We start from the raw sequence: 57352 nt of genomic DNA, 5'->3' as shown, positions 1-57352 counted from the left end.
AACGCTTTCCCTGTTCATTGATATAAGGCACAAATCGGCGTGGCTCCTTAGGATGCGCCCTGAAAAACTTTATTGCGGCCTGTTCCACCGCATCGGCGGCGTGATCAGGATTACGCGGAATGTCTGACACATTGTCGAACGAAAAGCCGGAATTCAACCAGTTAGGAATATCTTTTGAGATCAGTCCCAAGGCATGGGCAGGTAAAAAGCCGAGGGTTTTATCGTTTAGCGGCACACCACTTTCTAAGAACTGATGATGATAAACTCGCCTTGTCGCCATAAGCACCGCGCGGATCCGCTCAGCCGAATCCAGTAACTCTTGCTCAGATTCCTGCTGAATAAAGATATAGCTGGCGTATTGCAGAATAAAAAATCCCACAATAAACACCGCTAATACCGCGAATAAAACCTTCCGGCTGAGAGACATCGACCCGATCCTTGTCAACAGTTACAGCGAGTATAAAAGATCTTCTGAATGGTTATAATGTCGTCGGTTTTTGACAAAATTCAACCAAACTCACAACGCATTTCTTCAGAATGAGAGACCTGTCATACTCACTCTTGCAGTTGGGACAATGTTTCCATCTACAACAATGAAATCACCGGTTAGGTCCCGTCGTTTCAGCGCGGTGTTTTTAGGTTATTTCGCATCTTTATCAAGCACTCATCCACTAACTGTAACTGCGCTTCTGAAATCCCGGTACTCATCCGTTCGGCAACCTGTTGTTGCAACGCTTCCGCCTGTGCCAGTAACGTGGCACCTTTGGCCGTCAGCTGTAATAGCACACTGCGACGGTCTTGCGGATGCGGCAATTTTTGCAGCAATTCCTTTTGCTCCATTTCTACCGCCAAACGCGTCACCTGTGCTTTGTCGCGGTGTAGTTTCTGCGCCACCAACTGTGGTGTAATGCCATAGCCAGAGCCAACCTGGCGCAACATCCGAAAATACATCAGCGACAACTCCGGCAACTCCTGATTAAACGCCTCCTGCAACGCCGCTTTATAGGAGTCCAGTACCGCAAATAACGATTGATTAATACTCATTGATTGACTTTATCAACTAAATGGGATTTAATTGATTTTATCAACTAACATCTCAAAACAAAATGCCTAATCACAGGTTTTAAGCGCAGGAGCACATAATCATGCCGCATCAATACCGTATCACCGTCGAAAAACTCGACGGCGAAACCACCACACAACAAATGAGTTTCGAAACCATTAACCATGACGATATGTTTGCGATTTTGGAACGCGTGGATGGCAAGCTGGGATTTACCGACGAACAGACGAAAAATTTTATTGTTGGTTTGAAACTGTTCAGTGAAGTGATGTTGGCCGAACGTAAACATCCGCTATTTAGCGAGTTCGGCCCACAATTCAAACTGTTTATGAAAAAACTCAAATCAGGACTTTAGTTTATAACCCTAATTCCGTTTTAAGTTGCGCTACCCAGGTTGCCACCCGGTCATCACTGCGACTGGCTTGATTATCCTTGTCGATGACCAAGCCGACAAACCGGTCATCTAACACGGCGGCAGATTGGCTGAATTCATAGCCATCTAGCGGCCAGCTGCCGACGACGTCAGCGCCACATTCAACCACACAGTCGTATAATTCGCCCAGAGCATCGACAAATTCATCCGGATAGTTAACCTGATCGCCCAGACCGAACAGCGCTACCTTTTTACCTGACAGGTCCAGTTCATCAAAGTTAGGCATAAACTCTTCCCAACTGGCTTCCTGACATTCTGCTGATAGGCCTGGCAACTGACCTTCACCCAAAGTCGGGGTACCCAAGATCAGGCAGTCATATTCATCAAAGATTGCCGCATCATCCACCCGGTTGATATTGAGTGGTTTGGCGGCAACACCATCACCCAGCAGTGAGTAAATCTGCTTAGCGATTTTGCGGGTACTACCGGTATCAGTACCAAAAAAAATTCCGACTTTTGACATCATTCACCCCTTGCGAAAAAATGGATTCAGCGATGACAGTGCAATTCGCATTCCTCATATATCATTTTGAATTTAATTGATTTTTATTAAACAACATGGCACTCACGACTGACAAATTGTCACAAAGCTGACAATCAATCGTCATCGTCGTCTTCGTCATCATCATCTGGCGCCTGCCAGGTGATCGCCCGGTAGATTTCTACCCGATCGCCATCTTTCAATGACGCATCCAGAGCGCTGATTTTGCCAAATACTCCCACTTTCTGCCGATCGAGCTTGATTGCCGGAAACATCGCTAGAATCCCAGAAGCCTCAATCGCGGATAACAGTGTCGCATCTTCGTCCACTTGTACCGGCAACCACACCTGCTCTGCTGGCAAGGCATACACTACGCTGACTTTCATGGTTAGCCTCCGGATACCGGCGCGGCGGCCAGCGCTTTGCGTTGTTGCAGTCTTAAGGTCACTTTCTGCTTGATTGCCAGCACAGTGCCGAGCGCCAGAAAGCCGCCTGGCGGCAAGATCACCAGCAGCAAGCCACGATAATCGGGGATCACGGTGGTTTCCAAAAAGGCGAAGTGACTGCCCAGCAACAAACTGGCATTAGCAAACAGCGTCCCGCTGCCAATGATTTCGCGAATGCCGCCGAGCATGGTCAGTACCCAAGTAAATCCCAGCCCCATTGCTAAGCCATCAACAATCGACGGCAAGACGGGGGACTTACCGGCAAACGACTCCACCCGCCCCAAAATGGCACAGTTGGTCACAATCAAAGGAATAAACAACCCCAGCACTTTATGGAGTGGATGTAACCAGGCATTGAGCATGGCATCAATCAAAGTCACCAACGAAGCGATGATGATGATATTGGCGGGTATCCGCACCGCTTTGCTGATAATGCCTTTTGCCATAGATGTCAGCAGGTTGGAAGCAACCATTACCACCGTTGTTGCCAATCCCAGTCCGAGGCCATTGGTCGCGCTGCCAGTCACCGCCAGCAATGGACACAGCGCCAGACTCTGTTTGAGAATGATATTGTTGTGCCACAGGCCTTCGCCGATGATATGGCGGTAATCATTGTTTGCCATCAGTGGTCTCCTCTGTCGGCTTTACTTGCGGTAGCTGCTGCATCAATGCCTGCATCGCCTGATGAACGCCATTAACGACGGCCCGCGGGGTAATGGTGGCGCCAGCAAACTGATCGAATGTGCCGCCATCTTTTTTTACCGCCCACAATGACGTGTTTTTCAGCGAATGTTGGTTGAAACTGAGGATCCACTGGCTTTTTGCCAGCTCGATTTTGTCACCCAATCCTGGCGTCTCGCTGTGGCTGAGGATCCGTACACCACTAATCACCCCATCACTGTCCACCCCCAGTAGAAAGCTAATGGTGCCGCCATAACCTTCAGTGGTGCCACGCACCACATAATGAGTGGTGGTACCCTGCGCATTTTTCACCGGATAAATCTCATAGCGACTGCCGTCAAATTGGATGTTGTCGGCATTGGCAAACACCTTATTCGCGTATGGGGCACCGTTCAGTACCTCAGTCAGCAAGGCATTTTGATCTTCCTCAATCCGTTTTGCTATCAAGGGCTTGGTATAGGTATCAGTTACCACCAACAGTAATGCGGCCACACCGCACACGGTTGCTAACAAGCCACTTTGGTAACTGATCCCTTCTTTCCATTTTTCTAGCACTGCCAGCATGATTATTTCCCCGCAACTGAGCGGCTACCGAAAATTGCCGGCCGCAGATAATGGTCAATAAGCGGGCTGGCGGCATTCATGATTAACACGGCAAAGGCCACCCCTTCCGGATAATTGCCGAAGCTACGGATTAACCAGATCAGCAAACCACAGCCAGCGCCATACACTAACTGCCCCCGCACACTGGTAGGTGAAGTCACCAGATCCGTCGCGATATAGAAAGCACCTAACATCGCGCCACCACTGAAAATTTGGGCGGGTAAAGATAAAAAGGTCGTCGGCGCAAACCAGTGGCCAATCAGCGATGGAAAGCCAAGTCCCGCGAGGAATGACAACGGAATCGCCCAGTGAATGATGCGGCGTTGTAGCAACAACAGACCACCGGCAAGGATCAGCAATGAGCTGGTTTCGCCGAGACTGCCGCCTTCTGTACCAAAGAACATAGAAAATATTGTTTCAGGTGTTTTACTCAATCCAGACAAAGTCGTCGCGGCAGTGACGCCATCAAACTGCAGCCAGCCATCGGGAACGGTCACCAGGTTGTGACTAAAATCCAGTGGCGTCGGCACAGCCCAATTAGTCATTTCCACCGGAAAGCAGATGAGCAACATCACTCGCGCCAGCATCGCCGGATTAAACAGATTCTGTCCCAAACCGCCATAGATCTGTTTACCGACGATTATCGCAAAGGCGCTGCCCATGGCTGCCAACCACATGGGGACGGTGGAAGGCAGACTCATGGCCAGCAACAAGCCGGTTAGTAACGCCGAGCCGTCCATACAGGCCGCACTTCGGCGTTGCATTAATTTAAGACTGGCATATTCCGCTAATACCGCTACGACACAGCACACCAGCACCGTACGCAAACTGCCAAGACCGAATTGGTAAATGCCAAATATCGTGGCGGGTAACAGACTCAGCAACACGGTATACATGATGCGCACACTGCTGTTACGAGTGTGGGCAAAGGGACCGGACGAGGGTTCGTAATTAATCATGTTCCAACTCCTTAACCGGACGACTGGCGCGAGGGGCACGTTCACGACGTTTGGAGGCCTTCGCGGCCTGTTTAGCGGCAGCTTCTTCAGCGAGCCGCTGTAAACGGATTTCATTGAGTGCTTTGGCCTTGGCCGAGCGCTGGGTTTTGAGGCGATTAGCATTAATCGAACCCTTGGCATGCAGGAAATACTGCACCAACGGAATCGCTGAAGGGCAAACATAGCTGCACGCGCCGCAGCCAAGGCAATGCTGGATCCCGATATCCTCTGCCGCTGAAAAATCGGAGATACGACTGAAGGCAGCCATCTGAAATGGCATCAACCCCATCGGACAGGCACGCACACATTGCCCACAGCGAATACAATCTGAGGGCTGACGCTGGCGCACTTCGGCATCGGTAAGTGCCAAGATGCCGCCGACAGTTTTATCAATCGGGATATAAGGTGACGAAATCACCTGTCCCATCATCGGACCACCGAACACCAGGCGCGCAGTGCTGTCGCTGATACCGCCGCACCAAGCCAACAACTCATGCACCGGAGTGCCTACTGGCACCTCAACATTGCGGGGACTCCCGATGCCACGGCCAGAGACAGTAATCACCCGGCTGACTAAAGGCCGCCGAAAACGCACTGCTTGATAAACGGCGCGAGTGGTGGCGATGTTATGCGTCAGAATACCGATAGAGTTGGAAAGTTTACCGACCGGAACCGTCTTGCCGGTAACAGATTTAATCAGATGCCGCTCCGAGCCCATGGGGTAGATGCTGGGCACACTGAGCACCTGAATTTTTTCATCTTCAGATGCCGCTGAGCGCAGTTGTTCAATCGCTTTGGGCTTATTGTCTTCAATACCGATGATGGCTTGTTTGGCACCGCTCGCAGTGAGGATTAGCCGTACGCCAGCAACAATCTCCGCCGCATACTGTTGCATCGCCACATCATCACAGGTCAGATACGGTTCGCATTCACCGCCATTGATCACTAAGGTGTCCACGTTAGCACTGCGCGCAAAGCTCAGTTTGGCAGCCGTTGGAAAACCGGCACCGCCTAAGCCAACAATGCCCGCGTCACGCACCCGAGTAATAATCTCGTCTGCCGACAGCTGGTAGAAGCTGCCCTGCGGCGCACTTTCGCCCCAACGTCTGTCGCTGTTAGCACGAATGATGATGGTGTCGCATTTGGCTTTCGAAGGGTGAGAATTGAAATGTTGGGCAATGCCGGTCACCACGCCGTTTACCGGAGAGTGTATCGGCGCCACCATCTCAGAGCGACCTTCGGCAATTTTCTGCCCTCGCAATACCGTATCACCGGGTTTGACCAACGGTGTCAGCTTGGCACCATTACGCAACTGCAATGACAACATCACATTACGTGGCCAGAACTCACGATCAATACCATTATTACAAGTCAGCAGCTTGTGGCTATCGGGATGAATGCCGCCACGGAATGGCTGACGCAGAAATTTCAGCATAATGACCTCCTTCAGGCAGCTTCGGGTTGCGGTTTAGGCCAGAACCAACTGCGACTATCGGGAGTCAGCGGCACGGTTGTCAGACACTGTTGCGGACATACCTGGGTGCATAATTTGCAACCGGTACACACATCAGCGATCACTGTGTGCATCTGTTTGGTGGCCCCCACAATGGCATCAAACGGACAGGCTTTATAACAGCGACCACAGCCAGAACACTGAGATTCGTCAATTGTCGCCACCCACTGGATATCTTCATCAGCAATCTCTACTGAGACCCCCAACATATCCGCCACTTGTTTAGTCAGGTTTGCGCCGCCAAGCGGACAGCCTGCAGGACTCAGTACCCCACGTACCATTGCCTCAGCCGCCTGACGGCAACCTGCTTCGCCACATTGACCGCACTGTCCTCCGGGCATCAACGCCTCAATCTGGTCCACCAGCGGATTACTCTCCACTTTGAACACCTGCGAGGCATACCCCAGTGCGGCTCCGAGCGCCGCCCCCAACAACACCAAAAACACTACGCTAATCATCTGCTGGCCTCCTCAGACAATCCCGGCAAAGCCCATAAAGGCCATCGACAACAATCCCGCGGTAATAAACGCAATAGGGTTTCCTTTGAATGCCGCGGGCACCCGATTCAAACTGAGCTGCCCCCGTAGTCCGGCAAAGAGCACCAGCACCACCATAAAGCCGATAGACGAGCCGAAGCTGAACATAAAGGTCTGCATCAGTGACAACTGCTCCTGCACGCTGAGCAATGCCACCCCTAATACCGCACAGTTGGTGGTGATCAGCGGCAGAAATACGCCCAATGACTGATACAGTGATGGAAAACTTTTTTTGACATATAACTCAGTGAGTTGCACAACCGCAGCAATTACCAGAATGAACGCGATAATGCGCATAAATTCCAGATGCAGGGGTCTGAGGACTGCGAACTCCAATACCCAACTGACAACTGCAGCCAGTGTCAGCACAAAGGTGGTTGCCAACCCCATCCCCACGGCGCTGTCGATTTTGTTCGACACCCCCATGAAGGGACATAAACCTAGAAATTTGGCCAGCACCACGTTGTTAACAAATGCGGCACCAAGAAATATCAGTAAACCGTCGCTCATGGTTGTGTCTCAGTTGACAATCAATGCCAAGGAATTTGCAACGCTTATGCCAGTGGAATTGACGGCGGCATTTATGGTTCAATATACTGTTTTTTATTGATTTTTTAACATGAAGACACGGCATTTAAGCAGCAACAGCTTTGTCACAAAACAGACAAAACAGCCGTAAACCAACAGCAATGAAGGCACCGGATAAGGCATAAAGGCTGAAGAGTTGTTCGCAAGTCAGCACGACCTGCGAACCAAGAGAAACTAAGAGTTGATTAAGGTGCTATCAGGTGTGCCAATAGCGATTTATGAAACTCCGCGGGGGCCTGCATTTGCGGTGCATGACCATAATTTGGGAACAACACCAATTGAGCATTAGCAATACGCTTGGCCGCTTCCCGTGCTAATAGCGGATAATTGCCGAGTTTGGCACGATCTTCCGCTGAAGCGAGATTCTTACCGGGCGCAGTAGTGTCCCTTTCACCAATCATCAATAAGCTAGGCACGCTAATATCCGGCAACTCATAAACGACGGGTTGGCTGTAGATCATGTCGTACAGCAACGCCGAGTTCCAGGCGACAATTTCTTTACCTGGGCCCCGATACATGCCTGCGAGCATCTGTACCCACTTCTCATAAGCAGGCTGCCACTCACCGGCATAATAGGTTTTGCGCTCATAGTTACGAATGCCCTCATCGGTGGTTTGCAACGCCTGCCGATACCAACCATCCACCCCGATAAATGGCACCCCTTTCGCTTTCCAGTCTTCCAGACCAATTGGATTGACCATCACCAACTGTTCGGTATCCGCGGGATACATCAGACTGTAGCGCGCTGCCAGCATGCCGCCAGTGGAATGCCCCATAATAATCGCTTTGTTAATCGACAATGATGCCAGCAACTCATGAGTATTCTGCGCTAATTGCTGAAAACTGTACTGATATGTTCGCGGCTTACTGGACTTACAAAAACCGATTTGGTCCGGTATGACTACCCGATAACCAGCGGCACTCAGACTTCTGCCGGTATCTTCCCAAGTCGCCGCACAAAAATTCTTGCCATGTAACAGTACCACGGTGTGACCGTTAGCCTTGGTTGGCTGCAGGTCCATATAGGCCATATGCAATGGCTGCTGTTGCGATTCAAACTGGAACTGTTTTACCGGCCAGGGATAACTGAAACCTTCAAGCTCTGGACCATAGGCGGGTTTAGCTGCGGCGTTAGCCACGCCATTCAATAAAATGCCCGCGGCCATAGTGATCAATAGCCAGCTTTGCCTGTTGCTGTACATCGCGACCTCCTGTTATTCAGCTTTTGGTGAAATAAGGCGCTGCCAGTCTAAGGCAAGCGGCAGTTACTGGTCAAAACTTCCCCGACACCGCCGACAACAGTGCGACATCGCACTGCTTTGGTGAAATTATCCGCAATCGCCACACTGCATTTTGTCATTCACCTATCGCTAATTGTCGTAAAACGAACAATTTTTAGCGTCGATTTAACAATTGTTCCAAAACAAACAATCACATACAAAACAAATAGATATCAGTATCATCTGGCAAAAGTTAGCAAAATGTTACAGTGGTCTAATTTATGCAGTATCCCTAAAAAAGCAGACAACAGTTGCGATGGTCGGGAAGGCGAATATGGAACAGATAGACAAAGTCGTACCCCGGATTAACACTCCGGAATTTGGTCTGGAAGCGTATGCGCAGATCCTGCAGAATGCACCAGTTGCCATCAGTATCACGGATAACCGCGGCAACCTGTTGCTGGTCAATGATACCTTCCTGGAGATCACCGGTTATAGCCGGGAAGAGTTGCTAGGCAACAACTGTTCAATGTTGTCCTATAAGGCGACCCCTCGCAGTGTTTACGAAAGTCTGTGGGGCGCGATCACCCGCGGCGATCACTGGCAAGGACAGTTGATCAATAAGCGCAAGAATGGTCAGCCATACATCGCGGAAATCTCTATTTCTGCCTTTAAAAACAATGAAGACCAGCACTGCTACTACTCGATTCACAAAGACATCACTGAAAGCCATAAGCTGCAAACACATCAGAAGAATCAGTACACCATGTTTCAGGCGGTGCTGAATTCCGCACCGATTGCCATCGCGCTGATCGACAGTCACCACAACGTCTTATTCAGTAACCGTCGCTTTGATCATCTCAGCGAAAGCATTCAGATGTCACCGATTGAGCTGTTGGCACAGGGCTTACTTCAGGAATACGGCGTCGACGCCATTGAAAACTTTGTCGGTAATCGGCAGAACCGCTACAAAGGCGTACACATGGAGGAACGGGGTCCACTGGGTGAGCGTTGGTTTGATTATGCGCTGGCGAAAATTCCAGTGACCGATACCACCGCCGAAGCGTACTTTCATCCGGCGGACGAATTCTACACCGTCGTGGCAATTGCCGATCGCACCAAAGAAAAACTATTGGTGGAAGAACGTCGGATTAATTCAGTCAAGCTGATGGCCAGCGACAACAAATATGTGCATGCCATGCAGGAAGCACTGATGGCAACGCTGCACCAGCTGCAGGGGCCGTTCAACATGTTGGAATCGGCCGTAAAAATTCTCAAGAAAACCAATCACGCCTGCCCCGGCCTGGGCGCGATGGATGAAGCCATGATTAATGCTGTCAATGCCATGAATGAGATCAAGCAGGCAATTCCTGAGCGCGCCAATGAAGCCTTCCAACCGGTCAATCTGAATCAAGTGATCCGCGACGTCACCGCCATCAGCACCGATGAGATGCTGCTGAGTTGTATTCATCTAGAGTTACACCTTAAACCCGTGTTGCCATCAATTTCCGGCATGCCGCATCGACTGGTGTTAGCCCTGAAACAGATCATCGATAACGCCATCGACGCGATTCAGGTGTCCAAAGCCGAAGAACGTACCATTCTGATCGCCACCAGCGAGGATGATAGCGACATCAGTATTCTGGTCGAAGACAGCGGTGGAGGGGTGCACGAAAATTCCCGTCTGAAGATATTCCAGCCATTTTACAGTACCAAACCGCGCCACCTCTCTGGCTGTCGCGGTATCGGCCTCTCGATAGTGCAACAGGTGCTCAACGAGCATTCCGCCACCATCAGTATCGGCGACAGTGCCCGCATCGGTGGTGCCAGTATTCGTCTGACGTTCCCCAAACACACATGGTGATTGCATTATGGCTGCAGAATTGAATCTCTTTGATTTGGAACGGCAGTTACTGGCTGCCATGTATAAGATCAGTAGCGAGCTGAGTACCAGTCTCAATTACACTGAATCATCCAATAATGTGTTGAAGATTTTACACAACGAATGCCAGCTTAAGTGTGGCATGTTGACCATTCTTGATGACGAACGCGATATTCTGCTGATCAAGTCGATCCACAATCCGTCACCTAATCCGGTAATGGATGAAAAGCAGGTGTATTACAAGGTAGGAGAAGGCATCGTCGGTGATGTGCTGAAACACGGTAGCACCATTGTGATTCGTCAACTCGGCAACGATGCGCGCTTTGCCGATAAACTGGCGTTATATGACTATGAAAAACCTTATATCTGCGTGCCGCTGAAAGACGGGGCCAACAAAGTGATTGGCGCGCTCTCGGCCCAACCGCCGCAGTGTCGGGATGACTCACTGGCCGCGCTGTCAAAATTTTTGGAGATGATCGGCAATCTGATCGCCAAAAACGTACAACTGGCTCATAAAGTCGAAACTAAAGAACGGCAGTTGGTCGATGAACGTGACGGCCTGCGGCGTAAAGTGCGCAACAACTACAGCTTTAAAAACCTGGTGGGCCACACCAAGACCATGCGACAGATCTTTGAACAGATCCGGCTGGTGTCACGTTGGGATTCTACCGTGTTGCTTCGCGGAGAATCTGGCACGGGTAAAGAGTTGGTTGCCAACGCCATCCACTACAACTCCCCGCGTGCCAACAATCCGTTTATCAAACTTAACTGTGCGGCACTACCGGATAATCTGTTGGAATCTGAGCTATTTGGCCATGAAAAAGGCGCGTTTACCGGCGCGGTTAAGCAGCGCAAAGGGCGCTTTGAAATGGCCCATAACGGTACGATTTTCCTGGATGAAATTGGCGAAACCAGCGCCGCATTTCAAGCCAAGTTGCTACGGGTACTGCAGGAAAAGGAGTTTGAGCGCATCGGTGGCACCTCCACGATTTCGGTCAATGTGCGCATCATTGCCGCCACCAACCGTAATCTCGAAGAGGAAGTCAGTCAGGGTAATTTTCGCGAAGACCTCTATTACCGTCTGAACGTCATGCCGATGTACCTGCCGCCACTAAGGGATCGTATTGAGGATTTGCCGGAACTGGCAGAGCACATCACTAAAAAGCTCAGTATGGCCCAGCAACGTCAAGTGTCGCTCAGCGATAACACCTTACGGTTGATGATGGGTTATACCTGGCCGGGTAACGTTCGTGAACTGGAAAACACCTTGGAGCGAGCTTCAGTGTTGTGTGAATCCGGCATCATCGGCCCGGAGTTGATCAGTTTCAGCCAGTTAGAAAGCCAGATGCCGCTGCAACCGGCCAAGGTACATGCGGCCAACAATAACCATTTCAGCGAACCGGAGCCTAGCATGGACGAGCGCGAAATGGTGATTGATGCTCTGGAACGTTCCGGGTGGGTGAAAGCTAAAGCCGCCCGTTTGCTGAACATGACGCCACGCCAGATCGCCTACCGTATCCAAATCATGAACATCGAAATGAAACAGCTGTAAGGCAGCTTGTCGGCTCAGTTGTCGCGTTTGCGACAATTGTCCGGCCAGTCGCAACCAACAAAATAGCTAAACTACTGATAGATAATAACTAAATTGCAGGAACAGTGTTTGCAACAGGTACTTCAGTGTTTACGTCTATGCCGAGGAAGCCATGGAACGTCAGTCGATGCCATCAACCACTCAACATACTGCAACCAGACCGGCTGGTCAGGTGCGTCATCTGCTGCCTAAAGATATTCAACAGCAGATCGCGACCCATCCCTGTTATTCCAAGCAGGCGCATCAGTATGCGCGTATGCATCTGCCGGTGGCGCCCGCCTGTAATATCCAGTGCCATTACTGCAACCGTAAGTATGACTGCAGTAACGAGTCGCGCCCCGGGGTGGTATCAAGGCTGATGGACTGTGATGGTGCCCTGAAGCAGTTTCGTAGCATTAAAAAACGCGCGCCGAATCTTACTGTCGTCGGTATCGCGGGACCTGGTGACGCGCTGGCAAATCCGCAAGCCACCTTTGCGACCCTGAAAAAGATCCGCATGGAAGACCCACAAGCGCAGTTATGTATCTCTACCAATGGCTTGATGCTGGAGCATTATGCTAGCGAACTCGCGGCAGCTGGCGTGCATCACCTGACGGTTACCATTAACTGTATTGATCCGGCAATCGGCGAGCAGATTTACCCTTGGGTGTATTACGACCATAAACGTCTGCGCGGACGCGCAGCCGCTGAACGGCTGATCCAAAACCAGCTCGCGGGTTTAGAGGCGGCCGCAGCAGCTGGCATGCTGGTGAAGGTCAATACCGTGTTGATCCCCGGTATTAACGATCACCATATTGAGCAGGTGTCGCAAGAAGTGCGTCGCCGCGGGGCTTTGATGCATAACATCATGCCGCTGATCTCCGCAGCTGAGCATGGGACTTTTTTCGGCATCCGCGGTCAGCGCGGTCCATCAGCGTCCGAACTGGAAGCCGCTCGCGCCATCTCGTCCCAATATATGCCACAGATGACCCATTGCCAGCAGTGCCGTGCCGATGCCGTTGGCACACTGGGAGGCGGTTGTGGGCAAAGTGAAGAACCAGTGGTTGAACACAGTTACAAAGTAGCCGTCGCAGGTAATGGTGAAGCGCTGATCCAAACTCATTTTGGGCATGCCAAACGTTTCGAGATTTATCGTTTTGATAAGCAACAACAGCAGTTTATCTATCTGGAAACCCGCCAGGTTGCTCAATACTGCAGTGGTACTCATGCCTGCCCTGACGACGACAGCGATAAACAACTGATCATCGATGCGGTAGCCGATTGCCAAACCGTATTGTGTGCCCGCATGGGAATTGCGCCTTGGCGCGCATTGGAAAAACTGGGAGTCACGCCTAACGTGGATTTTGCTTTCCAGCCAATCACCGAAGCGCTCGCAAGTATCGCCGCGAGAATAGCTACCCCATTGACGCCTGGAGGTAACCATGAAGTATGCCATTACTGATAAATGTGTCGGGTGCTATGCCTGTCAATTGGTATGTCCCAGCCAGGCGGTATATGCAGACCCAGACGTAAATGGACGCTTTCACATTCATAGTCGTCGCTGCACCGGGTGTGAAGATCACTATGATGCGCCACAATGCGCCAGTATCTGCCCGATTGAAGAAGCCATCGTTAACGAGATGAACATGCCGGTTAATCCACAAGGGAGCTTGACCGGTATCATCAGTCCGGGAGCTGCATTATGACCAGCGAAGACGAAGTTGCACTGTTTTGGTTGCCAATCATGTTGTCTTACATCGCGGGTGACACAGTGCTGCCGCCGCAATTGGGTCTGGCTTCGGTAGAATATGACGCCATCACCAGCCGCACCCGAGTCTTACGGCAAACCTTGGACAAGAAACATCTGTCAGAACGACGCCAACTCAGGCAACAATTGCTGCTGATGCGCCAAAAGGAATATCGGGAATTGAAGGCGCTGCTCATCGAACATGCCAATCCTGAATCAGGCTTTGCCGAACAGGCCGCCAGCGTTATCGCCTGCGGCTGCCTGGGCAACCGCCACCTGTGGAAAGATCTCGGGCTGCCAGAACGGCCCCGGCTGAGCCGTATGTTTGCCTGGTATTTTCCACAACTATTTAACGCCAATGATCGCAATATGCGGTGGAAACGGTTTTTATACAAGCAGTTATGCGATCATGGAGGCGACTATGTATGCCGCGCCCCTAGCTGCAATGAATGTTCAACCTATCAGGAGTGCTTTGGTTCAGAAGAGCGCTGAGAGATAGCCGCTATTGCAGCGATGCCCAGCGTACTTTGTCATCGTTATCGAACTCTATTACGCAGCGATAGTAACCTAAGGTGTAGGGGCTATCGACGATAATGCGATGGCCATCAGTCGTGGGCGGTTCTGATAGCCGCAGGAATTCGCCAGTGGCGAGTTGTTGCAGTACCGAGGTCTTACTGACGCCGGCCGTGAAGTTACCACAAAGAAACACGACTTCGTTGCGTGCTTCCCGCCACACAAACAGGCCGGTCAGCAACCAGGCACAGGCCAGCATCGCAGCAATGATCAAAATTGCTTTTCTCATCGGACGCCTCATCAAGGCATATCTCTTTGATATTATTATGGCTTAATTCTGATTAACGGCACTGACGCGAGTTGAATAAGTGACAATCAACTGGCTGGTTGTCCGACAATTTTGCTGCGGCGCTCCATAAACGCCACATCTCGCCATACGCCATGCAATTGACCCAGCTTTTCGCGTATACCCAGTACCTTAAAACCATACTTCTGGTGCAACGCGATGCTGGCATTGTTTTCACTGAAGATGCCAGCCTGCAGAGTCCACAAACCATTGGTTTCGGAGTCATTGATAAGACGACTCATCAATGCGGAACCCACGCCTTGTTGTTTGGCGTCGTTGGCAACATAGATACTGACTTCGGCTACACCGGCGTAGACTGCGCGCTTAGACACCGCAGATAGCGCTGCCCATCCCACCACGTTTCCGGCCAATTCGGCCACCAGCCGACACTGCGGTAACATGGCACTATCCCATTCTTCCCAGCTTTTGGTGGCCACCTGAAAAGTGGCCTTGCCGCTTTCAATCCCTTGCTGATAGATAGCGCTCACGGCTGGGTAATCAGCAACGGTGAACGCTCTGACGCACAACATGACAACTCCTTATCTGTCCAACAACAGTGACATCATTCTTCGGGATGCTCCTGTTGCCACTGCTCGATAACTTCCTTCGCTGCGCGAAATGCATCAATACCCGCGGGAACGCCGCAATACACCGTTGCTTGCAACAGTACATCCTGGATTTCGGCCACACTACAACCATTGCGAAGAGCGCCACGTACATGGACTTTTATTTCTTCACTGGCACGCAATGCTGCCAGAGTCGCAAGGGTAATGAGGCTACGGGTTTTGGGCGGGATAACTTCGCTAGTCCAGACTTCGCCCCAACAATTAGCGGTCACCAACTGCTGCAATGGCCGAGTGAAGTCAGTGGCATTGTTTAGCGATTTATCAACGTAAGCGTCACCTAATACTGCACGTCTGACCGCCAAACCCTTCGCGTATTTTTCGTTGTTATCCATCGCCGCATCTCCCCCGATGATTATTTAAGATAGGAACAACAATAATCAGTCACAGTCTGTACTTTCAACGAAAAACTCGCATTACCCGGAACGGAAAAACTTTCCCCGCCAGAGACATGTAACCATTGGTCGCTACCGGGCAACAATACATCTAACTCCCCCACCTGGATTTCCATTAATTCTGGAGCATCAGTACCAAACTGATAGTCACCCGGCAACATAATTCCCAAGGTTTTAACGGTGCCATCGGCAAAAGTCAGCTTGCGGCTGGTTACCTTGCCTTCAAAATAGATATTGGCTTTTTTTGCTACTGTAACTTGCTGAAACTCTGACATAAGACTCCCCAACGCAGATGATGAAAATAATGTATTTCAAGTGGCTGAGTTTGCGCTAAGTTCCGCAAGCTGCAAAGCAGTTTTGTTGCACCCAGGTTAAATTTCACTGTTCGCAAATTCACCTAGATAATGACAAAAAGCCGCCGAGAACCTAGGCCAACGTCTTGTTATTAACCGCAACATGGAACTCGCCATTGGCCGCCAATTTCAGCGCAATACCTGATGCGGCGCCAGCGGTCACTGTGCTGCCGCTACTTGTACCATTTTCTGCAACAGTGGTGCCTGCAACGCTCTCAGCCTGACTGGCACTCCCGGAAACGATTCTCGCCATCGCATTCAGGGTATTCAGCTCGCGGGTCACCGAGGTGTTGCTATTCAGGGCGGTCGTCAATTGATCTTTGTATTGATAGTCAGCCGGCAACTGTAGATTACCTTCAGCATCAAAGCTCATTTCAGCAGGGGCTGTCGGAATATTGTTATCTTTCATCAAAGTAGACAGAGCATTTGAAGCATGAGCGGTCAAGGCTTTGAGGTTACTCATTGACGGTAACAGCAATTCCTGAGTGTTATACGTCCCGCTGCTACTCTGGGCTGAGGTCTCAAAGTAGTTATCTAGATTGATGCTCTTGCTACCCATATTGGTATCCATGCGAAATACTGACGAATGAGTCTGCTTTTGGCCTGCTTCAGCGGCTGCTAACGCTTTACCCTCTGATGACAAGGACACTGACGGGGTAGATTTTGCCGCATAGGAGGCAACACTTGCCGCATTATTAGTGGCAGTGACAGCTTTTGCCGTACTGGCGGTAGCACTGTTGGTCGCGCTATTGGTGACGACATTGCCAGCCGCTGGGGCCTGCTCCGCATGAGTTTGGTACTTGTTGAGTGCCTGCGCCTGATAAAACGGGTTGGGGGATTGAACCTGCATGATGACTCCTAGTATCGATATCACTTTCTTTGACGTATCGATATCAACGCAAGTCATAGGCCAACATATTGAAATTAAATGTAAAATAATGTCGGATTAGTGTAAGTGTAAAAATAACAATTCGATCACCTGCGCTATTCTAACTTGAAGCACACAAAAGCGACCGGATTAGGATGTTGACGGCATTCACGTTGTTGATTGGCTGTACAGCTTTTGCATCAACGCGATGGGCCTTGTGCTTCTCTTTGTCTCATCGCTGATTTTGTCGCGAATATCACTATTCCGGCGCCGACTACAATGACTGCCACCAATCCCAATAGCATAGTGCTGGGGGAAACTTCGGAGATGCCGGCACCTTCGGTTGGCAGCAATAGATATATGAGTGACAGCAATGTCAGCGGGATTGATAGGATCAGCCCAATCACTTCAATCCAGAATAATGCGCGCGGCATTTTATTGGGCGAAACCGGAAAGATTTTTGCCAAATCTAACGCATACACGAGGAAATAGGATATGCCACAGATTGCCGCCATGATGACCGCAATCTCGGAGCCGATAAAAGAAAAATAGATTAACGCAAGACTCCCAATCCCCAGGACAGTGAGAAATACATTGAAGATTCCCAGTGTCATAGGCGATATATGGGAGAAATCCCGGGTTTCAATCGGACCGCCTGGGATCAAAAGCCCGAGTAATACGGCTGAAGTGTGGCAGAACTTGCGCTGAGGGAGGGACGTCCATCACATCACTACACCTTGCCTATCGGCGAGGTATTCGCCACCAAGCTGGCAGAACTTGTGAAAAATATTGAAGGTTATGGCGTGACACTGAACTTCCGTGATGAGGATTACAACGCTGAAACGGGTGGTTTTCATCCAGTAGAAATACGCTTGGAGCGCCATCGTGAACAGTGGCGTATCTGCTATATCACCGAGTTTTGCTATGTCGGCAGCGGATACTTCGCAGAGCTGGCAAAGGCTATCGATTTTGACATCGGCTGTGACACGTTTCAGACCGCATTTGGCTGCTTTCCAATCCGTACTGGACACGATATGTATGAGGTATGGGAACCCAACTTTTTGAGCTATTGGGAGATGGGTGTATTCACTATCAAGGTGACACCGGATTAGTGCTTTAACAGCAAAAAATGTTCAGCTCCTAATTTTCTATAAATTTTACCCAGTGTATATTTGCAATGAGGTAATATTTACGCTATAGTTATTTTACCCACCAAAAACGAGGTAATAAAAATGGATTCTAAAAAAATTTATGAAGAGCTACATCCATCATTTCGTGACTTATTCAACGGTGAAAATGGTCAAGTGATATGGGAATGTCTTTTAAAACCTGAAAATAAAATTCGCGCTGAAACAGCTGCATACTTGGGAAAATCCCCCTTAGACGCACTCACACCTGAATTCTTAGCTCTATCTCCCTTTAGCGATGATAAAGAATCAGATGAAAAAGACAGACTTAAACAACTTACAGGTTCACTAGTGAGAATTCTAATGGCGTCATGGGGATATAAACCTAATTTATCTAAACAGAGGTTACCAAGCTCAACTGAGAGTAAACGTCAACTTTTTAAGACTGCAACAACTTACTCAAGAAACGAAGAAAAGGAGTGAATACATGTTGAAAATTACCACAGAAAATCTCCCTAAACTGGGACGAATTTATTTGCGTAATGTATTGCAAAATATGCGAAATTACGAAGAGTCCGCTGTAAAATTTGGACTATTGGGAGAAATGAAATTTCCAAACTATCAAGTGACATTGCCAAATGGTCGCATTATTACTTATAGAGGAATCAACCATGATCAGTTTGGAAAAGATGATTTCGAAGTAACCCATTTAAGTGAGTCATTTTCGTTTAGCCAGATTAAAGCCGCTAGAGAAAATTCTTCTGAAGAGTGAAATTCAGGCACAAAAAAACCGACTTCATGTCGGTCATTTAGATGGTACCAGAGGACGGACTCGAACCGTCACGCTTTTAAGGGCGGGGGATTTTGAATCCCCTGTGTCTACCGATTTCACCACTCTGGCATTGGATCTTACTTATTTACCGTGCATCCCCTTGAGGGTTAGCTTCGGTACGGACGGCATTATACCTAGGCGCTATACAATCGCAAGTGCTTTCAAAGGCACTATCATAAAATGCGGTTCAAGTGCTTAAATTTAAGACGTCGCGGCCTAATTTTTAGGCTTTAAAGACTTTAAATCACATTTCCGATGGTACTTTGGTGCAGGAAATTGATGCTGAAAATTTGATCGAGCGCAGATACTGAAATAAATGAGCCTTCTTCAAAACACGTATTAGGCGAATTCTTGATCATGATCAGGTTATGTCGATGCAACATTGACTACTTTTTAGCTGACTTTACGATAAGAGGAGCACGTGAATGACTCAATGGTTTGACCTAGATGTTATGTTCACAACTCCCCTGGGTCTACTGTCCACACTGGTGCTGCTTGGTACCGTTGGATTACTCGGTTACCTGTCTTGGGTGCTGATTGTAAAGTCTGCTAAGACTTAGTTTTCGTATTCCTTCTGCGAGTGACACTAGAAGTGATTTGGGCAGCATCGCGCTGCCCTTTTTGTTGTTCATCACGCGTTACGCTGCGTGCTTACGTACTTGAGCCAGACTATTGATGAATTGAGGCCGCGCTTTCATCAAGTGCTGCATATCTTCTTTGCTAAGTTCGCCCGCAGGCAATCTCAGTACCCGACGATTCAGATGCCGACGAGCTTTCATCGAAATTTTAAAATCCGCTGTGGGTCCTTGAATGGCGTAATGACGTTCATTTCCGACACATTCCAATATGTGCGTGTTTAGCAGACTTTGTACCACCATATCTTCTTTAGGCATGGTTAACACCGCACTTCCCTGGAGGAAAAATTCACGCAACAAGGCTCTTTCAGCCGGATCCAGTAATAACACCTTTTCTTCAATAGCGTCATCAACCCGACGCCCTTGCAAGTAATGTATCGCTTCATCCAGCAAAAAATTGACGATCAATGCTCCGATATAAGCTACCGCACATAACAGCCCTAACCCAATATAATGACCATTGTCAGCAACCCATAAATCCAAATTCACCAAATGCAGCAACGGTGATGGCGTAAACAGCAACAACGTTGTCAGCAATATGCCCCAAAGCGCGGTACCTAACAGTAATCCACGTACACTGAATGTTTTCGGTAAGGTGAGTTTGAATCGCTTCATGGTGATATCCGCAGTCAAAAATTTGCAATATCTAAGCGAAAGCAAATCTGGTGCCATTGTTTTGCATTAAAGGATGATGCTTAACCATAAAAGATGCCGACGGATTGGTCGGCATCTTGGCTAAATATGATGGGGCTCAGTCGTAACGTTGTGTAGTGAGCTTGGCGATATTGATGATCACCGCTACCGCTTGTTCCATCGATTCAAGACACACGTATTCGTGTTTGCCATGGAAATTATGACCGCCTGCAAATAAGTTGGGGCAAGGCAAGCCACGATAGGACAATTGGGCACCATCAGTACCACCGCGAATAGCCTTGATGTCCGGAGTAACGCCCGCCATCTCCATTGCCCGGCAAGCAATGTTAATCACATGAGGTGTAGGCATCACCGCTTCTTTCATATTGAAATAACTGTCAGAAATTGCGATTTCCAAGCTGCCACTTGTCAGTTCGTCATTATATTTCTGCACCAGATCCTGTAACCATTGCTTGCGTTGCTCAAACTGCACTTTGTCAAAATCGCGGATCAGATACACCAATTTGGCCTGTTCAGTTGTACCTTCCATAGATACCAAATGGAAAAAGCCTTCATAGCCACTGCTATGTTCTGGAGTATCGTGCAACGGCATTTTGGCATGGAAGCGACAGGCCATGGTCATAGCGTTAACCATGACACCGAAAGCACTCCCCGGATGGCAAGCATTGCCACGGGCAGTAATCACCGCGGTTGCTGCATTGAAATTTTCAAATTGGAGTTCACCAACCGCGCCGCCATCAACGGTATAGGCCCACTGCGCCGCAAAATGTTCGAGATCGAAACCCTTAACACCGCGCCCAATCTCCTCATCTGGGGTAAAACACACTGCAATTTCACCATGAGGGATCTCTGGATGCTGCAACAGATAATGCATAGCGGTAACAATCGCAGCAATACCCGCCTTGTCATCAGCGCCAAGTAACGTAGAGCCATCAGCAGTAATCAGTGTCTTGCCGAGATAATGCAGCAAATCTGGAAATTGCTCTGGAGACAGCAGTTCTTTGTCCCCCAGCGCAATAATTTGCCCCTGATAATCTGGAATTATCTGCGGTTTTACATTGGCACCGCTGTAATCAGGTGAGGTGTCCAAGTGTGCGATAAAACCGATAACCGGAATATCCGCGATGGTGGCAGGAACGCGGGCATACAAGCAACAAGCATCACTTAAAAAAACATCGCTGAAACCAAGCTCCAGCAACTCCTGCTTTAGGGTTGCAGCAAAGACCTTTTGGCCGGGAGAACTTGGGATAGAAAGACTACTGGGATCGGACTGAGTATCCGATTGCACGTAACGCAAAAATCGAGTGAGCAGAGCTTTTTGCATAGTCGTTTATACCTAGTGCAAGAAAGTGGCTGCATTCTAGCACAACCGACTTCCATACATTAGATTTAGATCATATTTTTGGTTTTAACGTATCAGGCATGTTGGGCCAGCTTTAACAGCACACGACTGACCGCAACAAAACCAAAGGTACCGGTCACCGCAGTAACCGCACCGAACCCGGCGGAACAATCCATACGCATACTGCCAGTCACCCCTTCTTTATTACTACACACGGTACCATCCAATTGCGGGTACTTAAGTTGCTCACTGGAGAACACGGCGTCAATGCCAAACCGACGCTGGGGATTTTTGCTGAAGTTGTACTCTCGGCGTAATAAATTGCGGACTTTTGCCAGTAAGGGGTCTTGGAAAGTTTTTGCCAGGTCTGTAACTTCCACAAGTGTTGGGTCCACCTGTCCCCCAGCACCGCCAACAGTGACAATACGAATTTTGTTACGCTTGCACCAAGCTATCAAGGCCGCTTTAGGTTTCACCGCGTCAATACAGTCCACCACGTAATCAGGAGCCCTTTCGGGTGCTAAATATTGCGGCAAATTATCGGCGCAAATGAAATCTTCGATTTCTGTCACCTGACATTGCGGGTTGATTTCGCTAATCCGTTCCGCCATCACATTGACTTTAGACTGGCCCACCGTTGACGCCAATGCATGAATTTGTCGATTGCTATTCGTGACACAGACATCGTCCAAATCCATCAAACTGATCTGCCCAATACCACTGCGTGCCAGCGCTTCTGCCGCCCAGGTACCGACACCGCCAATGCCTATCACCATGACATGAGCTTCGGAAAATCGCTGTAACGCTGTTACGCCATAGAGTCTGGCGATACCACCAAACCGTTGTTGATAGCTTTCTGATTCGAACATATTTGCTGACAAGATAAGATCCCTGAACACTCGCACTCGCTCCCACAATCAAAAAGGCGAAAAGCGTTTAAAATTGCTGAGCTCATTTAACTTTTATAATTGTTCCACAAATTTGCAGGCCTTGTCTCGCGTGCATCACATGGTCCGCGTTAACACATGGATTTCATTCACTAAAAATTTTTACTTTTTTCAAACATCAGCTAGAACTAATTTATCCTTTAGTTGAACGGCGAAAACAGATAGAGATTGGTATACTGCCATGTCGATACGTTTTTGCCGGAGCCTCAGGAGGTTACGTAAAAATAAACGACTGCTTTTTTTTTAACCACTAAATCGAGCTTTTTTCACTTTTTTGAAAAAGTTCCATGCCGCCGGGGCATAAAATGTGATCTGCGCCACAATATTTAAAAATTAAAACTGCAAAAATCGGCGCAGCTTTATCTTGAGCAGGACGCCCGGGATTGGCCCAGGAACACAAAAAGCAAAACCATAAATAAATGGAATAGAACTTAGGTTCTAGGGAGCACATACATGAAGAAAAGTTTTATCTCTGCGTCAGTCGCTACTGTTCTGGCAGCTGCCTCTTTCGGTGCACTGGCTGATGGTCCATCTTTCTACGGTCGTTTCGACCTGATGATCACTAACTCCCAGAATAGCTACACCCTGCAGGGTGACACTGCTGGCGTTACTCAAGGTGACAGCGGTACTTATCTGGAAAATAACTTCTCATGGTTGGGTGTTAAAGGCTCTGAAAAGATTGCTGATGGTGTAGACGTTGTTTACCAAGGCGAATGGGGCTTTGAAAACACTTCTAACACTGGTAGCTCAACTGTATTTAACTCTCGTAATACATTCTTTGGTTTCAAAACTGCTGCAGGTACTGCAGTATTCGGCCGTAAAGATACCGTATTCAAAAACTCTGAAGGTGGCATCGACCTGTTCGGTAACACCAACGCGGATATGGATCGTATGCTGCAGGCTCAGAGCCGTGTAGCTGATGGCGTGTTCTACTACTCTCCAAAAATCGCTGACGTGTTGACCCTGAATGCCAACTATCAGTTTGATGATAACAACGCAACTACGTCTGCCGGTGATGGCAGCAGCCAGTACGCACTGAGTGCGACTCTGGGCGATAAAGGCTTCAAAGCGCAGAACTACTACGCGGCAGCCGCTTACAACAAAGGTATCAATGGTATTGATGCTTACCGTTTAGTCGGTCAGGTTAAACTGGACCAGTTCAAAGTAGGTGCTCTGTTCCAGCAGTCTGAAAACGTGCTGAACAGCGACATCGACGGTAGCACTTACTTGGTGAACGTTGCCTATAACCTGAACGGTGTAAACCTGAAAGCTGAATACATCTATGATGATGGTGGTTTCGGTAGCTACTTCAAGAACGCTTCTGGCGTTAATATGAAGGCAGATACTGCCGCTACTCGTTCAGTAAGCGATGTAAGCATCTCTAACATCATCGTTGGTGCTGACTATAAAGTGGCTAAAACCACTCTGCTGTATGGTCACTACGCTCACTATGAAGGTGACTACAAACTGGATGGTGCCAAGATCGATCTGGATGACGACAACGTAGTTTCTGTCGGTGTTCGTTACGACTTCTAATCCGATTTCGGATACTAAAATGGCGACCTAATGGTCGCCTTTTTATTGCCTATCAATATTCTCAACAGAGTGTATCAACACTGGACAGCATCAGTATCTCGCCAGCGTTTCTTCCACCTTACGCAACCAGGCGCAGTTATCACAGTCACATTTTCGCCGTGATAAATGGTGCGGCGTAAGATTAGCGTCGACAAAATCCACCGCCATCAATAGCTGTTGTTTCAGCTCTTCGATGGACTTCTCTTCCAAAGCAACAAGATTATCATTGCGATTCATCCAGACACATTCCATCCCCTGATGACAGAAGGTACACTCATCATCAACAGGGTTGTAAAAGCCCGAATGCGGGCAATGGCGCAGCTCCATCGACTGGATAATTCTGGGTCTGGCATACTCAAATAACGCGATGAGTTCGCGCTTGTCAGGCTCGGGCATAACGCCTCCCGATAACGTTGCATTTTACACACAGATTACCCCCGACTGTTTTCGCCATTTTTGACATATATCAAAGTGTCGAAAAATCAGATGCGATAGGTACACATAAATCTGATATAGATCTCGCTTATATAGACTTGCCCACTAGACAGCCTGTCGTTTAAGTGCGTAGATAACACTATTACCCGACGTTGGAGCATCCCGTTGCAAGCCCCGGAACTACAGCACTTCTACATTTCGGAAGAGCAATCAGTTTATCTGCTCAAAGCCGATGATGCCCGTAAGCACCGGGCATGGATCCGCTTGTGTCATCAACAACTGATCAAACTGGGTTATGCAGCGCCAGAACTTATCGGTAAAGGTGCTTATGGTTTTGTGTTTGCCGGCCGTAACCGCTACGGAGAGGAACACGTCTTTAAGTTTTCGCGCATCACCTTGCCACAAAATATTCAGGACCGGTTGGAAGAAGAAGCGTTTATCCTGTCACAGGTACATCATCCTAATGTTCCAGCGCTGATAAAATTTCAACGCGTTGGCCGACAAGGCATTATGGTGATGGCGCGGGCTTCCGGTGAAGACCTCGATCAACGCTGCCGACGCACTGGCGCGTTGCCAGTACAGGAAATTCTAAGTATTGCCCGGCAACTGGCAGATCTACTGCTTTATCTGCGACGCGGCAGACCTTTGGTTCACGGTGATATCAAACCGTCAAATCTGATCTATGACCCACAACAGGATAAGCTGTCGTTGATCGATTGGGGTTCCGCTGTATTTGCGCAATACGAAGCCGATGGCCAGCCAGCACACGCCAATGTCATGGAGTTACTTTCGTGCGATCAACAACATACTAATGCCCGCATGGGCGATGTGTATTTTATTGGTGAAGAACAACTCAACGGCGCCCTTTCCAGTCCGCGTTTCGACGAGCAGGGAGTGGCGGCAACCTTGTATGCGTTGGCGTCTGGACAAGCGAGTCGCTTTGGTTCACGAGTGATCCCGCCCACGAGTCTGGGATTACCGATGGAGCTTGCCCGTACTCTGGAAGGCATGCTCAGCGATGATCCATTATTACGTCAGCGCGCCGGCGATTACTTTTTGCGGAGCATGCAATATAGCCATTATCTGTTGTTGCCCCCAGTACCCGCAATGGAGCAGATTGGCGACATACCGGTTTGGGTGCAACCACAACATCGCGATGTAGAAACTGTCAGCTACAGTTCTCGAAAATCATTTTTACGCAGTCATCAGGGCAATATGGGGTCTGCCGAGCCATTTCCGCAGGATGTACAACTGGAAAAATATTATCGTAATTTTCTGGCGGGCATGGGCGATACCGAAAAGGGATTTATTGCGGCCGTTGGCAGGCTGGGGCAATACCCGATTGTTGGTGGGCTCGCGATTCACTGGCGCGAACAAGGGATATATATCGACTCCAATCTGGCGTTGTACGATGTATCGTTGAAACCCGCATTGTTGCAGGCGGTCAACAACATGGTGACGCTCGCCCGTGGGATCCATAAAATCGGCATTTTTAAAGCCTGCTTCTTCAACGCTAAAGACACATTGCATCTGGAACGCAGCTCCGTTGAAGCGCCGTTCCAATGTCATGATGGTCAGCAACTGCCCTTCGAGATTGGCGAGGTGCCAACGCTGGAAGATAAATCGCGCCTGCATTCTTATTTCGAGGATGGTAAAGATCCTGATGAAAATCTGGAGTTGCCAGCAGAAATTATGGCGGAACTAGAACGACTTAACCATATTCACCACACAGGCTGCATCATCTTTGAAGCATTACCAACCCATCTGAAAATACACAGTTACCTTAGGTTGTTGAATCCGCGCAAACAGGCACAATTTCGTGCCGGTCTGGACCGGATCCTGCAGCATGTTGATAAAATTCAAGGACAGGGAGTTTCCGGTTTTATGAAACTCCCCTATAAAAACACCCGTGAATTCTCCCATCTGGAACGGCGTCCGGAGCGCTTTTACCCACGCAACCCCAGACGCTGTTAATCCATCAGATAGGTGACCCTGGCGGCATTTTTACCGGCGTTAGGATCATCCGTTTAGTGGGAAATTTATCGTGTTGTGCTATCAACTGCTGCATCTGCAGATAATGAGCCGCTTCAAAAGCAGTGACGCGCTTCTCTTTACGCTCGAACTGTTGCTGCCAGAACGCCAGCTTAGCACTGATCTGCGCCCGGACTTCAGGACGACAAGCGGGGTTATCCAAAGCTTCGAGTACACCGTCTAAAACCACTGCATTGACACGCATCGCCACCGCTTGTTTATCACCGGAGGGTAGATTAGCCAGCAGCGTTTTTGCCGCTAGTTGGTCCAGCAATTGTGGTATTGACACCTGCTCGTTATCACGGCTAGCTTGTTGATCTACCCGGTTAAGACGTTCACTTTGTAACAATAACCCGACCACATGGCGACTGAAGGCTTCCACCATCGCTTGCGGATCGTTTGCCACTCCTAGCGCGGAGGCAAAGCTCTCACGAGTTCGCTGATAATCACCGGCTTTAGGCACCAATTTGGCGTAGAGACTGGTCGGCAAATACAGTGAATCACTATCTAACGTGGCAATCACTTCTTTCAGTGCTCGTTGCTGCAACTCAGGCGTCATGAAATGCCAGCTGCCATTATCGCGGCGCTCCAGGTAGCTGTAATCCGTTCCACCGATAAATTTGGCTGCCGCCTCCACCTGATAGCGGCTCAGCAAATAGACCGGCACCAACGCATCAGCCAGTTCGCCCAGGGGTTGCCCGGGAAGTAAGGCTGTAGCAGAAAACTGTTGCAGCGCCTGTTGCCGCACGCCTTGCAGCCGCGCCAGTTCAGCTAGCGGATCATTCCCTCGATCCCATAAACTGGCCCAGGCATTACCGGCAGATGCGCGTCGCGAATCCGCTTCGGCTATGTAACGTAATCCTTGCTGCTGCGTTTGTTGTAACAGCTGTGCCAGCGCCTTTTTTGTCGCGGCAGCGTCACCGAAATCACCATAACCATAGGTGATAGCAAACTTATCCCACGCCCCGATGCCTTCTCGATAAGGCTGACTGATATCAATCTGCCCATCAGTCAACTGAATATAGGGGTGCGGATAGTCCATCACCGAGGCGTTGTCATTGGTGGACGCTGCAAAATTGTGGCTGAGGCCAAGTGTGTGACCAATTTCGTGAGCGGCCAATTGTCTGATCCGCGCCAGTGCCAGGGCCATTGACGCCTGGTCGGCTGCCGCCCGGTCGTTCCAACCCGCAGTCACCCCAAGTGCAATCAGTAAGTCCTGCCGCACCCGTAAACTACCGAGGGTTACTTGGCCTTTAATGATTTCACCAGTTCGCGGATCGGTGACGACCGCACCATAGGACCAGCCACGGCTGGCACGATGCACCCACTGCACCACGTTGTAACGAATATCTTGCGGATCAGCATCATCTGGCAGCATTTCCATTTTAAATGCGTTGAGAAAACCGGCGGCGGCAAATGCTTGCGACCACCAGCGGCCACCTTCCAGCAAGGCACTGCGGATCGGCTCTGGAACGCCGGAGTCCAGATAATAAACTATCGGTTTAACCACCTCGCTGGGGGCCGGGCCTGGATGCACTTTCTGCAACCGATGTCGCAACAATAAACGCTTGGTAATATCTTGATCAATCGGCGTCGCGTAATCACGGTATTCATCTGAAAGGAAGCCACTCATTGGATGATAAGGCCGCGGCTGATAACCAGAGTCTGGCAACGCGATAAAAGAAAAGCGCACCATCATTGACAACCACTGGCCATCAGGGGCGACATCAGCCACCTGTGAACCCGGCTTATCCGCGGCAAAAGTTAGCTGAATGTCGACGTCGCTGTTGCGTGCAAAAGACTTGACGGATTTTGGCAGAATCGCCGAGCGACTGGGGTCGAGATGATAATTGCCTTGCCCGGTAGTTTTCAGTTGTTGCTGAATGCCATGTAAATCCGTCAGCAACAGCTCATTGATAGGCACTAATAAACGGTTGCCCGGTAACAGTTTTCCTTGCCATAACACGGAATCCGCGAAGGCTTCCTTCACCGCCCGTTGTTCAAATGGATTATCGCTATCGGCGCGATAATGCGTATTGAGCTGCTTTAATAAGATGAAGGGGCCCTGGCGTTCAAATTGCACCAGACGGGTATTGCCTAACTGGCCCCGGTCCAGACCAATATCATTGGAACCCGCACCTTGCGGTAGACTGGTGAGCAACAACAGGGGCTGGTTAAGGTGATTAGCTTCGAGATAAAGCTGACCGCTATCATTATCGAAATAGAGATTGATAAACCCTTCAGCTTTATGACTCGTGCGCAAAACACTGTTGCTGTCAGTGGCTGCAGTCACCGCCAGCGGCAGCAGCAATAAGCAAAACAGCAATCCCGACCATGATTTCATACCACGTCCCCGATTTAGTTGTTAGGCATCCGTGGCATCAACGTTAAGGGATTGATCCGCTTATCTCAAGTCTTGTTTATCCAATGACCCAGTGTGTCGAACAACTCATTGAGCATAATCGGCTTGGTAATGTGGGCATTCATACCGGCTTCCAGACTCTTATCCTTATCACCCGACATCGCATGAGCCGTCATGGCAATAATGGGCAACTGTTCCATCGAGTACTGCTTTCGCAGTTCACGAGTCGCGGTTAACCCATCCATCACCGGCATCTGAATATCCATCAGCACTGCGTCGTAACCTTTTTGAGCCACCATCTCCAGCGCCACTTTACCGTTTTCGGCCACATCAACGTCATAACCACCGCTACGAAGCAATTCGCAGGCAACCTGCTGGTTGATTAAGTTATCTTCTACCAGCAGTACTAAACCGCGTTTATCGCCGCTTTCGGCCGCAGGAAGTTCCTTCACCACATTAAGTTCTGGTGCTTCCGAAAATGCCGCGATAATTTCGTTAAACAGTGCTGATGACTTAAACGGCTTTTGCAACAGGGCAAACACGCTGGTATTGCCCAACTCCTGCGCCATCGGTTCTGCCGAATAGGCAGTCATCATAATGACGACAGGTCGTTTGGTCAGTTTGCCGTTCACCACCATTTCATCCATGGCAATGACAACATCCCGGCCGTCCATCTCTGGCATTTTCCAATCAATCAGCAATAGATCATAGGGGTGCTGTTCGAGTTTACACAGGGCTTCGGCACCACTGGCGGCAGTTTCTACATCAAAATGGAAATCACGTAACTGCGCTGCGTATATCTGCAATGCCGAGGGGTTGTCATCCACCACCAGCGTACGCAGATTATTAAGACGCTCAGGCACTGACAGTGGCGCTACGGTGGTCTCTTCGGCCATTTCAAAACTGACAGTAAAACTGAAGATACTGCCGACACCAGGCTCACTCTGTACCCGCAAATCACCGCCCATCATCGACACCAGATGTTTACTGATGGACAGCCCCAGCCCCGTACCACCATACTTGCGCGTAGTCGAACCATCAGCCTGCGCAAAAGCATCGAACAATTGCTTCTGCTTAGTCGGTTCAATACCAATGCCAGTATCACGCACCCAGAACTTTAAGGTTATGCGGTGATCACGTTCTCCCACATCTTCACAGCCCAGCTCTATCTCGCCATCGGCAGTAAATTTCACGGCGTTTGACAACAGGTTGACTAACACTTGTCCTAGTCGTAACGGATCGCCTTTGAGGATCAGCCCGGCGGTCACCGGCGCATATAACAGCAGTTCAATGCCTTTCTCCTGCGCTTTGAGGGCATTGAGATCCAGCGCGTGTTCCAGCACTTTATCCAGCTGGAATGACACTTTTTCCAGTTCCAGTTTGCCGGCCTCAATTTTAGAGAAATCGAGAATGTCGTTAATAATCCGCAATAGGGATTGCGCCGAGAAACCGGCTTTTTCCAGATAATCTTGTTGCTGAGGCGTGAGACTGGTGCGCTGCGCCAACTGCAGCATACCGATGATGGCATTCATCGGCGTACGGATCTCATGGCTCATATTCGCTAAGAATTCGCTCTTATAGAGGTTGGCCAGCTCTGCATCTTTTTTCGCTTCCAGCAACGCCAATTCGGTGCTCTTATGGCGCGTGATATCCTTATTGGTCCCCAGCATACGTCGAGGATCACCGTTACTGGTGAACTCCACCACCCGGCCACGAGCCAAAACCCAATGATAATTTCCACCCTTGCCGCGCATACGGAATTCCACTTCATAGGTTCCCACCGGCGCCTGAAGATACTGCTCTCGCGCGTCCTGAACCCGCTGCCGATCATCCGGGTGGGTTAATTCATCAATGGTAGAAACCAAAGCGGGAAACTCGTTCGCCTGATAGCCCAGCATGGTGTAGAAAGAGGGGTTACAGATGATCTGTTCTGAGTCCAGATACCAGTCCCACAAGCCATCTTCTACCGCGTCCATCGCCAAATGATAACGTTCTTCTGATAACCGTAGCTGCTCGGCCGATTCATACTCGCGGGTGACATCGCGCCACACCACAATCAGACCTTGCAGTTCTCCACGACGGTTGTAAAACGGTAGTTTTAAGGTATCGAGCAACACTGGCCGCCCCGCCAGTTCCACTTTTTCCTGATAGCGTAGTGGCGTCCGTTCCTGCAATACCTTGGTATCTTCCAGCTTGATGCGTTGTGACATCTCCGGCGGGATCAGATCCTGATCCGACAGCCCGATCATTTCGCTTTCGGTATACCCCAGCACCCGTTCAGCCGCCTTGTTACAACCGAGGTACTTGCCTTCTTTGTCCTTAAACACAATGGCTTCGGGAATCGAGTCCAATAATGAGCGCAGCAACGCAAATTCCTGTTCACGGCGTTCGGTCGTTTCACGTAACCGCTCAGTACGCCGCGCCACCAGTTTATCCAGTCGTTTGTTCTGCTCCGCCAGATGCTTGGTGTATTGCTGGTTCTCATCAAAAATGCGGCTGACCAGTTGAAACCAGGGAAGCCAGTCGCGATTGATCTTTTTCGGCGGTTCTTGCGGTGCCTGTGAACAGGCTTCCAGATGATTCAATAAGCGCGACGCCGGACTGACAAATGAGCGCCGGGTCTGCCAGTGCACTATGGTCACCAGTATCGACAGGGCCAGCACCACCAGGAAAAAAGTGGCTTTCAGTTTCTCAAAGGAGTCCGAGAACATGTCATCTACGTTCTGCAGGTAGAGCAAACGCCAAGGTGCGTTATGCAGCGCCACAGAGTAGATGTAATAGCCATTACGGATCATGCCTTCATGGGCATCAAACAGTTCTGATTCCGGCAATGAATGCAGCTCCGCCGGGATGCGCTGACTGATGTGGTACACCCGGTTGATACTGGAGGTATCAAAGTCACTGTGCGACAGAATGTTATTACCCTGGTCGAGCAGAATCACCGTCCCGGGCATTTTAAAATACAGCCGGATCTGCCGCGCCAACGACGCCAAGGTCATATCCAGGTTGATAGAGCCGATAAAATCATCATCAAGGTAGATTGGGACGCCCAGCGTCGTCAGCAGACCATTACCCGCCGCATCCACATAGGCTTCACTCCAGAACACACTGCGCTGCGGGTTCATTTCAGGCGTCGCTAACTGAAACTGTTGGCGGTGCAGTAACTCATCACGGAAACGAACATCGTCTGACGGCCAGGGGTAATAGGACATCATCCGCCGCTTGGAAATGTAATAAATCGCGGAGGCTTTAGGCGCAGCTTCTTTGGCAACGGGAAACGACAGCGACAGCTCAAACAACATTTCCAGTTCCTGATAGAACTTTTCGCTGCGACCATCAAGCGAACCAATACCGGTAATGCGCCCCATATTGGTAAACGGTTCGCCACTTTTGGCGTAGGAGGGTTCTAGCGTGAAATACTGCCCGCTTTCATTAAATTTCTCATATTTGGGCAGCCATTGTTTGCGCACTTGCTCTGCTAAACGCAAGTGGTCAACGGCAATATCTCGGAGACTTTTGACGGCGCGAATACTGGATTCCAGCAACAGATCAATCTGCATGACGTGACGATCCACTTGTTCCTCACGTAACTGCATCTGTTCATTTTTCTGGCGCTCGTAAAACCCCCAAGCGGTCAGCAACGCCAGCACTATCACACCTATGTAGGTGTAAAATACCGCGCGGTTGTAATTTTTCTGGATAGGTGACTTAAGCTGAAGCTCAGGTTCTATTGATTTCATCCCTTACCCTTGGACAACGCTGTTGACTCGACACAGCGCAGATAACTGCCACTATGATAGCAGTTTACCGTGTAAAACAAAGGCCTCACTCGAGGCCTTACACACGATTACAAAGGCTTACAACTGCTCTTCAGCAAATTCCGCTAACCGGGAACGAACCACACCATTGAGGTAAATATTGGCACTGCCTTCAAACTGTTTGAACCGTTCAACGATATAGGTCAAACCGGAAGTCACCGCGGTGAGATAGTTGGAGTCAATCTGTGCCAGGTTACCGCAGCAGATAAGTTTAGTGCCCTCGCCCATGCGGGTAATCATGGTTTTGATTTGCGAGGCGGTCAGGTTCTGGCACTCATCCAGCAACACCACGGCATTCTGAATTGAACGACCGCGCATAAAGTTAATCGATTTAAACTGGATATTGGCTTTATCCATGATGTAATTCAGCGATCCTGCAGGGTTAACGTCATGTTTATGCAGCACTTCCAGCGTGTCAGTAATGGCGGCAAGCCACGGTGCCATTTTTTCCTCTTCGGTCCCAGGCAGGAACCCGATGGACTCTGCGATTTCTGGCGTATTACGAGTGACGATGACCTTATCGTATTGATTACGCTCAATCACCAGCTCCAATGCCGCCGCCATGGCCAACAACGTCTTACCGCAACCCGCCGGGCCGGTGAGGATCACCAAATCAATATCCGGGTCCATCAACGCCTGCAATGCCATGCCCTGATAAATATTTTTAGGTCGCACTCCCCAGGCTTCCATATTCAGCAAGCGATCACGCCCCAGATCCAACACGCTGAGAGAATCATTTGAACGCCCGACGACCCGACCGCAAAAATTGGATTCCGCATCCAATAGATATTGATTCATGTAAAAGATATCGTCACCCAGATCCTTTAACGGCACATCATGGATGGTCTGTCGGCCATGACGCTCGGTCGCAACGCGCTCCAGGTGTTCCCAAAAATTGCCTTCAAATTCGTGGAAACCTTTGGACAGGAAACGAATATCATCAATCAGCTGGTCGGTTCGGTAATCTTCGACCATCAGCATACCCGCACCTTTGGCCTTAAGACGCATATTGATGTCTTTGGTGACCAGTACGACCGGACGGGGATGATGCAGCTTTTGCAAATAGAGTGCAGTGTTGATAATGCGGTTATCGTTGTTATCACCCGGCAGGGCGCCGATAGTGAATTCAATCTGATGATCAGGGAAAATCGCGAGGGTACCGGTAGCGTCACTGTGGCCTTCACGCGTTGGCAGCAGCACACCATTAATAATCTGTTCCGGCGTAATATCACCACCCAGAGTATCTTCCAACGCCCGGATAGCCACTCTGGCATCACGACTGACATCGCGCTTACGGTCTTTGATCTGGTCCAACTCTTCCAGCACCGTCATGGGGACCACCACGTCGTGCTCTTTAAATGAATAAATCGCCAAGGGTTCATGCAATAAAACATTGGTATCAAGTACAAACAATTTCCTGTCGTCTTGTTCCATAGCGCCTCCATAAGCGTCATTGCATTATGTCTTTGTAGTTTTGTATTGGCGGGTTACGCCCGAATATAAAGTCAGAGGCTCCTGTGCAGAGGTGGGTTGAAGGCGTCCCCCGAATGTCGGGTTCAGTTTTTATACTGTCACCATTATTTCGGGATGACAATCGCTTCGCCCGAAGAATTTTTAACACAGAATTTACATCATTGAAAAAGTAGGCAATTAACTGATGGTCGAACGGCAGCTAGCGGGATTGGTATTATAATCGGATTGATATAACATACGCGCCCTTCAATAGGCGCCGAGGAAAAGAGTTAAAAATGCCATTCGCTTTAGGTCAACGTTGGATCAGTGATACGGAATCAGAGCTTGGATTGGGCACAGTTGTGCAACTGGAAGGCCGGATGGTCACCCTGCTATTTCCGGCAACCGGAGAAAACCGTATTTTTTCTCGAAATGAAGCCCCGCTGACCCGCGTGATCTACAACCCCGGTGACAAAGTCAAAAGCCATGAAGGCTGGACGCTGGAAATTCAGCGTACCGAAGAAATTGATGATTTAGTCCATTACCATGGCATCAATAGTGACAGTGGCGAACAAGTCTGCCTCAGAGAAACCTTACTCGACCATAACATTCGCTTTAATAAACCGCAGGATCGCTTGTTCGCCGGCCAGATAGACCGCATGGATCGTTTTGGGATCCGTTATCAGGCACAACGTCTGCGGCATGATCTCGCCACCTCACCGATGCTCGGATTGCAAGGTCCGCGGGTCGGTTTGATCCCGCATCAGCTGTGGATTGCCTCTGAAGTGGGTCAGCGCCATGCCCCTCGAGTACTACTGGCCGATGAAGTAGGTCTGGGGAAAACCATTGAAGCGGGCCTCATCATCCACCAGCAATTGATGACCGGTCGAGCCGAACGGGTACTCATTCTGGTACCAGACACCTTACGTCATCAGTGGTTAGTCGAGATGTTACGCCGTTTCAACCTGCGCTTTTCCGTGTTTGATGAAGAGCGTTGTGTGGAAGCGTTCGCCGATCACGACAACCCGTTTTACACCGAACAGTTGGTGATCTGTTCGCTGGATCTGTTGAAACAAAAACGCCGTCTTGACCAGGCTCTGGATGCCGACTGGGATTTACTGGTGGTAGATGAAGCGCATCACTTGGAATGGACAGCCGACAAACCCAGCCGTGCCTATCAGATTGTTGAGGCGTTAGCACAGGTAATACCTGGTGTGCTGCTGCTCACCGCAACCCCCGATCAGTTGGGGCATGAAAGTCACTTTGCCAGACTCAGGCTGCTCGATCCTAACCGCTTCTACGACTATCAGGCATTTATCAAAGAAGAACAGGATTATCGCCAGGTAGCAACCGCCGCGGATGCCATTGCCAGCGGTCGCAAGTTACCCGATGATGCGATTGAACTTCTGACCGAACTGCTGGCGGAAAAAGATATTATTCCAGCCATAAAACTGATCCAGGCAGACAATATTGCGCCAGAACAACAGCAACAAGCGCGCGATGAATTGCTGCAGCAATTACTGGATCGGCACGGTACTGGGCGAGTCCTGTTCCGTAACAGCAGAGCCTCAGTAAAAGGTTTTCCGCAGCGCATATTCCACAGCTACCCACAGCCGATGCCCGAGCAATATGAAACGGCCATGCGCGTAGCGCTGACCATGAATCGCAACTTGCCAGATGAGACCCAAGCCCGCCTGATGTTGACACCGGAAAAGCTGTTTCAGCAATTCGATGAACAATCAGCGGCATGGTGGAAGTTTGATCCGCGGATCGACTGGTTAATCGAATTTCTGAAAAATCATCGCAGCAAGAAAGTGTTGATTATCACTTCCCAGGCGGCAACCGCATTGAGTCTGGAAGAAGCATTGCGCACCCGAGAAGGGATACTGACCACCGTGTTCCACGAAGGCATGTCCATCATTGAACGCGATAAGGCGGGTGCCTTCTTTGCCCAAGAAGAAGGTGGCGCACAGGCGCTGATCTGCTCAGAAATCGGCTCAGAAGGTCGTAACTTCCAGTTCGCCAGCCATCTGGTCTTATTCGACCTGCCACTGAATCCTGATCTGTTGGAACAACGGATTGGACGTCTGGACCGTATTGGTCAACAAAATGATGTACAGATCCATCTGCCCTATATCGAAGACTGCGCGCAATCAAGGTTGCTCGATTGGTACCATCAGGGACTGAACGCTTTTGAGCAAACCTGTCCGGTCGGCCATATCCTATTCAAGGAATTTTCTGAAGAACTGTTGCCGTTACTTGTCCATGCTGATGATGAATCCATGACCAGTCTGCTCAATCGCGTGCGGGCGCAATACAAAGAGTTGAAACAGGCAATGGAACAAGGGCGGGATAAATTGCTGGAACTCAACTCAAACGGCGGTGATCGCGCCAAAGCGCTGGCTTGGCAACTGGCAGAGATGGACAATGACACCCAACTGATCGGTTCGGTTATCCGCTTGTGGGATGTGATCGGTGTCGATCAGGAAGACAAAGGCGAAAACACCATAGTGCTGCATCCGAGTGAGCACATGATGTTTCCAACTTATCCGGGATTACCAGAAGATGGGATTACCGTGACCTTTGACCGCAACACCGCGTTGTCGCGTGATGACATTGCTTTAATCACTCAGGAGCATCCGCTGGTACAAACCGGTCTGGATCTGGTCACCGGTTCGGATACGGGGACAACGTGCGTTTCGCTATTAAAAAACAAAGCCTTGCCTGCTGGCACTCTCTTTCTGGAATTGATCTACATCGCTGATGCGTCCGCACCGAAAGCCAGTCAACTCTTCCGCTATCTGCCGACAACGCCTATCAGGGTCTTGCTCGATAAAGATGGCAATAATCTGGCCAGTAAAGTGACTTATGACCAATGGGAACGGCAGTTGAGTCCGGTAAATCGCCATATTGGCAGCAAACTGGTAAATGCTTCACAGCCATTGCTCCACCCGTTGCTGGCCAAAGGAGAGCAACATGGACAGGATGCAATGGCACAGTTGATACAACAAGCCCGGCAACAGATGGAATCCAGCTTGCTGAGTGAACTGGAACGCCTGGAAGCGTTACAGACGGTAAATCCCAATATTCGTGAAGATGAACTGGAATACCTGCGGGAACAGATACGAGAACTCAATGGCTATCTGGATAACTGTCAATTGCAGCTCGACGCCATCAGATTAGTACTGGTCAGTCACGTGTAACAGCTAAGCCCGCATCTGCGGGCTTTTTTACGCGTGCGCGCACTATCCGAATGGCATAATCCTTTTATAATGAGACCAGATTCTCACCGCCCGGGGACAATTTTGCTCAAACATTACGCACTGTGGTCATTACTGCTGACGGCCATACCGGCACTGCCGTTAGTGGCAGCGTCCGCACCTGCGACTGACGCTGACAAGGCTGAGGTCAGCCAGATCCAGATTGACAGTAAACCGGTCACGGTGCTGACTCGTGAGTGGCAATATCGCATTCATCGCGGTAGTGTCATCATCATTCCGCCACCGGGGCAGCAAGCAATGTCACCCGGTTTGCTGAACTATTTAAGACAAAATCTCAACCTGTCCGGCTGGACCACCTTTAGCCTGACACCACCAGCGCAGCCGCAGGAACCTAACTTTACCACTGCCGCCACCGAAGTCAGCAAAGCCGGTGATGGCAAAACGCCGCCGCCAGGAAACTCGACACTGAGTAAACGTAGCGATGCAGACTGGCAACAACTACAGAAAAGCCAAGAAGACTATCTGCGACAAGGGCTAACGCAACTGCAATCCTCCGCTCAAGCCTTTGCCGGGAAACAACTGCTGATTGCCGAAGGGGCGTCTGCAGCGTTAGTGTTGAACCTGCTCACCCGCAAAGGCATCGCTAAACCGGATCTATTAGTGCTGATTAATCCGTATAGTGAACCGTCTGCGGCTAATGCCGAGATCCCAGCGCAATTGGCTAAATTGCCGTTGACTGTACTCGATTTACAATCCCGTGACGCGAATAGTGCATCACTTAGCACGCAACCACAGCGGCAGCAGGTGTTTGAAGCTCATCCTGGATATCGCTCGCGCCAGCGACTGTTAGCACTCGACCTGACGCAACAGACTGCATACGAACGTTGCCTGCAGTTAATTAATCAGATGGGCAGCAGCATTACTGGCAGCAGCGGTGCGCAAACCGCCAAGGTAACCTCAGAAACAAGCAGCTAAAGGTCACACTCTAGGCGAGTGAGCTGTCTATAATGAAGCGATTGTTTTCTTTCAACCTGTTCATGGAGCGAGCGATGGCATGACCATTCCGGTATTGATTTGTGATGATTCAGCGCTGGCACGCAAGCAAATGGCGCGGACACTCCCCAAAGAATGGGACGTGGAAATCTCCTACGCCGCCAACGGCGCGGAGGGACTCGAAGCAATTCGAGCCGGTAAGGGCGAGATCGTTTTTCTCGACCTGAATATGCCGGTAATGGATGGCTACGAAGTACTACGCATGGTGCAACAGCAGGATTTACCCGCCATGATCATTGTGGTCTCCGGCGATATTCAGTTACAGGCCCATCAACGTGTCAAAGCGCTTGGTGCCCTGGATTTCATTCAAAAGCCCGTCACTGCCGACGCAATTATCAACATTCTCGAAGAATATGGCATTCTCTCACTCGCTCTGGAGCCATCCACGACCACTGACAACGCCTCGATGTTGGAGGTCGATCTGCGCGATGCCTGTCAGGAAGTGGCCAACGTTGCCATGGGCCGTGCTGCCGATCTGTTAGCTAAGTTACTCGATGTTTTTGTTTTACTGCCGATCCCGAATGTGAATGTGCTGGAAGTCAGCGAACTTACTATGGCACTGAAAGCGACCGAAAACAGTACCCAGGTCTCGGCACTGTGTCAGGGATTCATTGGTGCCGGTATTGCCGGAGAGGCACTACTGATATTTCATGACTCCAGTTTTGCTGACATGGCGGCGCTGATGGGCATGTCCAATCCGGATAATGCCAACACCGAAATAGAAGTATTAATTGATACCGGTAATGTGCTGATCGGGGCTTTTCTCAACGGGATTGCCGAGCAACTGGATATGACCTTCAGTCAGGCGCATCCGATTGTCCTCGGTCGCCATTGTACCGTGAACGACCTGATCCATGACAATTCCGGCCGCTGGAAACGTACCCTGGCAATGGAGATTAATTACCGGATTGAAGGGCATAACGTGCAATGCGATCTGTTATTGCTGTTTACTGAAGACTCTTTGCCGACACTGAATTTCAAGCTCGGCTATCTGATGCATTAACTGGATACTGCCATGAACCATGATGCTGATCCGATGAATGAACTGCACTGGCTAATTGACATGGTGCAGACAATAGAAGTGGGCCTGGTGGTATTGGATCGCCAGTTCAATATCCAGCTGTGGAACGGCTTTATGGAAAACCACAGTGGGATCTCGCCCAATGAGCTTAAGGGCAACAATTTGTTTCAGCGCTTTCCTGAACTGCCAGCGGACTGGCTGAAACAGAAAATGGAGCAGGTCTTCCTGCTGAAAAACAATGTGTTTATCAGCTGGGAACAGCGTCCTTACATCTTTAAGTTCAACAACTATCGACCGATCACCGGCCGTGCGGAATTCATGTACCAAAACATCACGTTACTGCCACTGTCCTCATTAACGGGTACCAGTCATATCAGCATGATTATTTATGATGTCACCGATATAGCCATCAATAAATTACAGCTGACGGCCGCCAATGAACAGCTGCAACAGTTAACACAACGTGATGAACTTACCCAGCTATTTAATCGGCGACACTGGCAGCAGTTAGTGGAACAGGAATTTGCCCGTTTTAGCCGTTACCAGGAGCCGACAACGCTGATGATGGTGGATATTGACTATCTGAAGCAGATTAATGACCAACACGGACATATTGCCGGGGATCGTGCAATTCAGCATCTGGCACATCTTGTCAGCCGTAATTTACGCAACACCGATGTTGCTTGCCGGTATGGCGCTAACAGCTTTGCTTTGCTATTGCACCATTGTGATACGGTGCAGGCATCACAGCTGGCAGCGAGGCTGCAATTCAGCCTACAGCAAACACCATTATTATTTAATGGCAGCCACCTCAGCTTTGCCATCAGCATCGGGATTTCTACGCTCAATGATGAATGTAGTGGCTATGATCGCTGGTTGGATACTGCGGATGAAGCGCTGGCAAATGCCAAAATGGCAGGTAGAGATCAGATTAATATTGTCGAGTAACCGTCGGGTCACTCATAAAAAAACCGCCTATTGGCGGTTTTTTATGTCTGCCGCGATATCAGGACACTCGTACCACATTGCCACCAAGGTCACTGAATTTCGCTTCGATGTGCTCGTAACCACGGTCCAAGTGATAAATGCGATCGACGACAGTAGTGCCCTCAGCCACCAACCCGGCGATCACCAGACTGGCGGAAGCACGCAGGTCAGTCGCCATCACTTGCGCACCGTTAAGCGACTCCCGACCATGAATAATACAAGTGTTGCCTTCCAGTTCCATACTGGCGCCCATACGATTCAGCTCCGGCACATGCATAAAACGGTTTTCAAAAATGGTTTCCGTAATCGTCCCGGTACCTTGTGCCAGCGCGTTCAACACACAGAACTGCGCCTGCATGTCAGTTGGAAATCCTGGGTAAGGCATGGTTTTCAGGTTCACCGCTTTAGGGCGCTGTCCTTTCATATCCAGCTCAATCCAATCATCACCGACAGTAATCTGTGCACCTGCTTCCTGTAATTTAGCCAGTACCGCTTCCAATGACGCAGGATCAGCGTCCAGGCAACGAATCCGACCACGAGTCACCGCTGCAGCGACCAAAAATGAACCGGTTTCGATACGATCGGGCATCACCCGATAATCACAACCGTGCAGTTTTTCCACGCCTTGAATACGAATGGTCGCGGTGCCCGCCCCTTCAATACGAGCGCCCATGGCTATTAGGCATTTTGCCAGATCAACAACTTCTGGCTCTCTGGCCGCATTTTCAATAATGGTTTCGCCATCCGCCAGCGAGGCTGCCATCAGCAAGTTTTCGGTAGCACCGACGCTCACAGTGTCCATAAAGATATGCGCCCCCTTAAGACGGCCATCAATACGAGCTTTGACGTAGCCTTCCTTGACCTCGATGTGTGCCCCCATCAGCTCTAACCCGTGCAGATGCAAGTTGACCGGCCGGGCACCGATGGCACAGCCACCAGGAAGTGATACATCGGCAGTGCCGTACCGTGCCAACAACGGACCTAACACCAAAATTGACGCACGCATGGTTTTCACCAAATCGTACGGGGCACAGAACTCATGGATATTTGCGGCGTTGATCTGCACTACCCCATTTTGCGGATCTGACACCTCGGCACCGAGGCAACGCATCAATTTGCAGCTAGTGGTGACGTCTCGCAGATTGGGGACATTTGACAAAACCACTGGGTCAGCGGTGAGCACACCGGCCATTAAGATTGGCAATGCCGCATTTTTAGATCCGGAGATCACGACATTACCGGCAAGTGGGCCACTTGCCTGAATAGTTAATTTATCCACGTTACTTCTCTACACTGGCATGTTGAAGATCTTTTCACGCTGCCACTGTGCAGGAGTAAAAGTCTTAATACTGAGGGCGTGCATTTCACCACTGGTAATACGATCCATCAGTGGCGCATAAATCGCCTGTTGCTGCTTGATTTTACTCATACCATCAAAGCAATCGCCTACGGCAACAATTTTGAAATGAGTCCCTTCCACCGTCACATAAACTTCGGTAAGACTCAGCGCTTCGCGCAAAACAGTTTCGATCTCTTGTGTATCCATCAGCGAATATACCTTGTCAGGCGTTGATTACTCATTAAAAAAATCCTGTAAATCATACAGGTCTATCAAACGTTTCACTTGGGTTGATGGTGCCACCAACTGCAACTCCGATGGATGTTGGCTAAGCAACTCCATCAGGAAGGCGACACCGGCGGTGTCGCTATATTCCAGCCCGCTTAACTCCAGCGTCCGGGTGCCTGCGGCCACCAGAGTTTTCCTCTGTGACCACAACTGCTTGACGTCTTCCTGACTCAGTCGACCCAGTACCTGACAACAATCACCCTGTTGCTTGAATTCTATCACAGAGCATCCTTACCTTTAGGTGCACTAAAGTCGATATGTATATTGGCTTTTTCCTGCAACATTGTAATGACGGCATCAATGCCTTTCTCACGCACCATGGAGGTCACTTCTGACTGTTTAGAATTCAGCAGGCTAACGCCTTCTGCCACCATATCGAAGGCTTTCCAGGTATCATCTTTCAAACGACGAACCTTGAATTCCAGTTTGATAGGTGGACGGTCATGATCGACGATCTGCACATCGACTGCGACCATGCGCTCACCGGAAAAATCACTGGCTGGGGCAAATTCAACTTTCTGATCAGTGTAAGCGGTAAATGCCTGGGCATACGTGGTCACCAGATAACCTTCAAATGCCGCGACAAAATCGTCACGCTGCTCTTTGGTGGTGTCCTGCAGATACGGGCCTAACACCTTGTATGCAGCATAACGAGAGTCAACATAAGGCATCAACTCTTCAGTGACGATGGTTTTCAGGTAGTCAGGATTGGCTTGAATTTTGTCCTGCTCCTGATGAAAACGTGCAAAAGTCTGATCTGCCACTTCCTTAATCATGGCATAAGGATCTTTATAGTCTTTTGCAGCAGTTTGTGCGTGAACGACTACCGGCAACAGCATACACACTGCTGCCATTACACCCATTAATTTCTTCAACATAAAAGACTCCTTATTTCTTATCCTTGGAACCAGCGCTATACAAGAACTGGCCGATAAGATCCTCTAACACCATTGCCGAATGGGTATCATCAATACGATCCCCATCCTTCAGAATGGACACATCATCATCAACAAAACCTGGGGTCAGCCCGAGATATTGTTCTCCTAATAGCCCCGAAGTCAGCACTGATAAACTGCTGGTTTCCGGGAAATTATCGTATTGCTTGTCCATTGTCAGCGTAACGACTGGCTCCATTTTCTTTGGATCCAAAGAAATACCGCTGACACGGCCAACAACTACCCCGCCAACTTTTACCGGAGAACGCACCTTCAAACCGCCGACGTTGCTGAACTCAGCTGTCAAAGTGTATGTGTCACTAGAAGTACGTACCTCTACGTTGGCGACCTTATATACCAGCACCAGAAATGCCGCCATCCCCGCTACGAGAAACATACCTACCAAGAATTCAATTTTTCTTGTCAACATAATCAGTTACCAAAGTTAAACGCTATTATCCATTAATTGCCAAACATCAGTGCTGTCAGCAAAAAGTCCAGAGCCAGTACCGCTAAGCTTGATTGCACCACAGTCTGAGTGGTGGCCCGGCTAATCCCTTCCGGGTTGGGCACCAGATGGTAACCACGATATAACGCTATCCAAGTCACTACCCAGGAAAATACAAAGCTTTTAATCAGACAATTCACAATATCTTGGCGCCACTCAACCGCAGCTTGCAGAATCGACCAGAAGGCACCGTTATCAATACCCTTCCACTCAACGCCTACCAGATAACCGCCATAGATCCCCACCGCCGTAAACATCAACGCCAGCAGCGGCATGCTGATAAAACCAGCCCAAAACCGCGGCGCTATAATCTGACGCAGAGGATCTACTGCCATCATTTCCAGACTCGACAGCTGTTCAGTGCTTTTCATCAACCCCAGTTCAGCGGTTAATGCCGAACCGGCCCTACCCGCAAACAATAAAGCGGTAACCACGGGGCCAAGTTCACGCAACAGACTCAAGGCAACTAAAGGCCCCAGGCTTTGTTCCGTGCCGAAATCCACTAAAATGGTATAGCCCTGCAGCGCCAATACCATGCCGATGAACAAACCGGAAACCAGGATGATCACCATCGACTGCACGCCAACAACATAAATCTGTTTGACCAGTAACGGTGTCCCTTTTTTGGGTCGAGGTAACTGTACCAACGACCCCCACAGCAACAATCCGGCTTTACCTAAGCCGGAAATCAATCCCAGAGCATCATGTCCGAGATCGGCAATAGAATCAGTCAGACGCACCCAGTAACTCCTTCTGATAATCCATGGCGGGATAATGGAATGGTACAGGACCATCCGGCGCACCATCGATAAACTGCCGTAATTGCGGATTGTCAGCCTGCCGTAACGCTTCCGGCGACCCTTCAGCAATAATCCGTTTATCCGCGATGACGTAGGCATAGTCAGCAATACTCAGGACTTCACCGACATCGTGAGACACCACAACCGAAGTCAGGGATAAGGCATCAGACAACTCGCGGATCAGTTTCACCAGCACGCCCATCGAGATGGGATCTTGTCCTGCAAACGGTTCATCGTACATCACCATTTCCGGTTCCATTGCAATCGCTCTGGCGAGTGCAGCACGTCGTTGCATCCCGCCGGAAAGTTCGCTGGGCATCAAGGATGCGGCACCGCGTAGCCCGACCGCCTCAAGCTTCATCAGGACGATACGGCGAATAATCGCTTCTGGCAGACCAGAATGTTCACGCAGTGCAAAAGCGGTGTTGTCGAATACGTTCATGTCAGTGAACAAGGCACCACTTTGAAACAGCATGCTCATACGCTTACGCACATCAAACAGCTCATGACGTGAGAGTTTATGGATGTTTTTCCCTTCAAACAGTACTTCACCGCTATCAGGAGTAAGCTGACCACCAATCAGCTTCAGCAATGTCGTTTTGCCGATACCGCTGGGGCCCATTATGGCGGTTACCTTGCCTTTGGGGATGCTCAGATTGATCTTATCGTAGAGCACCCGAGAGCCCCTGCTGAAACAGAGGTTCTTGACTTCGACCAACGCAGTCTGGGTTTGGCTCATGTTTGCTTCCAGTTCTAAAAATTCCTGTTTTATGAGTGGGATTTGCCGCTTATCCCGTCACAGACGTAACCCTGAGTTACCGGAACGTTCTCAGATTGCCAACATCGATGTTTTGCATCTTGGAAACACTCCAATCATGTTAGTCACGCCAATCTGAACCGTTACTGAACAGCCTTCTGTGAACCAGAGGCCTGATATAATCAGCGATAAATTGTACGCAATAGAGTTACGGCACACAACTGGCAGCCCCAGTGGAAGAGGCGCCCTTTCAATTTCCAGCAAATACAGCGACAATGCAGCGCTAGGTTCAGGGAAAAACGATTGTTCAATGCTATTCAATATTTTTTTACTGTTGGCTGGACTGCTGTTTTTAGTCTGGAGCGCTGATAAATTTGTTTATGGTTCAAGTGCTTTGGCTCGAAACCTTGGGCTTCCCTCGTTATTAATTGGTTTGACGATTGTTGCCATGGGGAGTTCCGCACCAGAAATGTTTGTGGCGGCAACGGCATCATTATCCGCGCGACCAGACACCGCAATAGGCAATGTTCTGGGATCTAATGTTGCAAATATTTCGCTAATCTTGGGGATTACCGCATTATTTGGCGCAATTCGTGTCAGTTCTCAGACACTGTTTCGGGAAATTCCCCTGATGTTGATTGCCACCCTGTTTGCGGGTTACTGCCTTGCCGATCGGCAATTAACCCGTACAGAAGGGACAATACTGGTGCTGCTGTTTCTGACAGTGATGGGCTACCTTATCTGGCATGCTTTCGCTCACAGAGAACAGGATGTGTTGGCGGATGACGCCGACAGCGATATTCCGAAAGATGTCGCCACTTGGAAAGCCTTGTGCTGGATTGCGGTCGGCATCATATTATTGCCACTGGCAGCTAACTGGATGGTCGAAGGTGCGGTCGGTATCGCCAAGTATTTTGGCATGTCAGATCTGGTGATTGGTCTCACAATTATCGCGGTTGGCACAAGTTTGCCGGAGTTAGCCGCCTGTATCATGGGTGTGCTGCGCCAAGAGGACGACCTGGCTATTGGCAATATCGTAGGTTCAAACCTGTTCAACATCCTTGCAGTGCTGGCTATTCCTGGATTAATTGCGCCCGGAGAAGTAGATGCCTCAGCCGCCAGCCGGGATGTTTATATGGTGTTAGGTACCAGCACAGCACTGGCCCTATTGATCCTGTTGAGCAGCAAAAAGCAGCGCGAATTGAAAAGGTGGCACGGCGTCACCTTGCTTACCAGCTTTGTATGCTATCAGATTAGCCTGTTCTAGCCTCCGCGTTGAGTGTTGAACAGAAACAAGAGAGAAAGATATGACAGATGCAAGTCAGTTGCGTCATTGGGGACGCAAAGTCATTGATATCGAAAAACAAGCCTTAGATAACCTGTATCAATACGTTGATTCTGAAGAATTTGCCCAGGCTTGCGAGATGATTTACCACTGCAGTGGCAAAGTGATCGTGATGGGGATGGGAAAATCCGGCCATGTAGGGAACAAGATTTCAGCGACGCTGGCCAGTACCGGTACGCCCGCTTTTTTTGTGCATCCGGGTGAAGCCAGTCACGGCGATCTTGGTGTCATCAGCCACAACGACATTGTGCTCGCCATTTCCAACTCCGGTGAATCCAATGAAATTCTTACCCTGATGCCAGTCATCAAGCGACAAGGCATTCCGGTTATCACCATGACGGGTAACCCGGAATCCACCATGGCCAAACTGGCACAACTGCACCTGTGTATTAAAGTGCCGGAGGAAGCCTGTCCATTAGGATTAGCCCCCACGTCCAGCACTACCGCGACCTTAGTCATGGGCGATGCACTGGCTATTGCGCTGCTGCAAGCGAAAGGGTTCACCAAGGATGATTTTGCGCTGTCTCATCCAGGGGGCGCCTTAGGTCGTAAACTATTGTTGAAAGTCGATAATGTCATGCACAAAGGTCATGACATTCCGCTGGTACATCATGATATCTGCATTACTGACGCCCTTTATGAAATCTCCAAAAAAGGCTTGGGAATGACCGCGGTAATTGACGGAGACAACAAGCTAGTAGGTATCTTTACTGATGGGGATTTGCGCAGAGTAATTGACGCAGAAGTCAATTTACGTCAGACCCGGATTGCGGATGTGATGACCCGTAACTGCATTACAATTAAAACTAATATTCTTGCAGCAGAAGCCCTTAAGGTGATGGATGACCGCAGCATTAATGGCTTGATTGTCGTCGATGCCGAAAATCATCCGATAGGAGCGCTGAATATGCTGGATTTAGTCAACGCGGGGGTCATTTAATGGCGCAAGACAGCTTTTACGGACCCGTTGCCGATGAGATTTGGCAGTTAGCCAAGCAGATACGACTACTGATTTGTGACGTTGATGGCGTCTTTTCGGATGGCCGCATCTATCTTGGAAACCATGGTGAAGAACTCAAAGCGTTCCACACTCGTGACGGTTATGGCGTAAAAGCGTTGCTCAACGCCGGGATTCAAGTCGCGGTGATTACTGGACGTAAATCACAAATTGTTGAAGACCGTATGACGGCGCTAGGGATCCCTCATATATTTCAGGGCGTTGATAATAAATTGGAGCCATTCAACTGGCTGCTGCAACATTATCAACTACCACCACAACAGGTGGCCTATATTGGGGATGACATGGTGGATCTGCCGGTAATGCAACAGGTAGGCCTCAGCGTATGTGTTGCTGACGGGCATCCTCGAGTCAGACAGCTAGTGCATCTGGTCACCTATCTCAATGGCGGCTATGGGGCACTGCGTGAACTGGCAGATCTGTTACTGATGAGTCAGGATAAAATTGCATCCGCACACGGCATGAGTATATGAACAGAGTCACCTTGGCCATTATCGCGTTCTTTACCGCTGCACTGGTGTTGTACTGGCAGGTACAGAACAAACGCAATTCGGAAGCCACCCAGCTGTCTACCGATGTGATTCAGCCCGATTACGTAGCAGACGATTTACGCAGTGTCAGCTATGACCAAAACGGAATGATCTCCAGTCGGGTGTCAGCTAAGCACATGGAACACTATGAGCAGGATGACCGGACAGTATTTACTAATCCGGTATACTGGGTATTCCCAGACAAGGGTCAGACCGAGTGGCGCATGACCGCATTGCAAGGACAACTCGATAAACACAGCAACAAGGTGGTGTTGCAAAATGATGTTATTATTGACGCCATCAGTCCAACTGAACCGATACAATCTATCAGTACCAGTTATCTGGAACTGAACCTTAGCAACATGATTATGACGTCAGACAAAAATATTCTGATCAATGGTCAGGACTTCAATATCACAGGTCTGGGGCTATACGCTGATCTCAACGCTCAGCAGGTCAAACTGCTTAGTCAGGTAAAAGGAACCTATGAAACGAAATAAGCTTATTTTCGCTGCTATGCTGTGCCTTACCAGCCTTTCAGCTGCTGCGGTTGATAAAGATCTGCTGCAACAACTGGAAATATCCGCTGATGCGCAGTCGGCAGATATCAAGAACAAGCAAGTCGTGTACAGCGGCCATGTGATTGTGACCCAAGGTTCAATGAAGCTCACAGCCGCCGAAGTCAACGCATCCAGTTCCGATAAAGACGGCGAAAGAGTATTGATTGCAAAAGGTTCACCGGCCACCTTTCGTCAGAAATTAGAAGATGGCCGTATTGCGAACGCCAGCGCCAATGAAATTCACTACAACATTAATAAACGCGTACTGACGCTCATCGGTAAAGCAAAGGTGGAACAAGGTGGCAGCGTTTCCACTGCAGAAAAAATTGTCTATGACCTTAAAAACCAGCAGTTGCAAGCCTCCAGCAGCGGCCAGGGAGAAGATCGTGTGACCACGGTCATCCAGCCTGACAACTACCAGCAGCAACCCAAAAAGGATCCCCAGCAGGAGCAGCAATGAGTAATACCTTGATCGCCCATAACCTTGCGAAAAGCTACAAAAAAAGAATGGTCGTGAAAGATGTCAGTCTGTCGGTTGCAACAGGTCAGATTGTGGGATTATTGGGACCCAATGGTGCAGGGAAAACCACGACATTTTACATGGTAGTCGGCTTGATCCAGAGCGATAAGGGACGGATCTTTATCGATCAAGATGAGCTGACCATGGATCCCATGCACCTTCGCGCTCGCAAAGGTATTGGCTATCTGCCGCAAGAAGCCAGTATTTTCCGTAAGCTAACTGTTCGCGATAACATCATGGCAGTATTGCAGATCAGAAAAGATCTGGATCGCGATGGCCGTGAAGAACAACTGGAACAGTTACTCGAAGAGTTTCACATCACCCATATTCGCGACAGCATGGGGATGTCACTTTCGGGAGGTGAGCGCCGGCGTGTCGAGATTGCCAGAGCCTTGGCCGCAGACCCGAAATTCATTCTGTTGGATGAACCCTTTGCTGGCGTAGACCCCATCTCCGTTATTGATATTAAAAAAATTATTGAACAATTGCGGTCACGTGGACTGGGTGTGCTGATTACGGATCATAACGTGCGTGAAACACTTGATGTTTGTGAACATGCATACATTGTCAGCCACGGACAACTGATCGCCGAAGGCACCCCTGCCGAGATCCTCGACAACCAACAAGTCCGTGCTGTGTACTTGGGTGAACAATTCAAGCTATAGTAAACACCGGGAGCGCTTACAGCTTTAAAACGTTAAAGTCTGTAATTACTAGAATTTTTATAAAGTTATAAGATGTAGGGGTAAGCGGTAACATGAAAACGTCACTCCAGCTCAAACTGGGTCAACAACTGACCATGACACCTCAACTGCAGCAGGCAATACGTTTGCTGCAGCTGTCGTCGCTGGAGTTACAACAGGAAATTCAAGAAGCCTTAGAAGCAAACCCGCTGCTCGAAGTGAATGAAGACAACCAAAGCACCGACAGCAATCATGATATCGATAACAATTTAGAGGCACCGGAGCCGAGCGAACATATCGAAGATAGTTCGACGGTAGAAACCTCGGACGCACTCACTAGCCAGGCACTCCCTGAAGAGCTGCCAATGGATACTACCTGGGATGAGGTTTTTACTGCCGCTCCGGCTATGTCCAGTGGTCCTATCCGTGATGACGATACCCCATTTCAGGGAGAAACTTCTGAAGGTTTGCATGAACACCTGGAATGGCAGAAGAACCTGACACCGTTCTCAGAAACTGATGCAGCAATCGCCACTGCAATTATCGAAGCGATTGATGATCAAGGATATCTGACGCAAACCACGGAGGATATTCTGGATGCTATGGGCAATCCGGAAATCGAGCTAGAAGAAGTAGAAGCGGTATTGAAACGCATCCAACACTTCGATCCTGTCGGTGTCGCTGCACGGGATCTGCGTGAATGTTTGCTGATCCAGCTGTCGCAATATAGTGATGACACCCCGCATCTCGAAAACGCCATTATGCTGCTGGAACAGCATCTTGACCTGATCGCTGCCAAAGATTATCGCACACTGATGCGCAAGACCCGTTTGAGAGAAGAAGATCTGCGTGACGCGATTAGTTTGATCCAATCGCTTAATCCACGTCCCGGACTATTAGTGCAGCCTCAGGATGACGAGTACGTGATCCCAGATGTCAGCGTGTGGAAGAAAAATGGTCGCTGGGTGGTAGAACTCAACCCAGACTGCATGCCCAAACTCAGTATTAATCAGCAATATGCCGCTATGGCCCGCAGTGCGCGGAGCCAATCCGACAGCCAGTTTATCCGCGGACACCTGCAAGAAGCCAAATGGTTTATCAAGAGTCTGGAAAGCCGCAATGAAACACTACTAAAGGTGGCTAACTGCATTGTACAGTTTCAGCAGGGATTCTTTGAATATGGCGAAGAAGCCATGAAACCGATGGTGCTCAATGATATTGCCGAAGCCGTTGATATGCACGAATCGACAATTTCCCGAGTGACAACGCAGAAATACATGCATACGCCACGCGGTATATTTGAGCTAAAATATTTCTTTTCCAGCCACGTCGGTACTGAAGACGGTGGCGAATGTTCATCGACGGCAATCCGCGCCTTTATCAAAAAACTGGTGGCCGCGGAGAACCAGAAAAAGCCGCTCAGCGACAGCAAAATGGCACAGTTGCTGGCTGAGCAGGGAATTAACGTGGCACGCCGAACCATCGCCAAATACCGCGAAGCCATGATGATCCCACCATCGAATCAGCGTAAGAGTTTGTAATTCCACAGTACCCCTATGGAGGACACCCTATGCAAATCAACCTGGCAGGCCATCATATTGAGATCACCGACTCGTTGCGCAGCTATGTGGAGAGTAAATTTGCAAAACTTGAACGCCATTTCGAACAGATCAATAATGTGCACGTCGTACTCAATGTTGAGAAAGCAATACAACGAGTCGAAGCCAAGCTACATCTGAATGGTGGAGAGGTGCACGGCACCGCAGAACACACCGATATGTACGCTGCCATCGACGCTCTAATTGATAAATTGGATCGTCAGGTCATTAAATACAAAGAAAAGCTGACAAAATACTCATGATGGAACTTAGTACCATCCTGCGGCCGGAGTGTACCGCATGTGCCACACCCGGCAGCAAGAAAAAGGTATTGGAGCTCATCAGCGAACTCGCAGCAGCCCAGTATCCAAACCTGTCGTCCCAAGCCATTTTCGAAAGTCTGCTGGTCAGAGAGAAAATGGGAAGTACCGGTATCGGGAATGGCATTGCCATTCCCCATGGTCGCTTGCCGGACATTAAAGATCCTATCGCCGTGCTGATTAAGTGCGACGAACCGATCCCCTTTGACGCTATCGATAATCAACCGGTAGACATCTTGTTTGCGTTGGTAGTGCCCGCCGATCAATGTCAGCAGCATCTCAGTACTTTGTCGGCGATGGCCGAGAAACTCAGTGATAAGCTGATACTCAAGCAACTGCGGAAAGCCACCACCAAAGAAGAACTGTATCAGGTGATCACCGGATGAAATTGGCCATTGTCTCAGGCCGCTCAGGCTCAGGAAAATCTGTAGCGTTACGAGTGCTGGAAGACTTGGGCTATTACTGCGTTGATAACCTGCCACTCCCCATGATTGGCAGTCTGTTAGACAATCTGCGCGGCAGTAACGAACTGGTCGCGATTAGCGTCGATGTGCGCAACATGCCTAACCAGGAAAAAGTCCTGGAAAGTCAGATACAAAATCTGCCACAAGGCACTGAAGTCATCAGTTTCTTTTTAAACGCATCCGATAAGGTGCTGCTTAAACGTTACAGTGAAACCCGACGTCTACATCCGTTATCCAAGAGCAAAATCTCCCTTAAAGATGCGATTGAGCAGGAAGGCAAACTACTCGCGCCGATGTCGCAGCTAATGGATCACTACATAGATACCTCTAACATGAATATCTATGAGCTGAGTGACACCGTACGCGAAATTTTGCTGGGGACAGTGACCAAGGAGCTGGTGATTAACTTTGAGTCGTTTGGCTTTAAGCACGGTCTCCCCGCAGAAGCTGATTTCATCTTTGATGCGCGCTTTCTACCTAATCCTCATTGGGAGCCGCAGTTAAGACCGTTAACTGGGCTTGACGAACCAGTACGTGAGTTTCTCAACCGTCAGCCACTGGTGAATAAATTCATCTGGCAGATCGAGAACCTGCTCGATACCTGGCTGCCGCACTTGGAGCGCAATAACCGTAGCTATCTGACCGTTGCTATCGGTTGCACTGGTGGCCAACATCGTTCAGTGTACGTTGCTGAACAACTGGCTAAACGCTTCAGCAACAGTAAACATAAAGTGCAGGCTCATCACCGGGATTTAGCGCATGCCAAGAATTGAGCGCGAAGTCACCATACAGAACAAGCTCGGGTTACATGCACGGGCCGCGACCAAATTGGCGGTACTGGCAAACGAGTTTGATGCCAACATCCTTTTAGTTCAGGGACAAAAACAAGCATCAGCGGCGAGCGTGCTGGGATTGCTCATGCTGGAAACGGGCATGGGGAAAACGATTCGTCTGATTGTTGATGGTCCCGATGCTGAACCGGCAATGGAGGCTATTTGTAACTTGATCAACTCTCGCTTTGACGAAGCCAGTTAGTAGTTCCTTTCTGATATCTCCCATTGTAAGCTAGCTTAATTTCCCGTTACTACAAATGCTTAAGGGAAAAGGATGCCAGCAGAAACCCAGGCCCAACAAACTGCGATTGATCATCTTGAACACCTGAACCAGGCACTAGACAGTGGCTTATTTGTTCATGTGCGCGAAATGTTGCACCACATGGCCCCAGCCGATATCGCCCACATTCTGGAATCATCCCCACCAAAGACCCGTCAAATCCTATGGCAATTAGTTGACCACGCTCATAGTGGCGAGATCCTTGAAGAGTTGGGCGAAGACATGAAGGATCAACTGATCAGCCTGATGAGTCCAACCCATCTGGCTAAAGTCACCGCGGGCATGGATACCGACGATCTGGCGTATGTCCTACGTAGCCTGCCCGATAGCTTGTATCGTCAGGTGTTACAATCGATGAGTGTCCAGGATCGCACTCGCGTTGAACAAGCACTTTCTTATCCGGATGATACCGCTGGAAGTCTGATGAATACCGATACGGTGACCATCAGACCAGACGTCAACATCGATGTGGTGTTGCGTTACCTGCGCCAGCGGGGGGAATTACCCAAAGCCACAGATACCCTCTATGTAGTGGATCACCAAGATTGCTTGTTAGGTGGCATCACCTTGGCCCAGCTACTTACCTGTTCATCGAGCACCGGAATTATCAGCATTATGAATCGGCAACTGGAATCCATTCCAGTCACCATGACGGATAGTGAAGTCGCCAAGCTCTTTGAACGTCATGATTGGCTGTCAGCTCCTGTTGTGGATGATAAAGGCAAATTATTAGGCCGCATCACCATTGATGATGTGGTGGATGTGATCCGTGAGGATGCCGAGCATTCGCTGATGGGGATGGCGGGGATGGATGACGCAGAGGATACCTTTGGCCCAGTGTTAAAAAGTGCCGGAAGACGTTCTCTATGGCTAAGCCTCAATCTGTTAACTGCATTACTCGCCGCTTCAGTATCTAATCTATTTGAAGGCACCTTGGAAAAATTTGCTACCGTCGCGATTTTGATGACCATTGTGCCGAGTATGGGAGGCGTCGCGGGCAATCAGACGCTGGTGTTGGTGATTCGCGGAATTGCACTGGGGCATTTGGGACAACGCAACACTCGCTGGCTGATAGTCAAAGAGTTATTGATAGGGGTACTGAATGGGTTGTTGTGGGCCGGACTGATCTTTATTGCTGTCTGGCTGTGGAAACACGATGTGACACTTGGCTTGCTCATCGCGGGAGCCATGTTGGTAAATCTCACCGCCGCCGGCCTTGCTGGCGCAGTTATCCCCATTTTATTGAAAAAGCTGCATATTGACCCGGCACTTGCTGGCGGTATGGTGTTAACCACAGTGACAGACGTGGTGGGCCTATTTGCCTTTCTGGGATTGGCTACCTTATTTCTCGGACATTGACAGACGAGCCAATGCAGGTAAGAAGATTATCGAACAAAAAGGCCACACAAAGGTGGCCTTGATGATGCAACCAATCTTATTGTGCTAATGGGCTCAACACTATCTCCACCCGGCGATTTTGTGCTCGTCCTTGCGCAGTGCTATTACTGGCGATGGGATTACTCTCACCTAAGCCCTGAGTAACCACACGCTGGCCGGATACGCCTTTCTGGATCAGATAATTACCAACAGAAGCAGCTCGCACCTGAGACAGCCTTAAGTTATAAGATTCGGAACCAGTGCTGTCGGTGTAACCGATGACATTCAGCTGGGTTTTGGGATACTCTTTTGCGACTAAAGCGACGCTATCAAGCACTTGCATCGCACCACCACTCAGGTCGGTCTTATCCACCTGGAAAGTGATTTCATTCGGCATATTCAAGATGATGTTATCACCTGAGCGAGTGACACTGACGCCGGAAGCAGAAAGCTGCTGACGCAGTTTTGCCTCCTGAACATCCATATAGTAACCAATACCGCCACCGACTGCGGCACCAGAAGCGGCGCCGATTAAAGCACCTTTACCACGGTCACTCTTACTTGAAGTGGCAACACCAACAATCGCACCTGCCGCCGCACCAATCAATGCACCAGTACCGGCTTTAGAGGTTTGCTGTTCATTTGTGTAAGGATTGACAGTGGTACAACCGGCTGCCAAAAACACCACTAGTGAGGCAGCAGTTATAGGCTTCAAATACTTGTTCATGGTGGGGTCTCCTTTTCGTCTCACCGTGAATTGCTTTGCGTTTCAGTATATAGCCATCCCCGGCCAAGACAAATAATTGAAGAATGAGTAGTCGCACTAATTACGAATTATTCAGAATGGATTCAGTTACCGCTGTCTTAACCACCGATTCATTAAAAAAATTATCAGCGGGTTGATCTGCACCAAACAAGTGCAACACGCACATCGTTGGAACTAGGGTAAATTTTCGAAATTTTACTGATTAAATATAATTAATTGTTTTTATTAATAAAAAAATATTTAAAAAAATTGGCACAGTTCTTACATATATCGAAAGTAGTATTCCGGTGCAGTAGGAGGTAAACGATGAAAATCTTTTCTCACTTTTTCCGAAGCTGTCGCGAACATTGGCAACGCTACCAACATCTGGGCATTAGCCAATGGGATATGGAATAACAAGTTTTAGAGCTAAACGACATAACAAAGTTAGGAGATGAAGATGGAAATGACAGATACCGTTCGGCATCAAGCAGTCATCGAAGTCACCCATCATGGGCGCTTACTGTTCGATGTTGCGCGTCAGTATGGCCTTCCTACTAAAACTTTGTACTTGTGGGTACGTCAGAGTGAACAAACCTCTGAGGCGCACGCAAGCTGGATGTATGGCATTACCTCCATGATGTCGCAGCTAAAAGCTAAATATTTTAATTAACGATTTCGACAAGTTTGAACTGAACTAGTAACAGTTATCGCCCCCAACGATAGAAAAAGTGTGCTCCCCAAATTTTGCGCTTTTCTAGGTTCACTCTTGTCATTTTTATTCAAAGCCAATCGTTAGAAATGATTGGCGGCAGCGCACGGATGCAGTTTGCCAAGGTTTCGACCTGAGTGGGCTGAACAATATTTGTTATCGCCCCCAACGATAGAAATGTGCAAAAACAATAAGAAAGCGCTAATTCTAGGTTCACTCATGTCGTCTTTTATTTGCACTGTTGCAGTGCTGTTTATCATAGGTTTGCCACCTTCGATAAATACAGTTTCGGCAGAGTTAAGAAGTTAAGGTTCAACTATCGCCCCCAACGATGGAAGTTCCAATAATAAACATACAAACTGAAAATTTTTAACGATTATCTCTGTCATTTTTATTCTGGTTGGAATCGTCGTAATGACGATTCCAACCGCCCTGAAGGGACTCTTCCGCGGCCATAGCCATCTTCTGCACGTGCGTTTTTATTTGTCAGTATTCACACATCAAACAGCTGGTTTCCAGGCACGGGTCATTTCTCTTTTTCCCAAGGCACCTGGATAGGCCTTAACGTTAAACCCTACTGCTTTTAAATCTCGCTTAAATTGACCATTTGCACAGTATGAAACCAGTAATCCTCCTGGTTGTAGCATCCCATAGCATTTGCCCAAATTTTCAGACTGCCAAACCTCCGGCTGCTTATTAGGCGCAAAGGCATCGAAATAAATGAGATTAACCTGCTGTTCTGGAAGAGAAACTTGTTCTAATCTGCGACGACATTTGGTTAGCCAAAACCCAGGAACTAACTCCGTTGCCTGTTCCCATGGACAGTCATGCAAGGCGTCAAACAAAGGTGAATATTCGGGCGTGAGCAATTGCTTGTAATTGAGCGAGCTGATGAGTTCACGAGTTAACGGATAGGGTTCAATACTGATATATCGTACCGTTAATAGCGGCAGATGTTGCAGTTGACGCTGTTGGTTTACTTGTTGAAAGTGCCCAAGGGTCAACAATGCGTTCAGACCTGTGCCGAACCCCACTTCAAAAATTGCGAGCGCATTAAAGGTATTGATAATTTCGTCAAAGCCTGCGCCGATAAATACATAACGCGACTCGGCAATTGCCCCTTTATGGGAGTGATAAGTTTCATTTAACGAGGCATTAAATAAGGTATGTGACCCATCATCAGTCACTTGCAGTGTCACCTGTTCCATCATAAACACTTGTAAAATTGGCGTGCACGAATTATCCGGCTTAGCGAGTATCGCCCGCAAGTCTCTCACGGTGCTAAATAACTGATCCTAATTCTGCTACAGCGCTGCCAATCCATGTAGGTTTCCCGGATAGGGTGAAGCGGTTTCCATAAATCGCCTCACCCTACGTAGCAACTGCCAC

At 49.3% G+C, this 57352-nt stretch carries 61 protein-coding genes and 1 tRNA gene (1 of these 62 cut by a window edge); 28 read left to right on the top strand and 34 right to left on the bottom strand.

The genetic code is table 11. The features are described from left to right. Positions 1-427 carry the 5' portion of an EAL domain-containing protein gene (locus tag PY479_RS02195; RefSeq protein WP_275482733.1) on the bottom strand. 2114 nt of this gene lie to the left of the window's left edge, so only the first 427 of its 2541 coding nucleotides appear in the window; its start codon is at positions 425-427; its stop codon lies beyond the left edge, outside the window. Positions 428-621: 194 nt separating this feature from the next. Further along, entirely contained in the window at positions 622-1044 is a 423-nt protein-coding gene (locus PY479_RS02190; protein WP_275482732.1) for a MarR family transcriptional regulator, read from the bottom strand. A 101-nt stretch (positions 1045-1145) separates the two neighbouring features. Between PY479_RS02190 and PY479_RS02185 the strand changes: the two genes are divergently transcribed. Next, the gene (locus PY479_RS02185; RefSeq protein WP_212595405.1) at positions 1146-1418 is read left to right on the top strand and encodes a DUF3861 domain-containing protein; all 273 of its coding nucleotides are present in this window, start codon (positions 1146-1148) and stop codon (positions 1416-1418) included. A gap of 1 nt (position 1419) precedes the next feature. Here the strand turns inward: PY479_RS02185 and PY479_RS02180 are convergent, their stop codons facing one another. The 9 genes from PY479_RS02180 to PY479_RS02140 all read right to left on the bottom strand — a co-directional run bounded on the left by PY479_RS02180 (position 1420) and on the right by PY479_RS02140 (position 8544). After that, complete coding sequence (locus tag PY479_RS02180) at positions 1420-1962, bottom strand: flavodoxin (protein WP_228730398.1); 543 nt, start codon at positions 1960-1962, stop codon at positions 1420-1422. 131 nt (positions 1963-2093) lie between these two features. Next, positions 2094-2363 carry an RnfH family protein gene (locus PY479_RS02175; protein WP_212595404.1) on the bottom strand — a complete coding sequence of 90 codons (270 nt, stop codon included), beginning with the start codon at positions 2361-2363 and terminating at the stop codon, positions 2094-2096. Between the two features lie 2 nt (positions 2364-2365). Next, positions 2366-3046, bottom strand: coding sequence for an electron transport complex subunit E (locus tag PY479_RS02170; RefSeq protein WP_275482731.1), 681 nt, complete (start codon positions 3044-3046; stop codon positions 2366-2368). Further along, positions 3033-3668, bottom strand: coding sequence for an RnfABCDGE type electron transport complex subunit G (locus PY479_RS02165; protein ID WP_275482730.1), 636 nt, complete (start codon positions 3666-3668; stop codon positions 3033-3035). The genes PY479_RS02170 and PY479_RS02165 overlap by 14 nt, the downstream gene beginning before the upstream one ends. 2 nt (positions 3669-3670) lie before the next feature. Continuing rightward, positions 3671-4666 (bottom strand): RnfABCDGE type electron transport complex subunit D, encoded by a 996-nt coding sequence (locus PY479_RS02160; protein ID WP_275482729.1) that lies wholly within the window; start codon positions 4664-4666, stop codon positions 3671-3673. After that, positions 4659-6140 carry an electron transport complex subunit RsxC gene (gene rsxC / locus PY479_RS02155; protein WP_275482728.1) on the bottom strand — a complete coding sequence of 494 codons (1482 nt, stop codon included), beginning with the start codon at positions 6138-6140 and terminating at the stop codon, positions 4659-4661. The genes PY479_RS02160 and rsxC overlap by 8 nt, the downstream gene beginning before the upstream one ends. Positions 6141-6151: 11 nt before the next feature. Next, positions 6152-6676 (bottom strand): RnfABCDGE type electron transport complex subunit B, encoded by a 525-nt coding sequence (locus PY479_RS02150; RefSeq protein ID WP_212595399.1) that lies wholly within the window; start codon positions 6674-6676, stop codon positions 6152-6154. 12 nt (positions 6677-6688) lie between these two features. After that, positions 6689-7264 (bottom strand): electron transport complex subunit RsxA, encoded by a 576-nt coding sequence (gene rsxA / locus PY479_RS02145; RefSeq protein WP_212595398.1) that lies wholly within the window; start codon positions 7262-7264, stop codon positions 6689-6691. Between the two features lie 263 nt (positions 7265-7527). Next, positions 7528-8544 (bottom strand): alpha/beta hydrolase, encoded by a 1017-nt coding sequence (locus tag PY479_RS02140; RefSeq protein ID WP_275482727.1) that lies wholly within the window; start codon positions 8542-8544, stop codon positions 7528-7530. Between the two features lie 352 nt (positions 8545-8896). Between PY479_RS02140 and nifL the strand changes: the two genes are divergently transcribed. The 5 genes from nifL (at position 8897) to PY479_RS02115 (ending at position 14253) form a co-directional block, all read left to right on the top strand. Beyond that, positions 8897-10426, top strand: coding sequence for a nitrogen fixation negative regulator NifL (nifL, locus tag PY479_RS02135; protein ID WP_275482726.1), 1530 nt, complete (start codon positions 8897-8899; stop codon positions 10424-10426). Positions 10427-10433: 7 nt separating this feature from the next. After that, positions 10434-11996, top strand: coding sequence for a nif-specific transcriptional activator NifA (gene nifA / locus PY479_RS02130; protein WP_228730397.1), 1563 nt, complete (start codon positions 10434-10436; stop codon positions 11994-11996). 151 nt (positions 11997-12147) lie between these two features. Next, complete coding sequence (gene nifB, locus PY479_RS02125) at positions 12148-13476, top strand: nitrogenase cofactor biosynthesis protein NifB (RefSeq protein WP_275482725.1); 1329 nt, start codon at positions 12148-12150, stop codon at positions 13474-13476. Continuing rightward, positions 13457-13720, top strand: a complete 264-nt coding sequence (locus PY479_RS02120) for a 4Fe-4S dicluster domain-containing protein (protein WP_275482724.1) — start codon at positions 13457-13459, stop codon at positions 13718-13720. The genes nifB and PY479_RS02120 overlap by 20 nt, the downstream gene beginning before the upstream one ends. Next, the gene (locus PY479_RS02115; protein ID WP_275482723.1) at positions 13717-14253 is read left to right on the top strand and encodes a nitrogen fixation protein NifQ; all 537 of its coding nucleotides are present in this window, start codon (positions 13717-13719) and stop codon (positions 14251-14253) included. The genes PY479_RS02120 and PY479_RS02115 overlap by 4 nt, the downstream gene beginning before the upstream one ends. Positions 14254-14263: 10 nt before the next feature. Here PY479_RS02115 and PY479_RS02110 read toward each other — a convergent pair whose 3' ends face one another. The 6 genes from PY479_RS02110 to PY479_RS02085 all read right to left on the bottom strand — a co-directional run bounded on the left by PY479_RS02110 (position 14264) and on the right by PY479_RS02085 (position 17473). Beyond that, the gene (locus PY479_RS02110; RefSeq protein WP_275482722.1) at positions 14264-14563 is read right to left on the bottom strand and encodes a hypothetical protein; all 300 of its coding nucleotides are present in this window, start codon (positions 14561-14563) and stop codon (positions 14264-14266) included. An 86-nt stretch (positions 14564-14649) separates the two neighbouring features. After that, positions 14650-15150 carry an N-acetyltransferase family protein gene (locus PY479_RS02105; RefSeq protein WP_343377244.1) on the bottom strand — a complete coding sequence of 167 codons (501 nt, stop codon included), beginning with the start codon at positions 15148-15150 and terminating at the stop codon, positions 14650-14652. A 32-nt stretch (positions 15151-15182) separates the two neighbouring features. Further along, positions 15183-15578, bottom strand: coding sequence for a carboxymuconolactone decarboxylase family protein (locus tag PY479_RS02100; RefSeq protein ID WP_212595390.1), 396 nt, complete (start codon positions 15576-15578; stop codon positions 15183-15185). Between the two features lie 20 nt (positions 15579-15598). After that, entirely contained in the window at positions 15599-15913 is a 315-nt protein-coding gene (locus tag PY479_RS02095) for a pyrimidine/purine nucleoside phosphorylase (protein ID WP_212595389.1), read from the bottom strand. Between the two features lie 151 nt (positions 15914-16064). Beyond that, the gene (locus PY479_RS02090) at positions 16065-16841 is read right to left on the bottom strand and encodes a hypothetical protein (protein WP_275482721.1); all 777 of its coding nucleotides are present in this window, start codon (positions 16839-16841) and stop codon (positions 16065-16067) included. Between the two features lie 218 nt (positions 16842-17059). Further along, entirely contained in the window at positions 17060-17473 is a 414-nt protein-coding gene (locus tag PY479_RS02085; RefSeq protein ID WP_275482720.1) for a hypothetical protein, read from the bottom strand. Between the two features lie 75 nt (positions 17474-17548). On the opposite strand from PY479_RS02085, the gene PY479_RS02080 reads away from it, so the two are divergent. The 3 genes from PY479_RS02080 to PY479_RS02070 all read left to right on the top strand — a co-directional run bounded on the left by PY479_RS02080 (position 17549) and on the right by PY479_RS02070 (position 18758). Beyond that, complete coding sequence (locus tag PY479_RS02080) at positions 17549-17971, top strand: DUF2787 family protein (protein WP_275482719.1); 423 nt, start codon at positions 17549-17551, stop codon at positions 17969-17971. Between the two features lie 120 nt (positions 17972-18091). After that, positions 18092-18469, top strand: coding sequence for a hypothetical protein (locus PY479_RS02075; RefSeq protein WP_275482718.1), 378 nt, complete (start codon positions 18092-18094; stop codon positions 18467-18469). Between the two features lie 4 nt (positions 18470-18473). Next, a complete protein-coding gene (locus PY479_RS02070) occupies positions 18474-18758 on the top strand; it encodes a hypothetical protein (protein WP_275482717.1) in 285 nt (94 codons plus the stop codon). Between the two features lie 42 nt (positions 18759-18800). On the opposite strand, the gene PY479_RS02065 is transcribed toward PY479_RS02070, so the two are convergent. The 4 genes from PY479_RS02065 to tcdA form a co-directional block, all read right to left on the bottom strand. Beyond that, positions 18801-18887: transfer RNA gene (locus PY479_RS02065), tRNA-Leu, on the bottom strand. A 569-nt stretch (positions 18888-19456) separates the two neighbouring features. Then, the gene (locus PY479_RS02055) at positions 19457-20068 is read right to left on the bottom strand and encodes a superinfection exclusion B family protein (protein WP_212595365.1); all 612 of its coding nucleotides are present in this window, start codon (positions 20066-20068) and stop codon (positions 19457-19459) included. Between the two features lie 136 nt (positions 20069-20204). After that, complete coding sequence (pepT, locus tag PY479_RS02050; RefSeq protein ID WP_275482716.1) at positions 20205-21431, bottom strand: peptidase T; 1227 nt, start codon at positions 21429-21431, stop codon at positions 20205-20207. A gap of 92 nt (positions 21432-21523) precedes the next feature. Further along, positions 21524-22318, bottom strand: coding sequence for a tRNA cyclic N6-threonylcarbamoyladenosine(37) synthase TcdA (tcdA, locus tag PY479_RS02045; RefSeq protein ID WP_212596494.1), 795 nt, complete (start codon positions 22316-22318; stop codon positions 21524-21526). 531 nt (positions 22319-22849) lie between these two features. Between tcdA and PY479_RS02040 the strand changes: the two genes are divergently transcribed. Beyond that, entirely contained in the window at positions 22850-23932 is a 1083-nt protein-coding gene (locus tag PY479_RS02040) for a porin (protein WP_275482715.1), read from the top strand. A gap of 90 nt (positions 23933-24022) precedes the next feature. On the opposite strand, the gene PY479_RS02035 is transcribed toward PY479_RS02040, so the two are convergent. Continuing rightward, positions 24023-24367 carry a hypothetical protein gene (locus PY479_RS02035; RefSeq protein ID WP_212595362.1) on the bottom strand — a complete coding sequence of 115 codons (345 nt, stop codon included), beginning with the start codon at positions 24365-24367 and terminating at the stop codon, positions 24023-24025. 204 nt (positions 24368-24571) lie between these two features. On the opposite strand from PY479_RS02035, the gene PY479_RS02030 reads away from it, so the two are divergent. Then, the gene (locus PY479_RS02030; RefSeq protein WP_212595361.1) at positions 24572-26380 is read left to right on the top strand and encodes a protein kinase; all 1809 of its coding nucleotides are present in this window, start codon (positions 24572-24574) and stop codon (positions 26378-26380) included. A 4-nt stretch (positions 26381-26384) separates the two neighbouring features. Here PY479_RS02030 and PY479_RS02025 read toward each other — a convergent pair whose 3' ends face one another. The 3 genes from PY479_RS02025 to PY479_RS02015 form a co-directional block, all read right to left on the bottom strand. Continuing rightward, a complete protein-coding gene (locus tag PY479_RS02025) occupies positions 26385-28781 on the bottom strand; it encodes a zinc-dependent metalloprotease (protein ID WP_275482714.1) in 2397 nt (798 codons plus the stop codon). 65 nt (positions 28782-28846) lie between these two features. Further along, positions 28847-32539 carry a response regulator gene (locus tag PY479_RS02020; RefSeq protein WP_212595359.1) on the bottom strand — a complete coding sequence of 1231 codons (3693 nt, stop codon included), beginning with the start codon at positions 32537-32539 and terminating at the stop codon, positions 28847-28849. 117 nt (positions 32540-32656) lie between these two features. Continuing rightward, positions 32657-34051 (bottom strand): PhoH family protein, encoded by a 1395-nt coding sequence (locus tag PY479_RS02015; protein ID WP_212595358.1) that lies wholly within the window; start codon positions 34049-34051, stop codon positions 32657-32659. A gap of 314 nt (positions 34052-34365) precedes the next feature. Here PY479_RS02015 and rapA point away from each other — a divergent pair, with 314 nt between their 5' ends. From rapA to PY479_RS01995, 4 genes are all read left to right on the top strand, one after another. After that, positions 34366-37272, top strand: a complete 2907-nt coding sequence (rapA, locus tag PY479_RS02010) for an RNA polymerase-associated protein RapA (RefSeq protein WP_212595357.1) — start codon at positions 34366-34368, stop codon at positions 37270-37272. 102 nt (positions 37273-37374) lie between these two features. Continuing rightward, positions 37375-38265, top strand: a complete 891-nt coding sequence (locus PY479_RS02005) for a DUF3530 family protein (RefSeq protein WP_275482713.1) — start codon at positions 37375-37377, stop codon at positions 38263-38265. 79 nt (positions 38266-38344) lie between these two features. Then, positions 38345-39346 (top strand): response regulator, encoded by a 1002-nt coding sequence (locus PY479_RS02000; protein ID WP_275482712.1) that lies wholly within the window; start codon positions 38345-38347, stop codon positions 39344-39346. Between the two features lie 12 nt (positions 39347-39358). Further along, positions 39359-40312: a sensor domain-containing diguanylate cyclase gene (locus PY479_RS01995; protein WP_212595354.1), complete on the top strand. Its 954-nt coding sequence runs from the start codon at positions 39359-39361 to the stop codon at positions 40310-40312. Positions 40313-40370: 58 nt separating this feature from the next. Here the strand turns inward: PY479_RS01995 and murA are convergent, their stop codons facing one another. Genes murA through mlaF form a run of 7 tightly spaced genes read right to left on the bottom strand, consistent with a single transcriptional unit; the run spans position 40371 to position 44960 of the window. Then, positions 40371-41630 carry a UDP-N-acetylglucosamine 1-carboxyvinyltransferase gene (gene murA / locus PY479_RS01990; RefSeq protein WP_212595353.1) on the bottom strand — a complete coding sequence of 420 codons (1260 nt, stop codon included), beginning with the start codon at positions 41628-41630 and terminating at the stop codon, positions 40371-40373. A gap of 9 nt (positions 41631-41639) precedes the next feature. After that, positions 41640-41897 carry a BolA family protein gene (locus tag PY479_RS01985; RefSeq protein ID WP_212595352.1) on the bottom strand — a complete coding sequence of 86 codons (258 nt, stop codon included), beginning with the start codon at positions 41895-41897 and terminating at the stop codon, positions 41640-41642. A gap of 27 nt (positions 41898-41924) precedes the next feature. Further along, a complete protein-coding gene (locus tag PY479_RS01980; RefSeq protein WP_275482711.1) occupies positions 41925-42200 on the bottom strand; it encodes an STAS domain-containing protein in 276 nt (91 codons plus the stop codon). After that, positions 42197-42856, bottom strand: a complete 660-nt coding sequence (gene mlaC / locus PY479_RS01975) for a phospholipid-binding protein MlaC (protein ID WP_212595350.1) — start codon at positions 42854-42856, stop codon at positions 42197-42199. Before mlaC ends, PY479_RS01980 begins: the two co-directional genes overlap by 4 nt. Before the next feature lie 10 nt (positions 42857-42866). Then, on the bottom strand, positions 42867-43343 hold the full coding sequence (gene mlaD / locus PY479_RS01970; RefSeq protein WP_275482710.1) for an outer membrane lipid asymmetry maintenance protein MlaD: 477 nt from the start codon (positions 43341-43343) through the stop codon (positions 42867-42869). Between the two features lie 32 nt (positions 43344-43375). Beyond that, entirely contained in the window at positions 43376-44161 is a 786-nt protein-coding gene (gene mlaE / locus PY479_RS01965; RefSeq protein ID WP_275482709.1) for a lipid asymmetry maintenance ABC transporter permease subunit MlaE, read from the bottom strand. Beyond that, positions 44148-44960: a phospholipid ABC transporter ATP-binding protein MlaF gene (gene mlaF / locus PY479_RS01960; protein ID WP_212595347.1), complete on the bottom strand. Its 813-nt coding sequence runs from the start codon at positions 44958-44960 to the stop codon at positions 44148-44150. Before mlaF ends, mlaE begins: the two co-directional genes overlap by 14 nt. 328 nt (positions 44961-45288) lie before the next feature. Here mlaF and PY479_RS01955 point away from each other — a divergent pair, with 328 nt between their 5' ends. The 12 genes from PY479_RS01955 (at position 45289) to mgtE (ending at position 54488) form a co-directional block, all read left to right on the top strand. Then, on the top strand, positions 45289-46245 hold the full coding sequence (locus PY479_RS01955; RefSeq protein ID WP_275482708.1) for a calcium/sodium antiporter: 957 nt from the start codon (positions 45289-45291) through the stop codon (positions 46243-46245). A 40-nt stretch (positions 46246-46285) separates the two neighbouring features. After that, positions 46286-47263 (top strand): KpsF/GutQ family sugar-phosphate isomerase, encoded by a 978-nt coding sequence (locus PY479_RS01950; protein ID WP_275482707.1) that lies wholly within the window; start codon positions 46286-46288, stop codon positions 47261-47263. Further along, positions 47263-47814, top strand: a complete 552-nt coding sequence (gene kdsC / locus PY479_RS01945) for a 3-deoxy-manno-octulosonate-8-phosphatase KdsC (RefSeq protein WP_212595344.1) — start codon at positions 47263-47265, stop codon at positions 47812-47814. Before PY479_RS01950 ends, kdsC begins: the two co-directional genes overlap by 1 nt. Next, entirely contained in the window at positions 47811-48371 is a 561-nt protein-coding gene (gene lptC / locus PY479_RS01940; protein ID WP_212595343.1) for an LPS export ABC transporter periplasmic protein LptC, read from the top strand. Before kdsC ends, lptC begins: the two co-directional genes overlap by 4 nt. Then, on the top strand, positions 48358-48891 hold the full coding sequence (lptA, locus tag PY479_RS01935) for a lipopolysaccharide transport periplasmic protein LptA (protein ID WP_212595342.1): 534 nt from the start codon (positions 48358-48360) through the stop codon (positions 48889-48891). The genes lptC and lptA overlap by 14 nt, the downstream gene beginning before the upstream one ends. Beyond that, complete coding sequence (gene lptB / locus PY479_RS01930) at positions 48888-49616, top strand: LPS export ABC transporter ATP-binding protein (RefSeq protein WP_212595341.1); 729 nt, start codon at positions 48888-48890, stop codon at positions 49614-49616. Before lptA ends, lptB begins: the two co-directional genes overlap by 4 nt. A gap of 92 nt (positions 49617-49708) precedes the next feature. Continuing rightward, complete coding sequence (locus PY479_RS01925) at positions 49709-51175, top strand: RNA polymerase factor sigma-54 (RefSeq protein WP_212595340.1); 1467 nt, start codon at positions 49709-49711, stop codon at positions 51173-51175. A gap of 29 nt (positions 51176-51204) precedes the next feature. Further along, positions 51205-51495, top strand: a complete 291-nt coding sequence (gene hpf, locus PY479_RS01920) for a ribosome hibernation promoting factor (protein ID WP_212595339.1) — start codon at positions 51205-51207, stop codon at positions 51493-51495. After that, a complete protein-coding gene (gene ptsN / locus PY479_RS01915) occupies positions 51495-51938 on the top strand; it encodes a PTS IIA-like nitrogen regulatory protein PtsN (protein WP_212596493.1) in 444 nt (147 codons plus the stop codon). The genes hpf and ptsN overlap by 1 nt, the downstream gene beginning before the upstream one ends. Continuing rightward, a complete protein-coding gene (rapZ, locus tag PY479_RS01910; RefSeq protein ID WP_212595338.1) occupies positions 51935-52789 on the top strand; it encodes an RNase adapter RapZ in 855 nt (284 codons plus the stop codon). The genes ptsN and rapZ overlap by 4 nt, the downstream gene beginning before the upstream one ends. Beyond that, the gene (locus PY479_RS01905) at positions 52776-53051 is read left to right on the top strand and encodes an HPr family phosphocarrier protein (protein WP_212595337.1); all 276 of its coding nucleotides are present in this window, start codon (positions 52776-52778) and stop codon (positions 53049-53051) included. Before rapZ ends, PY479_RS01905 begins: the two co-directional genes overlap by 14 nt. Before the next feature lie 72 nt (positions 53052-53123). Beyond that, positions 53124-54488: a magnesium transporter gene (gene mgtE / locus PY479_RS01900; protein ID WP_275482706.1), complete on the top strand. Its 1365-nt coding sequence runs from the start codon at positions 53124-53126 to the stop codon at positions 54486-54488. Positions 54489-54564: 76 nt separating this feature from the next. On the opposite strand, the gene PY479_RS01895 is transcribed toward mgtE, so the two are convergent. Next, the gene (locus tag PY479_RS01895) at positions 54565-55233 is read right to left on the bottom strand and encodes an OmpA family protein (RefSeq protein WP_212595335.1); all 669 of its coding nucleotides are present in this window, start codon (positions 55231-55233) and stop codon (positions 54565-54567) included. Positions 55234-55711: 478 nt separating this feature from the next. Between PY479_RS01895 and PY479_RS01890 the strand changes: the two genes are divergently transcribed. Further along, on the top strand, positions 55712-55924 hold the full coding sequence (locus PY479_RS01890) for a transposase (RefSeq protein ID WP_212595334.1): 213 nt from the start codon (positions 55712-55714) through the stop codon (positions 55922-55924). A gap of 539 nt (positions 55925-56463) precedes the next feature. Here the strand turns inward: PY479_RS01890 and mnmD are convergent. Beyond that, entirely contained in the window at positions 56464-57174 is a 711-nt protein-coding gene (gene mnmD, locus PY479_RS01885; RefSeq protein ID WP_275482705.1) for a tRNA (5-methylaminomethyl-2-thiouridine)(34)-methyltransferase MnmD, read from the bottom strand. Positions 57175-57352 lie beyond the last annotated feature (178 nt).

The sequence above is a fragment of the Shewanella sp. A32 genome (assembly GCF_029167175.1).
In the GTDB taxonomy this organism is placed as follows: Bacteria; Pseudomonadota; Gammaproteobacteria; order Enterobacterales; family Shewanellaceae; genus Shewanella; species Shewanella yunxiaonensis.
This window is presented reverse-complemented; position numbering and strand designations above follow the sequence as displayed.

Bases quoted from the DNA above. Each gene is read 5' to 3' on its own strand.
- PY479_RS02190 (WP_275482732.1), bottom strand. From the start codon at position 1,044: ATGAGTATTAATCAATCGTTATTTGCGGTACTGGACTCCTATAAAGCG.
- PY479_RS02185 (WP_212595405.1), top strand. From the start codon at position 1,146: ATGCCGCATCAATACCGTATCACCGTCGAAAAACTCGACGGCGAAACC.
- PY479_RS02180 (WP_228730398.1), bottom strand. From the start codon at position 1,962: ATGATGTCAAAAGTCGGAATTTTTTTTGGTACTGATACCGGTAGTACC.
- PY479_RS02175 (WP_212595404.1), bottom strand. From the start codon at position 2,363: ATGAAAGTCAGCGTAGTGTATGCCTTGCCAGCAGAGCAGGTGTGGTTG.
- PY479_RS02170 (WP_275482731.1), bottom strand. From the start codon at position 3,046: ATGGCAAACAATGATTACCGCCATATCATCGGCGAAGGCCTGTGGCAC.
- PY479_RS02165 (WP_275482730.1), bottom strand. From the start codon at position 3,668: ATGCTGGCAGTGCTAGAAAAATGGAAAGAAGGGATCAGTTACCAAAGT.
- PY479_RS02160 (WP_275482729.1), bottom strand. From the start codon at position 4,666: ATGATTAATTACGAACCCTCGTCCGGTCCCTTTGCCCACACTCGTAAC.
- rsxC (WP_275482728.1), bottom strand. From the start codon at position 6,140: ATGCTGAAATTTCTGCGTCAGCCATTCCGTGGCGGCATTCATCCCGAT.
- PY479_RS02150 (WP_212595399.1), bottom strand. From the start codon at position 6,676: ATGATTAGCGTAGTGTTTTTGGTGTTGTTGGGGGCGGCGCTCGGAGCC.
- rsxA (WP_212595398.1), bottom strand. From the start codon at position 7,264: ATGAGCGACGGTTTACTGATATTTCTTGGTGCCGCATTTGTTAACAAC.
- PY479_RS02140 (WP_275482727.1), bottom strand. From the start codon at position 8,544: ATGTACAGCAACAGGCAAAGCTGGCTATTGATCACTATGGCCGCGGGC.
- nifL (WP_275482726.1), top strand. From the start codon at position 8,897: ATGGAACAGATAGACAAAGTCGTACCCCGGATTAACACTCCGGAATTT.
- nifA (WP_228730397.1), top strand. From the start codon at position 10,434: ATGGCTGCAGAATTGAATCTCTTTGATTTGGAACGGCAGTTACTGGCT.
- nifB (WP_275482725.1), top strand. From the start codon at position 12,148: ATGGAACGTCAGTCGATGCCATCAACCACTCAACATACTGCAACCAGA.
- PY479_RS02120 (WP_275482724.1), top strand. From the start codon at position 13,457: ATGAAGTATGCCATTACTGATAAATGTGTCGGGTGCTATGCCTGTCAA.
- PY479_RS02115 (WP_275482723.1), top strand. From the start codon at position 13,717: ATGACCAGCGAAGACGAAGTTGCACTGTTTTGGTTGCCAATCATGTTG.
- PY479_RS02110 (WP_275482722.1), bottom strand. From the start codon at position 14,563: ATGAGAAAAGCAATTTTGATCATTGCTGCGATGCTGGCCTGTGCCTGG.
- PY479_RS02105 (WP_343377244.1), bottom strand. From the start codon at position 15,150: ATGTTGTGCGTCAGAGCGTTCACCGTTGCTGATTACCCAGCCGTGAGC.
- PY479_RS02100 (WP_212595390.1), bottom strand. From the start codon at position 15,578: ATGGATAACAACGAAAAATACGCGAAGGGTTTGGCGGTCAGACGTGCA.
- PY479_RS02095 (WP_212595389.1), bottom strand. From the start codon at position 15,913: ATGTCAGAGTTTCAGCAAGTTACAGTAGCAAAAAAAGCCAATATCTAT.
- PY479_RS02090 (WP_275482721.1), bottom strand. From the start codon at position 16,841: ATGCAGGTTCAATCCCCCAACCCGTTTTATCAGGCGCAGGCACTCAAC.
- PY479_RS02085 (WP_275482720.1), bottom strand. From the start codon at position 17,473: ATGACACTGGGAATCTTCAATGTATTTCTCACTGTCCTGGGGATTGGG.
- PY479_RS02075 (WP_275482718.1), top strand. From the start codon at position 18,092: ATGGATTCTAAAAAAATTTATGAAGAGCTACATCCATCATTTCGTGAC.
- PY479_RS02070 (WP_275482717.1), top strand. From the start codon at position 18,474: ATGTTGAAAATTACCACAGAAAATCTCCCTAAACTGGGACGAATTTAT.
- PY479_RS02055 (WP_212595365.1), bottom strand. From the start codon at position 20,068: ATGAAGCGATTCAAACTCACCTTACCGAAAACATTCAGTGTACGTGGA.
- pepT (WP_275482716.1), bottom strand. From the start codon at position 21,431: ATGCAAAAAGCTCTGCTCACTCGATTTTTGCGTTACGTGCAATCGGAT.
- tcdA (WP_212596494.1), bottom strand. From the start codon at position 22,318: ATGTTCGAATCAGAAAGCTATCAACAACGGTTTGGTGGTATCGCCAGA.
- PY479_RS02040 (WP_275482715.1), top strand. From the start codon at position 22,850: ATGAAGAAAAGTTTTATCTCTGCGTCAGTCGCTACTGTTCTGGCAGCT.
- PY479_RS02035 (WP_212595362.1), bottom strand. From the start codon at position 24,367: ATGCCCGAGCCTGACAAGCGCGAACTCATCGCGTTATTTGAGTATGCC.
- PY479_RS02025 (WP_275482714.1), bottom strand. From the start codon at position 28,781: ATGAAATCATGGTCGGGATTGCTGTTTTGCTTATTGCTGCTGCCGCTG.
- PY479_RS02020 (WP_212595359.1), bottom strand. From the start codon at position 32,539: ATGAAATCAATAGAACCTGAGCTTCAGCTTAAGTCACCTATCCAGAAA.
- PY479_RS02015 (WP_212595358.1), bottom strand. From the start codon at position 34,051: ATGGAACAAGACGACAGGAAATTGTTTGTACTTGATACCAATGTTTTA.
- rapA (WP_212595357.1), top strand. From the start codon at position 34,366: ATGCCATTCGCTTTAGGTCAACGTTGGATCAGTGATACGGAATCAGAG.
- PY479_RS02000 (WP_275482712.1), top strand. From the start codon at position 38,345: ATGACCATTCCGGTATTGATTTGTGATGATTCAGCGCTGGCACGCAAG.
- PY479_RS01995 (WP_212595354.1), top strand. From the start codon at position 39,359: ATGAACCATGATGCTGATCCGATGAATGAACTGCACTGGCTAATTGAC.
- PY479_RS01985 (WP_212595352.1), bottom strand. From the start codon at position 41,897: ATGGATACACAAGAGATCGAAACTGTTTTGCGCGAAGCGCTGAGTCTT.
- mlaC (WP_212595350.1), bottom strand. From the start codon at position 42,856: ATGTTGAAGAAATTAATGGGTGTAATGGCAGCAGTGTGTATGCTGTTG.
- mlaD (WP_275482710.1), bottom strand. From the start codon at position 43,343: ATGTTGACAAGAAAAATTGAATTCTTGGTAGGTATGTTTCTCGTAGCG.
- mlaF (WP_212595347.1), bottom strand. From the start codon at position 44,960: ATGAGCCAAACCCAGACTGCGTTGGTCGAAGTCAAGAACCTCTGTTTC.
- PY479_RS01955 (WP_275482708.1), top strand. From the start codon at position 45,289: ATGCTATTCAATATTTTTTTACTGTTGGCTGGACTGCTGTTTTTAGTC.
- PY479_RS01950 (WP_275482707.1), top strand. From the start codon at position 46,286: ATGACAGATGCAAGTCAGTTGCGTCATTGGGGACGCAAAGTCATTGAT.
- kdsC (WP_212595344.1), top strand. From the start codon at position 47,263: ATGGCGCAAGACAGCTTTTACGGACCCGTTGCCGATGAGATTTGGCAG.
- lptC (WP_212595343.1), top strand. From the start codon at position 47,811: ATGAACAGAGTCACCTTGGCCATTATCGCGTTCTTTACCGCTGCACTG.
- lptA (WP_212595342.1), top strand. From the start codon at position 48,358: ATGAAACGAAATAAGCTTATTTTCGCTGCTATGCTGTGCCTTACCAGC.
- lptB (WP_212595341.1), top strand. From the start codon at position 48,888: ATGAGTAATACCTTGATCGCCCATAACCTTGCGAAAAGCTACAAAAAA.
- PY479_RS01925 (WP_212595340.1), top strand. From the start codon at position 49,709: ATGAAAACGTCACTCCAGCTCAAACTGGGTCAACAACTGACCATGACA.
- hpf (WP_212595339.1), top strand. From the start codon at position 51,205: ATGCAAATCAACCTGGCAGGCCATCATATTGAGATCACCGACTCGTTG.
- ptsN (WP_212596493.1), top strand. From the start codon at position 51,495: ATGGAACTTAGTACCATCCTGCGGCCGGAGTGTACCGCATGTGCCACA.
- rapZ (WP_212595338.1), top strand. From the start codon at position 51,935: ATGAAATTGGCCATTGTCTCAGGCCGCTCAGGCTCAGGAAAATCTGTA.
- PY479_RS01905 (WP_212595337.1), top strand. From the start codon at position 52,776: ATGCCAAGAATTGAGCGCGAAGTCACCATACAGAACAAGCTCGGGTTA.
- mgtE (WP_275482706.1), top strand. From the start codon at position 53,124: ATGCCAGCAGAAACCCAGGCCCAACAAACTGCGATTGATCATCTTGAA.
- PY479_RS01895 (WP_212595335.1), bottom strand. From the start codon at position 55,233: ATGAACAAGTATTTGAAGCCTATAACTGCTGCCTCACTAGTGGTGTTT.
- PY479_RS01890 (WP_212595334.1), top strand. From the start codon at position 55,712: ATGGAAATGACAGATACCGTTCGGCATCAAGCAGTCATCGAAGTCACC.
- mnmD (WP_275482705.1), bottom strand. From the start codon at position 57,174: ATGATGGAACAGGTGACACTGCAAGTGACTGATGATGGGTCACATACC.